Source organism: Thermodesulfovibrionia bacterium (assembly GCA_030646035.1).
Taxonomy (GTDB): domain Bacteria; phylum Nitrospirota; class Thermodesulfovibrionia; order UBA6902; family UBA6902; genus JACQZG01.
This window is the reverse complement of record JAUSMY010000051.1, coordinates 1-57671: the sequence shown is the minus strand read 5'-3', so window position 1 is coordinate 57671 and position 57671 is coordinate 1. Positions and strand designations below refer to the sequence as shown.

Here is a 57671-nt window from a genome sequence, read left to right as displayed (position 1 = left end):
ATCATTATCCTCCTCGCCTTTATGAAACCTCAGGTTCTCAAGAAGGATAATATCGCCCTCAGCCATCTTCGCAACAGCTGCTTCAACTTCCGGGCCTACACAGTCCTCTAAAAATGTAACCTCTTTCTTTATCAGGCGCTGCAGCCTTCTGGCAACAGTAGCAAGGCTGTAGCGTTTATCATCAGTCCCTTTAGGCCTTCCGAGATGCGACGCAAGGATTATCTTTGCGCCTTCGTCAATGGCATAATTGATAGTAGGCAGTGCGGAACGTATCCTGGTGTCGTCTGTAATATTGAGATCCTTATCCAGAGGCACGTTAAAATCAACACGTATGAATACCCTCTTCCCCTTGATATTGAGGTCCCTGATGGAGAGCTTATTTAAGACTCCTTTAATGGGTGAATAAGGATTATCTTTCATGGCCGCAATTATTTTTTACCCGCTATATATGAGATCAGGTCAACCACCTTGTTGGAATAGCCCCACTCATTGTCATACCATGAGACCAGTTTCACAAAATGATCGTTAAGGGCTATGCCTGCGTTTGCGTCAAAAAAAGATGTGCACGTCTCGCCCAGAAAGTCTGTTGAGACTACTGCATCCTCTGTATAACCGAGAATACCTTTCAGCTCGTTCTCAGACGCCCTTTTTACTTCGGCCTTGATCTCATCATAGCTCGCACCCTTCTCAATGCGGCATGTCAGGTCAACAACGGAAACATTCGGGGTCGGAACCCTGAATGCCATGCCTGTCAGCTTGCCGTTAAGCGATGGGATGACCTTGCCGACAGCCTTGGCAGCTCCTGTGCCTGATGGGATGATGTTCTGGCCTGCGCCGCGGCCTCCGCGCCAGTCTTTGGCAGAGGGCCCGTCAACTGTCTTCTGCGTTGCTGTCACAGCATGAACAGTGGTCATGAGCCCTTCGATTATCCCGAACTTGTCATGAATGACCTTGGCAAGCGGGGCCAGGCAGTTTGTTGTGCATGACGCATTTGAAACTATATCCTGTCCTGCGTAGGTTTCATTATTAACGCCCATGACAAACATGGGGGTATTATCTTTTGAAGGGGCTGACATGACAACCTTTTTGGCGCCTGCCTGAATATGCTTTCTCGCTGTTTCGTCTGAAAGAAAGAGGCCTGTTGATTCAACAACAAATTCCGCTCCCACAGCATCCCATTTCAGATTAGCGGGATCTTTTTCCGCAGTAACGCGGATCTCTTTGCCGTTCACAACCAGATTCCCGCCTTTGACCTCTACCTTCCCCTTGAACTTGCCGTGAGTGGAATCATACTTGAGCATATATGCCATGTATTCGACATCAATAAGATCGTTAATGCCTACGACCTCGATATCCGCGCGATCTACAGCAACACGAAATACAAGCCTGCCTATCCTTCCAAATCCGTTGATACCTACACGTATAGCCATTCCTTCCTCCTGGTGTTTTTATTTATATAAATAGCTGATATTTTAAGTGCCTGTTAGTAAATCTTACAATATAAAAATGCCGATTTAAAGGGATATATCAGAATTTTCTGAAAGAGTTTTTTGGCGAGAATTATACTTCCATGATCTCCGCCTCTTTATGTTTGATGATCTCGTCGATCCTTTTAATAAAGGAATCCGTGATCTTCTGCACATCTTCAATAGAACGTTTGGTATCGTCTTCGCTCAGGTGCTTATCTTTTTCCAGCTTCTTCATCTCATCATTTCCGTCACGGCGTATATTCCTGAGCGCGACCTTTGCCTCTTCTCCCTTTTTATGGGCATTTTTAACGATCTCTTTCCTGCGCTCCTCTGTAAGCTGGGGAACTGACAGCCTTATGATCTTCCCATCGTTGGAAGGATTGAGCCCGAGATCAGACTTCTGAATAGCCTTCTCTATCTCAGGTATCATCTTAACATCCCAGGGCTGGATCGTGATCGTCCTGCTCTCAGGAACGCTTAAGGTCGCAACGTGGCTTAAGGGAGCCGGTGTCCCATATGAATTAACAAGTACGCCGTCAAGTACAGATATGGATGCCCTGCCGGTCCTGATACTGGCCAGATCCTTTTTTAAGGCATCCAGGGTCTTCTCCATCCTATCTGTTATTATTTTTTTTGCCTTTTGTTCCATAAGCCGCTCCCTCCCTGACCAAGGTTCCGATTTTTTTGCCTTCAAGGATCTTCTTTATGTTGCCTCTCTTAAGCAGGCTGAACACAATTATTGGAAGGTTATTATCTTTACATAGAGATATGGCTGTGGAGTCCATCACTTTGAGCTCTTTATTAAGCACATCTCTGTATGAGATCTCTGAGAATTTTTTTGCCGAGGGGTTCTTTACCGGGTCACTGCTGTAGACGCCGTCTACCTTTGTCGCCTTCATGATCACATCTGCATCTATTTCAACAGCCCTCAAAGCCGCAGCAGTATCAGTTGTGAAATAAGGATTGCCCGTGCCTGCGGCAAAGATCACACACCTTCCTTTTTCAAGATGCCTGACCGCTTTTCTCCTGATATAAGGCTCTGCAAGCTCATGCATCTCTATCGCGGTCTGAAGCCTTGTAGGCACACCTGATGTTTCAAGCGCATTCTGGAGAGCAAGGGAGTTTATCACCGTCGCAAGCATCCCCATGTAGTCCGCAGTCGTCCGCTCCATCCCCTCTGAGCTCGCCTCAAGCCCCCTGAATATATTGCCCCCTCCGATAACTATCGCAAGTTCAACTCCGGAGGCTGAAATATCCTTCACCTCTTTTGCAATGGAAAGGAGCATCTTCTGGTCTATACCAAAAGACTTGCTGCCCATAAGGGCCTCGCCGCTTAACTTTAACAAGACCCTTTTATACAGAGGTTTTTTAACTTTCATACGGATTAAGAGCCGGCCTTTTCTCCCAGCTGAAATCTCACGAAACGTTTGATCACTATATTTTCACCCAGATGAGCAACCTTATCAATGACAAGGTCCTTGATCTTCTTCTTCTGATCCTCGTCCTTTACATAGACCTGTTCCAAAAGGCATACGTCAGAATAGAACTTTTCCAGCTTGCCTTCGACTATCTTGTCCACTATGTTAGCCGGCTTGCCCTCTACCTGGGACGCGAATATCTCTTTCTCTTTTGCAACTATATCAGCCGGGACATTATCTCTGCTGACATATGTGGGGTTCGCGGCTGCTATATGCATAGCTACATCTTTGACAAACTCGATGTATTCGTCAGTCTTGGCTACAAAGTCAGTTTCGCAGTTGATCTCTACTAAAACACCGAGTTTCCCCATGTGTATGTATGAACCTATCAGGCCTTCTGATGCCTCCCTGCCGACCTTCTTTGCTGCTGAAGCAAGCCCCTTCTGCCTTAATATATCAAGCGCCTTTGCAATATCGCCTTCTGCCTCTTTAAGGGCGTTTTTACACTGCATCATGCCGACGCCGGTCTGCTCTCTCAGTTCCTTAACATCATTTGCGCTTATGCTCATTCTGATACTTCCTCCTTCTCCTCTTCTGTCTCTACCTGAGCTTCTTTCTCCCTTGCAGCCTTTTTCTCTGCTATCTCTTTTTCTGAGGCAGCTTTTGAAGCAGCCATTTTTTCTTTGGCCTCGTTTGCAGCTTTATTGTATATTTCCCTGCCCTCAATAACAGCCTCTGCCATTCTGGAGGTGATCAGCTTGATAGCCCTTATGGCGTCATCATTTCCCGGAATGACATAATCAATTTCATCAGGGTCGCAGTTAGTATCAACAACAGCGATTATCGGGATAGAGAGTTTCTTCGCCTCTGCAACAGCTATCCTCTCTTTTTTAGGATCAATGATGAACATCGCGCCGGGAAGTGTGTTCATGTCTTTGACTCCTATAAGGTTCTTCTCAAGGCGGACCCTCTCTTTCTCGTACTTGGCGACTTCTTTCTTGGTAAGGAGGGAGTATGTCCCGTCTTCCTTCATCTTCTCTATCTTCTTCAGCTTCTCGATGCTCTGCTTTATGGTCTTGAAGTTGGTCAAAACACCACCGAGCCAGCGCTGGTTTATATAGTAGCATCCGGCCCTCTGAGACTCTTCTGTAACTACATCCTGCGCCTGCTTCTTTGTCCCTACAAAAATAATGGATTCGCCGTTACTGGAAAGCTCCTTGATAAAGTTGTAAGCATCATCCAGCATCTTGATCGTCTTCTGAAGATCAATGATGTAAATCCCGTTGCGGGCCCCGAAGATATACTTCTTCATCTTTGGGTTCCATCGTTTTACCTGATGCCCGAAATGGACACCTGACTCCAACAGCTCTTTCATTGTTACTACCATTTGTGTGCCTCCTTAGTTTTTTTCCTCCGTCCTTTCACTCTTCATTCCGATCTATCGGAACACTCAAAGAGAGAATATTGGGTGGACGTGTGTATTTGCCGGGAAAGACCAGCTAGTCCCGAACTTGTAGTAGCCTATCATATATAAGTCTTTTATATCAATAGGTTATTAGTTCAGAATAATCGTTCTTCAAAAAAACAGCTCTGACTCTGAAGGCAAAACGAATTTAAAAACATATGGGGATTTAAGTCTTCAATCTATCAGATTCCAAAGCTTTGAGCATCTCAGGGAGAATGGTATCAAGAAATTCCGAAGGAGTAAGTATTTTAAATGAGTATTGTCCTTTTAAATGGATAAAATCTTTTTTGTCCCCTGTTACAAGGAAATCAACATCGCCTTTTATTGCTGAAGCAAGAACAGGGATGTCTTTTTGAGAAGTAACCCCGGATAGTTTAGCGATCTCTCTTGACGAGGGAAGAGGGATGATGTCAAGGTTCATCAATGGAAGATATTTACTATAAACCGGAAGCGCTTCAGGCATCTTTTTTGTTAAGTTCCGTTCAATCTCAACTATATTATATTCCCCTGTTGAACCTGCAAGCTGAGGAAGTCCAAGAGATAAAAGGTCGAGAATTACTCGAGGCGCCCCTTTATCAGAGAATAGGCCAGATATGATGACGTTTGAATCAAGGAAGATCCTAACGCTTTTTTTTGCCATAGGTTTCTTTGTAAAGCAGCTCTCTCTCCTCTCCAATCCCCTTGAGCAGTTCTTTTTCAGAAAGCCCTGAAGATTTCATTATCTTTCTGATCTGCCTTCGCGCCTCATCAAGCTCAAGCCTTTTCGGCGTGATGATGACGGAATCGCCCACAGGTATGATAGAGACTACCTGTCCTTCTTCAAGATGGCTTGATTCTCTTATCTTCTTGGGAATGGTCAACTGGCCGCGAGTCTTTATCTCTGCAATAGCTGTTTTCATGGTATCCATTCTAAACCTCCTTCTCAGTCCTGTTTTCTGAATTTAGAATATCAGAATTCAGAATAATCGGCAAGTTCATGACAGGTTTCACGGAAAATGCTGGAATCAATCCAACATAGCTTTTGCGAGTTTTTTCTTGGCATTTGATAAAGCTTTTTTAGCTTCATCAAATGCTCTTTCTTTTTCGGTGACTTGAATCAATGCAGATTCGACATCAGTACCTGACAACCAAGACTTAACTTCATCAACTGCTATTTTATTATCACCAACAATGCCTTCAGTTGAGCCAGCAAGAATTCTGAAACGATGTTTGCAGTACTGGCCATTATTACCTGCTAGACACGTGCAATATGCTGATAGATTGTTACCATTTTTCTGAAAAGTTACTTTATAAGGTTCTTCGGCTGAACCCTGTACAAGAAATATGATTTTATCCATTGTTCTTATTAATCATCTTTAGATATTCTACTTCAGTAATAACTTGAACACCTTTTTTTTCTGCAGACTCAATTTTTTTATGCCCAACATTTTCTCCTGTTACAAGAAAGTCAGTCCTACTAGACACTGTTTTTGCTACCTTGGCTCTTAACAACCTAGCTTCTTTCTCCATTTCATCTCTTCCATGCTGCATTTTTCCTGTGAAGACAATATGCTTCCCATCAATTGGACTTACTCCACCTTCTTTCCTTACTTCTGATAGCAGCCTTGTGTATGTAATATTAAAGCTCAGATTTTTTAACTGGGCAAATTCATTTTCAATATCTTTAATACCTTGAACTATAATATTGGCTGTTTTAACTGCAAATATTTTCTTTTCCGTCAAGTACTGCTTCGTAAGCTGAAAAATATCATTAATATTTACATGTTGTAAAAGGGTTTGACAATTTACAATGCCAAGCCTATGAACGCCAAAAGCAGCTAAAAAGCGCCAATCTTCAAGATGTTCTGTTCTACTCCTTTGTAGCTCTGCTATAAGATTTTGAGATTGTTTATCTCCAAATCCTATTCTTTCAAAATCGGTTTCCTTTAATAAATAAATTGAGTAAACATTCCTAATCCCACTTTGATATAACTTCTCAATTGTTGCTGACCCAAAACCATCTATGTTTCTAAGAGTTTTAAAAAAATGTTCAATCGTATTTATTATCTGTGCTTGGCAATTCTCCACATTTGTACATATTAAATTATCTGAATCCCAAATCAGAGTGGAGTTGCAACTTGGACATGTTTTAGGGATATCCGGTGTTGATTTTATTATCACCTTTTCAATTTTAGGTATCACCATTCCACTTCTAATAAGTTCAATGATAGCATTTGAACCAATCCCCTTCTTCTTAACCATTCCATAATTATGTGCTGTGGCACGACTAATAGTGACCCCTCCTAATTTTGTAGGCTCTAATTTTGCAACAGGTGTAACACGGCCTGATCTGGAAGTTTGAGGAATTACAGAAATAACCTTGACTTGTGCCTTTTCTACATTTATTTTATAAGCAACTTGCCATTTATGAAATTGACTTGTAGAACCAACATATTTCTTAAAATGTTCATCTGTTACTTCTAATATCACACCGTCTACATCAAAGGGAACAGAATTCCAAACTTCAGTCATTATCTGATCGAATTGCTGCAATAATTCACTTATCGAAACTTCCTTTGCTGGCAATTCTGAAAATGGATAAAATATAGCGACCTTTTCTTTTATCGCCTCTTCCACAAAAGGGTCTAGAGTTTTTTCTTTTATTATTGCTGCTTGAAAATTTCTAGCATTTTCAAAATGATTTGATAAATACTTTTCAAAATATTCTTTGTCGACAACTATTTCTCCAGGTCCTCTTCCTCGTTCATCCCCAGCAACATTTAGACCACGTTCAAAAACTCGAGTAATGTCTGTTCCACGCATACCATCACCGCGAGTATACAAATATTTCCCATCATCATACGCTGCGTATCCATCAAGTTTTGGGGTAACACGTATTATCAGTTTATTAATATCTAATCCAATTCCTTTAGCTTCTTCTTGTTTCCGTTCTATCCAATCTTCAATACTTTTTTTTGAAGTCCTCTTCTCGGTTGAAAGCATTGGCTCTGGCAAATCTCTTTTTATCCCTTCAAAAGTTGCTTCTGGTTCAACAGAGCTAAGATATTGATGATTGGGTTCTCTTTTACGTAATTCGGCTAAATATACAGCATCATAATCTGCATCCCCAATAATTGGGCTGCCGCCTCTATAAAGTGCATTAGCTATCTTAAGAAATTCCAAAAGTTCATTAGTACTAAGTGCGGGAACTAACATATGAAAATCAATTATCTCCTTGATTTTATGTTCAGTAAGTTCTTGGAGATTGATTCCTGATTGCTCTAAAATAGATTTTTGTTCCTGATTAAATATACTTTTATGTTTCATAAGCGTTTTGTTTTTTTCAGAAATATCAGCCATCGTTCTCCACTATCTCCGCAAGAAACCTTAGTGCTGAAAGCGCGGCTTCCTCTTTGTTCTCCTCCCTGTCACCCTCAAGATGCAGTTCCTGCGTGACAGCCTTATCTTTTCGGCATACAGCTATAAAAACAAGGCCCTTAGCTTTGCCATCAAGCACGTCAGGGCCGAGGTTACCGGTTGTGGAGAGAGCATAGTCTGAGTTTAATATGGAACGGACACCGTCAGCCATTACAACTGCTGTCTCCTCACTAACCATTCCGAATTGACTGATCGTTTTAGAAGATACATGCAGTATCTCCTTCTTTGCCTCTTCAGAATATGAAACAACCCCTGCCTGAAAAAAGCGGCTTGCGCCGGGAAGTGCGGTGATAAGGTGACTGATAAGCCCGCCTGTACAGGATTCAGCTACTGCAAGGCTCAATCCTTTATCCTTAAAAAGCTTGTGAACTCTCTGCACAACATCTAAATGCTCCTGTTTCATAAGAGCAATTTTAACATTTTATGATGCAAGAACATAGCAATAAAAAAAGGACTCACGGAAAACCGTAAGTCCTTGAATTAAAATATCATAAAGATATTTGCAATGTAATGATGAGTATAAATAAAAAACTCGCCCCGACGAATCGGAGCGAGCGGCATTGTTATTGGTAGCGGGGGCCGGATTTGAACCGACGGCCTTCGGGTTATGAGATGAATTAAAAGGATAAAGCAATATGGGGCATTGGTAGATAACATCAAGGCTATCAATGCCTTATGTGCTTCTTACCCGAATCTAATTTGATGTTATTTTATGTTGTGTGACAGTATTCCGTTAGAAATCGGTTAGAAAGGGGATGTACTGTATTCAGGCGTGACTCATCAATAGCCGAAGGATCCCATATAGAACAGAGACAACAAGTACTGTTTCACAAATGATTACTTAAAACTTAGGCTTGAAAATACTTCCAGAATCAACCTTATATATTTTTTCTCCAATCTCCTCAACTGATACAGCAGGCCCTTCACGCAGAAACTTCCCGTGACCATTCAGATAGACTATCTCAGCAACAGCTTCATTAATCTTTTCTCTTTCTACTTGAATATATTCAAGCATTTGGTTGAACTCCATACACCCCTCCTTGGTTTGTAGGAACAAAATAATTATATACTACTCTTTTAAAAAATGTGCAAGTCCTATATTCATTGTAAAAGAAGACAATAATTCTTTCAAGTATTTTATTTCTTCTTTCTTGTCAAAAAACCGCTCTATTTTTGTGTCTATAGTCAAGACTCCAATAACATCTCTTGTTGAAGGATTAAATACCGGCAAAGCGACAATAGCTACTATCTTATCATCACGTTTATCATGAAGAGGTTCATAATTACCAGCATCAGTAAGTCTAATGATTTCCTCTCCTGATGCCCAACATTCTCCAACAATATTCTCTCCTTTTTTTAATTTAATACTATCTCTATAGGAATAGCAAATTACATTTGGTGGATAACTAAAATTAACTATTGCCATATGCTCTTCATCTACATTGCTCCAATAAGACACTTTAAATTTCCAATCTGTTCCGTCTACCTTTGGCACTTTCCCAGAAACGGTCATTTCAAGATATGCCCTACACCAATCTAATACCACTTTCTGGAATTCTTTTTTAGTGTAAGGGGTGCCCGTTTCTTGAAGCCGTTTTCCTAAACTCAACGTAATACCATTACGAGCAGCTAAGTTCGTAGAAAAGAACTTATACAATGAATCTTCATATTTATGTATGTATGTAGCCGTAATAAACCTTTTGCTTATTGCAATTGGGTTCATTCCTAACTTATCTTCATAAACCGGATAAGTTGCACCTCTCTTCCCTGCTATTTTTTCTCCAGTATCAGCGAATTGAATCTTATAATCAGCAGGCAATGTATACCATAAATCTTCACCAACGATTCTAAATGAGCCAGCTTTACCAAATGTTTTTTCATAAGGTAGGATTTCTTCCATATGTCTACCGGTATAGTCTGATTGACTTTTGCCTGATATGAAATCATTAAAAGCAATAATTCTTGGGTTTAATAAAACATGTTCTATGTATGGAACTCTACGCACCATATCGGGCAGTTGCTGTAAAAAAGATAATCCTGCTTTTATACAATCAATCTCACTACAAAAAAAAGCAAAGGCATCATCGCCTCGGAAGCTATCCCTATTTATTGGTTCACAACTGTATTCCGTTGTAATATCAATAAATATATCATGACAATGTCTTTTAACCTTAGACTTTTCTGTAGCATTAAGTAATCGCCACTCTCCGGTGTTCTGCAAGTCATAATAAAGTATCGAACGTTTTTGATTTATAAGCTCAGTCATAATATATTCACTTTAAATAACCATACGCATCATAATTTTAGATAGTATAGGTTAGTGATTTAAAAAAAATCAACATCTTTTTTAGTCATTACGTTATTAACCCAAAATACATGGTATATATGCTAATAACGTGACGACTAACAATCCTCTCGCGCGTACAACTTGCATAAATACGCACAGTAACCCATATGTAAAACCGGGCCTGCCCTATGCCGTCTGCCCCACCCAATCCTCCGCAATCATCTCAGTCTGCTTCAGCCCCTGCCCACCGCCATCAAATAATTCAACCAGTTCACCATAAAACACATTACAAAAACTATACAGTCATAGCATATAAGCACATATGCTTGATATGGTAGGTATATATATAACGCGCGCGCGTGACAGTAGGAGAATTATTGTCTTATGTATCCCATTCAGCACCTATTAATCCTCAAATCCTTAGTTATGTTGCATAGTTCGAGACATCGCTATGACAACTTAGTTTGTTGACACTTTCCATACATGACAACCGACAACCTTATGAGTTTACAGTTTGCTGCTTCTCACCCTTCATCCCCGACATCACCATCATAGAACACTTTGCCTGTTGCTTTTGATATGACAATAATCCTGCTACTCCGAAGCCAACCCTCTCCATCATTCCATGGCGCCCTAACAAACCAACAAGGTTCATTAGGAAGACCATAGATACTGCATACCTCCGGGCGACTTCCCATTACTTCAAAATTTCCTTCTGTTGTTCCACACTTCTCTATTGCAATACGAAGAGCTTCTTCACGGGAAATCGCAGGGTAATATTCGAGATATAATCTTTCAGAAAAAAATGCCATTATTGTTTTTTCAACTCAATATCAATAACTGGTATTTATGTAAGTTTTATATGTTGTGAAGTCTTCTTTCCGACAACTATCGTTGTTGCTTTGAATCTCTAATAACAACTATACCCCTTTGTTGCTATGTTTTTCTGAAAAACTAAGTGGTTTAGTATAAAATTAGGTTTATCGTTAGGTAATAATTTGAGGAACAAAGATAATGTCATCGAAATGAGTCATGTCTAAGCCATTAGGTCAAAGAATCAAACAAGTCCGCAAGAAAGCAGGACTCACTCAAGCGAAACTGGCTGAAATGGTTGGTATTACCGATCGCACCCTAAACCAGTATGAGAACGGCAACAGACCCCCTTATGCTGAGTTATTAGCAAATATTGCTATGGTTACCATGTGTAATCCCGGCTGGCTGCTAACCGGACATTCAGGACTATTTGAAGATGAAGAACTTAATGAGATAATGAATGCAATGGAAGAATTTGAACTGACAGATGCTGATGTGCAGGCGATTGAGATTGCGAAGGATACAGCTCGCCGTTTTCTCAAGCATCCACAGATTACGCCTCAACAGGTCATTGCCATAGGAAACGCTCTGTACGCTCTTGAACGATTACCGCTTGTTACTCGTGGGTCTTCCTCTGAGTTTGGTATCGTTTATCGCGCAGGAACTGAAGAATTTAGCGAAATGCGTTACATTGACTTTAGAATATCAGAGTCTGTATTTGAGATTTCCAAAGGCGGGAGTGTTTACGAGAAGGCAGTTGGTAGTGATAGCTTTTCTGAGCCGGGGTGGGTAGTCGAAGCCGGTGGCTACAGAAATGCAGAATGTGAGTTGGATGACCTTCAAGTGTTTATTGATGTATACATTAATCAGGGGGGGATAATATCAGCAAGTGATGAATCAGAAATCGAGTATGAATAAAGCGCATAACAACCGCATCAACTCGGGTTGGCAATTCCGCTGCGCTACATTGCTCCATTAACCATTTCTTAGTCCTTTCTCTTCATATCCCATGTTGTTTGGATGCTCTAATAACAAATAAACCTTTAACTACTTTTATTGTTATATTTTGAGGCATCGCCTAACTCACATCCGCAGATCATCCAGAAACTCTGACGGTTCGCCGCTGCTCGTAATCAGGAGATGGTCCCGGGCGCGGGTACAGGCTACGTACAAAAGGTGCCTTTCGGTGTCGTAGACTTCCTGAAGATCAGCGTCGTCCACAACAGTTTCGATCCGTTCCTGAAGTGGGATAATCTCGTCGTCACATGCCATAACAACAACTGCACGAAACTCCAATCCTTTTGCGAGGTGCATGGTGCTGATAGACACGCAACCAATTGCCGTTTCAACGTTCTCATCAAGCACTTTAAACGAAAGCCCCGCCTGCTTAACTGCAGCACGGGCGCGGTCAAGTTCTGCCTCTGATCGTACAAATACACCGATTTCATGAGGCTTAAGTCCCTCGTCGATTCGGTTTGTAAGCCATTGCCCGACTGTTTCGATTTCCTTCTCAGGGGTGTCCGATACCGTGATGACCGGCTCAGGGCCGTTAAATACTGATACAGTGCCGCGCCGCTCTTCGGTATTGCCGTCAACATCAGACAATTCCGGCCCCAATAATTTATCAGCCTGCATTCTGATCTGATGAGAAGTCCGGTAATTGATACGCAGGCCCCTAGAGCGTCCGCGAATATCGACGCCGAGCGTTTTCCATGAGAAAGGCTGCTGGAATATCCGTTGTCCAAGGTCACCGGCAAAGAAGAGGCTGTTTGGTCGTCCGGCACCCAGCGCAGCAAGAAACCGCAATTGGGACACATTTATATCCTGGGCCTCGTCCACAACGGTAAAGTCGAATGGCGGATGTTTGCTGTCGGCAAGACGGGTCGCCAGTCTGTTGAACATATCGGCATACGTAACAAGATTGCGACTCGTCAGTTGAGATCTTACCTGATCGAAGATTGACCAAAGCTGTTCCCGCTTCTGTTCAGGCAATCTGGTTTTTCGTCCCAGACGCGTGACGTCACGATACGCTTCCCATGTATCCAACTGCCACGCATCAACCACCTGCTCCCACTCAGTCCGCAAAAAATGAAGGCTGAACTTGTGCCCGTCTACAGCGGCTGCGGACTCCGTAAGCAGCTTATCCATAACATCACGTGATACGAGCTGTGGCCGGCCAAAATTTAATTCATAGAGCCGACGGCCGATTGCATTCATGGCATGCACTTCCAGCCTGTCGCCAAGACGCGGTTCATTGCCGATCAATCGTTTCAGTTTTGTTCTCAAGGCGCTCGCCAACGTATCTGAAAATGTGGTAAGCAGTACCCGTGCATCAGGGTTGGATCGTGTAAGAAAGACTGCCCGGTGCAAAGCGACAATTGTTTTGCCGGTGCCTGCCGATCCCGAGACCCGACAGGGGCCACTGTAATCACGTTCAACAAGCTGCTGTTGTGCCGGATGGAGAAATATTGTCCACTTCTCCCAGGGATAGTCGAGGGCGCGTTCCAGTTCTTCAATGTTATTCATCACCCGGAACCTGCGCTGAGCGTCAGGGTGATCGAAGGGGCTGACCCCCGCTGTTACAGGTTGCTGAATTTGCGGTGTTACACCAGTGGCCAGATCGAGCAGCGCTTCGGCAGCCTCGCCGGGCAGATGTTCAGCCAAAGCTAACAGAGAATCTTCATCAGCCTTTTGCACATCATCAATCCATTCTTCAGGCACGCCATAACCGAGCAACACATCTTCAGAGAGATGAGCAAACAAAGGCAGACTGGGATGGGCCGGTTGTACCGCCTCCACGTATTTGGGAATAATGATCTCCTGCACAGTCTCCCGAATCTCCACTAATTGTGCCGCTCCGGTCTTGGGGTGTATTTCGAGTTTGCGCTTTTCTGCCCAACGGTAAGCAGGGTCATGGTGGTTCACATAGCAAAGGAGGAGACTTTCGCTGGTCTTATGGACAATGATCCTGAGATCGCTGCTGACCCGCACCGACCAGAAGTTTTTGTCCTTCGCCTTGTCGAGCTTGTGGAACTGCATGCCAGGGTTGGCAGGGTTCAGTTGCAGGTCAAAGGCAGTGGTTTTAACTGCCTTCTGCTCTTCGCCGGTAAGTTTGGCGAGGCTGTCGGTAAAGGTGTCTGATATACGAAATTGCATTTTCATTTATATTAAAAATTCATCTATATCAGTTTCCAAGTCTAATCCTAACCATCACGTCTGCTTTCTTGAGCCCTGGAGGAGTTGGCTTGAAAACCTTTGAATCTTTCTGGAGATTATAGCGCTTTCTCTGGTGATCACGAAGTGCCTTTAAATTCAGTCTCATTGTAAGAAAAGTAAGGTTTTCACCACCCTTTATGCGAAGCGGGTTCATTTTCTCTGTTTTTGAAGGGCTTACGATTCGAGAGTCTCCGAATTGTGAATCATTGACTTGTATAATGTAGCAGTGCAGGTCTCTTGCTGCAGACTCTACGATATTAGAAAAGTAATTAACATCCTTATTAAATTCCGTGCAAACCATGAAATCTACTTTTCCTTTAAAAAGAGCTCGATCTTCGATACTTGCTAGTTCATAGCAATTATAGATAGCAAAGCTTGCTCCTCGCCATTGAAATAGCTGGTATGGATCTTTCCTTGTTGGCACTTCCAGATTTTCACCCTCTAATACAAATTCCTCTTCGGGAGAGTATATACGCTTTAATCGCCGGATAGGTGCACATGCCATGTGATTATTCCTTGCTTTGTAAGGTAGAGCTGCCAGAACTTCATTCAGTGCTCTGTTTAGTCGGTCTACACGATGTTCGAGGCCACAAATAACTCCAATGTTGTGCTTCCTCGCCCATGCAACAATCATTGGTGCCCATGCATATGGAATACTTACCTCTGGAAAAATGAGAAGGTCTATTTTTCTTCCACTACCCTTGCCATAGCTTGATATATCATTGAGAAGATTGTTCACTAGCTTCAAACGCTGCCGAGTCAGAGTTGGACGTCCCAGATAGCTTGCCTCAATCTGATCTTCTAACACACGAACATTCGCAATCGCAATCTGGATGCTCTCATGAAGATCTGGGGTATCCAGACCTACTGAGATTTTATTAAATTTAGTCATAAACGTCCTTTTCATTCACTTCAATCGAAATCCACTCTATACCCTGATCTACTTCATGTCCATTAATCATCTTGTAAATATTTTGCGCCCATTGAAATGGCTGATTCTTATTTAGTGCAACATCTCTACTGTCTGCTAGCAACAGGCATTCATCAAAGTTAACGTATCGAGGAGACAACTCCAGCTTGTGTGAATCAACTTTCACCATTTTTTTAAAAGAACGTGAAGTTAGTGAACCAGAATAAGTCGTGTAGTTGAGAAGGGGAATTCTTACAAAGTGATGTCTTATTAAGTTTGCATGTCGGAATATATTTTTCACCGTCGATTGATCATTCTCGGGAAATAGTAAGTCTAATTCACCAAGTGCTTTTGCCATATCAAGTGCAAGAGCCAGGTGCTCTTTGAGATTGCTTACCAAATGTTCCGTAATGGACGACTGATCTTTGTAGCACACATGCTTTATCTGTGATTGTAAATGTTTCGTGAAAGCTCTTACTGCTTTTGAGTCATTAGCAATAAGATGAAATGTTAAAACTCGCTCCCATAGATCATGAAACTTAATTGCATTCTTACCTTTGAAAAATTTCTGTAGCTCAAATTTAATCTTAGGGTCAGGAGGATCATCTGTGAGCAAAAGCAGTATGGTTTGTTTGGCTAGGTGCTTTGCAAGTTCATATCGGTTTTCTGTTAATCCTTGCACACTCCTAAATTTATTGACTGACCCATCATACAAAAGCTCGTAGGCAATATCTTCCAGAGAGTTACCTGTCTCATCCACAGGCATAAGCAAGAAGTCACTCCCATTTTCTTCCAGCTTTTTCTGAAACTTCTCAAGACCAGCAATAGAGTGATTAGAATCAAAATACTGCAGGATACATTTATCTAACTGAAGAAAAAGTCCCTCTGGATTGGCTATTTCATAGCGTTTCTCGTGAGGTTCAAACAATATGCCAGTTTTGACCATAAGGCGATTGATAAATGACGAAACAGGCGACTTCTCTTTTGATAGATCATCTTCTGTTGGAATTACCAATAAAATATCATCTACGTAACGGCCATAGTAGGCAGGTCTAATAAACTTCTTGACCGCTTTATCAAAGTCACGTAGATACCAGTTAGCAAGTAATGGCGATGAGCAGAGACCAATTGGAAGTCCTGTAGTATTAGGCGAAATGTGTTCATGAGTTATTCTGTGAAGAGGCGCAATTTGTTTTTGATATTCCACGCAAATTGCTTCAAGGCATTTGAGTAACGTGCTTGGGGTAACCTTAGATTTTGATTTTCCATTATCTCCAGGCTCATTTTTATAGATGGATTGGGCTATTTTCTGAAAGTCCAGCCGTATGTGGTAATAATATTCTTGGACATCCAGGCCGAGAATGCAGATGCTCGTTTTTTCTTCAGTAAGGAGATGTTTAGCTTTACGAATCCCTGAGTCCCTCCAGCGGGCATATAGCTCGTGATACCTACGGAAAAGACGTGCAGATTGGTCGTGGGAAGTATCCAGACCCTCCTCAAGACGTGCTCCATAACACTCCGTTCCAAGTTGTCTATCAAGGATTTGACCTTCAAACATAATCCATAATACGGAGATGAGATGTAATTCTATCGGGCCGTCAAAGAAATAGTTTACTTTTTCAACACAAAATTCCTTTTCTGAGGTTACGTTACTTATAAACCTACCATCATCATCTACGTTGACTTTACTATCTTGAAAACTTTTGGGAACAACTCGAAAACTAATTTCATTCAGCCAGCTCTTAAATGCTCTCGTTTGCAGTGGGTTGTCGCTATTTATTACTTTTAAGACGTTACGAAGGTTATTTTGAAATGAAGTGTCACATTCAAATTCTGCAAGGCGATGCCTAAGATTTAAATTGGTTTTGTCATAGTAGACAAAACGCTTAAGCTTCAAGTAGGCTGCAGTAATATGTTTACTCTCAATATTCATATATGTATGCAATCAATCCACCTTAAACACCTTCATAACCTCATCCCCCAGATGGTTAATCACCTTCACCGCAATCCGTCCGGTTTTAGGTTTATCAAATGGGCGGGAGGTATCACTATTCAAAGTCGCCCAGGCGTCTTCGTTGATCTCGGCTTTGAGAGTTGTCTTGAGAGCTTTATAGGGATCGTTTGCACCTAAGAAATAAGCGTGACGGACGAAGAAGCTCTCTTCGTTGTAATCGGTGTCGATGAACCAGCAGGCTATGCCCTCAGCGCCGTCGCTGCGGACTTCGCCTGTATTTGGATGAAAGACATCAACGCCGTTTACCTTGACCTTAATCTGTCCGTCTTCGGCATCGAGAATATCTATGTCGGGTTCACCGAAGATGACAAACAGGTTGCCCTTACCAGTGTTCTTTAGATCATCTGCCATGTGGAGATCAGCGTTCATGCGCGCCTTGAGTACCGGGATGCGACCGAGCTTGTTGAATTCAGAAGAGTGAGCGTCGTAGTTGAAGGCGCAGGTGATCAGCACATCAAAACCTGCATCACCAGCCTCGCGCGCTGCAGCGACGAGATCAGGGCGAGAGACCGTGCCGAACTCGGGGCCGATGAAAATAGCAGCGCGTTTTTCGCTGCCTGATTCTTCATACCGTCCTTCGGCACAGACTAGATAGCCCGGCCATGGGGTTAAAGATGTGAAGGTGATCTTGTCTTCCTTGTGTGCTTGTTGTACCCCGGCGGTCTTGAGATTTTCCAGAATCATCTGTACAAAATCACGTTCTCCGCCGTAGCCGTCTTTTGCTTCCGAAACGGTGTCGATCAATTCATCATCAGCTCCTACGGCCAGTACGCGATGAGGTGAAAGACTTTCAACTGTGAATGGCCCGGCAACACGGACCTTCTTTTTATCGTCATACGGTTTATCGTAAAGATATTCGAATTCCGCCTTGGAGGCAATAGATGCATCGATCTCCTTCTGTCGTGCAATACGCTGCTCCCACCATTGGGTATGTATCTTCCTTGTCTTGTCCGGCCACTTTTCATCAGCAGCGCGGGGGATTTCCCATTCTTCCCATTTCTTGTTCAGTGCCTTGTTGAGTTGATCGCGTAGCGGCTCCAAAGTTTCCTGATACTTCTCCCATATCACGTCAATCTCAGTATTGTTGGCAATGGATTTCAGCATAATGTGCGGCACGCGCTCATACACAAAGCCGTGACGAATATCACCGCGCGAAGGCTTACTTGATGGCGCGGTGCGAGTAACTTCTGATTCCTTCTGCTGACCATCCTTGGAATCTGCAAGCAGGTAATAAGGATAACGTGCACCCATGATGCGTGCACGGGCGAGTGCAAGCGCAACGCGTGAGGTGTCAATGGTTATCCAGCGACGACCCCATTGCTCTCCGACATAGGCGGTGGTACCGGAGCCGCAGGTTGGGTCGAGAACCAAGTCGCCGGGGTCTGTTGCCATAAGGATGCAGCGTTCTATAACTTTCGCATATGTTTGAACTACGTAACTCTTATCTGTAGCAAAAGTGCTTTCTTTAGTATCATCCCACCAGTTCGTGAATCGTACTACAGCAAAATCCTCAGCATAGCGCACATATGTCAAAGTAGTTTTGACATCAAGTATACGAGAAGCCCTGATTAGGTTTCTGAAGCCATTAAGATTTGTCTTCCAGAAAGTCCCTCTTGAAGGTTTAAAATCAGCCCCCTGAAATTGAACATTAAAAGCGCTATTCTCTCCTCCACTCTGAGAAACAAGTGGTGCAGTTATAAAACGACGGCCTTCCATTGAGTCGGTTTCATCTCTCTTTTCAACAGCAGTAAGTCGACGACGAATGCCGTCTTCTTCCTCAACCCATGTATATCCCTGGTCAAGTGCCTTCTTGCTGCGAAAACGGTAAAGCTGACGATATTTTGAGTTACCATTAGCCTTGCAATACCAGAGAATGTAGTCATTAACTGAGTCCAGCCCAGCCCCCCCTTTACCAACTGTTTTAATAAAAGGTATCTGTGCGAGAAAATTATCTCCCCCAAAGACTTCATCCATGAGACTCCTAACGAGATGTACATTTTCCTCGCCGATCTGCACAAAGATCGACCCGGAATCGGTCAATAAATCGCGCGCTACTGTTAGCCTATCTCGCAGATAAGTCAGATACGAATGAATCCCATCCCGCCATGTATCCCGAAACGCTTTGACCTGCTCCGGTTCACGGGTGATATGGTCAACATTGCCATCCTTCACATCCCGGCTGGTGGTTGACCATTGAAAATTTGAATTGAACTTAATTCCATAAGGCGGATCAAAATAAATCATCTGCACCTTGCCGCGCAGTCCTTCCCGCTCAGCCAAAGACGCCATGACCTGCAGGCTGTCACCAAGGATCATCCGATTGGCCCAGTGCGCATCGTGCTGATAAAACTCGGTCTTAGCGCTCTCGCTTGGGAGACCGTTGAAGTCGGCGAAGAGATCAATCTGAGGCTCTGCAGACTTTGCGTCCGACTTACTTCGATTTATCAGATCATCTATCAGCACCTTCGGCTGCACCTTCTCCTGAATATAAAGCGGGGGAGCATGGACCACCAGGTCAGACCAGTCCTTCTCATCCTTGCCGCGCCAGACTAATTGCGGATCGAGATCGCGGTTGCGACGCTCATAAGCCACACGAACAGCGCTTTTCTCCTTGTCGTACATGACAGACTGGTGCTCGGCAGTAGGAATATTTTTGCGAGTCGCCTCTTCGTGCTTGAGGGTTTCAACGGTTTTACGGGTAGTTGGTTTCTTAGCCATAATTATTGAGTATCTCCTCGCATGGATTCTCCGGTCAGAATACGCTCCACATGTATAGAAAAGGCGTGTTCTCTATACATGTCATCTATAATATGTATGGAAATCTGCAACATCTTAGACAGTTCCTCGTCTATCTGTCTGCTGAAAGAGTGCGAAGGACTGTTCATACATCTGCCCCGGCTGGCGTGTTGGCGACCCCAGAGATCATTCGGTCAAACTCGCTTTCAACCTTTGCCTTGAAATCAGCCTCTATCTGATAGACCTCGGTAAACTCGGCAAAGGCCCAGCGGCCATAACTGCCGAGGTTGTTTACTCCCGGTACCCAATAAACTTCCATGGTAGCCTTCTTCTCTTTGGCATCCTCACGCCGATAACCCTTGATCTCGACGATAAGATGCAGCAGGTCGTCTTCACCGTGACCGTCATTCACCTGCACGATGAAGTCAGGGATATATCTGCGCGTCTCGGAGCCATAGCGGTATGGCACTTCCAGCCCGAGGTTGTGGTTCTTGACGTAACACTTTACCTTCGGATGTGCCTCCGCCACGCGGCAGAACTCGGCCTCCCAATCACTGTCAAGAATAATCCAGTTGATGTGACAGCGACGGGAGTCAGTCTCCCAGCGATCTATTTTTGATGTATTAAAATTTACATGGCGGGTGGAACCAACGGGGTTGTATGGATCGAGAACGGCCTTAATGGGGTTACTGCCAATATGCTCACGGTTAATCCCCGCCATGATACGCTCGCACGCCATGTCAGCAAGCATCTTGTATTTAAGCTGAGCCGGATATGTTTTCCCCGTGCAAATAAGGTAGTTATCAAGCCATTGCCGGGCAATGCGCTTTAACTGTCCGAATAAATGAAGCTGCGGTTCTCCGTTAGCATCGCGCCATCTTGTCAAAACAAGGTGTGAAGTTAATTCATAAACAACTTGTGAAGGCCTTATATCTCCGGTATGAATGAGGTTAAGATCAATTGATGCGCCAATGATCCCGGAGTTTCTGGTTTCCGTTGCACCAACCAGCTCAGGGGTCAACTCCATCACAGAGTCATCATTGAACTTTGCGCTCAGCCGTTCCTCAGGAAGCTCAACACGATATCCGGCAACACGGGGGAAGCGGATTTCCAGCGAATCACGATCAGGGCGAACAGCTTTGACCTGTATAGTTTCCCGAGGAGGCTGTGGCGGCCCTATCACCGGCTTTGCTGTGAAGTCGAAAGGAATACCGAGCACATCAGCATATTCGACATTGAACAATCCATCCTCATTAAGATCGTAGGACTGGCGGCGCAGAGCACGCCCAATGACCTGCTCGCATAGAAGCTGAGTGCCAAAGGCACGCACGCCGAGAACATGGGTTACGGTGTTGGCATCCCAACCTTCGGTGAGCATAGAGACAGAGACAACACAACGGATCGCTCCGCCTAACTGGCCGGGTTTGCCTACTGTGTTCATAACCTCGCGGAGAAGAGTCACGTCATCGAGTTGTTTGCCTTGTTGCATTTCATCAGCGAGCTTCCCTCCGCGTTCTACGATCTCACGGCGAAAGCGTTCAATCTCATCAGCAGCCATACTGCGGAAGCTATCGTCGAGCGCTTCGCCGGATTCAAGTTGCTCGCTGTCAATGAGCAGTGTGTTTGGACGAGCAAGCGGATTACCGTGTTCATCAGTATTGCGGAACAACGGCAGACGGCCAAATTCGAGCTGGCTTGTGCCGTCCTTGTTCTGCCGTTGAAATCCTGATATATAATCGTACACCAGCTTGGATGTAGAGGTGTTATTGCAGACAATAATGAAACATGGCGGCACCTTAATTCCACTCTGCTGCCAAAGGTTGTAGGTTTTTTCATAATGCCCATAGAGTGCTTCCAGTGCAGTCTGTAATTGTGGCGGCAGGTCAAGCGGGTTCAGTGTATCGGCCTTGCCCCGTCCCTTTTTCGGCATTTTAGTGCGGATGTGTTCCCATAGATTGCGAAACATCGGCATTTCATTGCCTGGAATATTATCTGCTATCGGCACGCGAGGCAGCTTAACGATTCCGCATTCAATGGCATCCATCAGAGAGAAGTCGCTCATCGTCCAGGGGAATAATGTCCCTTCGGCATAACCTGAGCCACTAAGGAAGAAAGGTGTTGCCGACAGGTCTATGACATGATTGATGCCGAGCTTACGTTTTACAATTTCAAGGCCGGTTATCCAGAGACGTGCAGCCTCATTGTTCTTCTCAGCTTCCTTCCTGTCGTCGCCTTTCAGTTCTTCATCCTCGTCATCATGGGTGGGCTTTTCACGGTAACAGTGATGCGCTTCATCGTTAAGTGCCATGATGCTCTTCATTCCCATCAGTTCCGGCATTACCCGTTGGAGCATCTGCCCTTCAGTTTCCAGAGTGTGCAAGTCTTCACCTCTTCCCTGGAGCAGAGAGCGCCCGCCTTTCGATAACTCCAAACGTTCACGCAGTTTGAAAGCATGGTAGTTAGTGATAACGATCTTTGAGCGATCAAGGTCGGCAAGCATATCGCCGGGCACAAGTTCGCGGCTCTGATAATAGCTGTCCGGATCATTCGGCTGGAGCACACGCAGCCGGTCGCGAATGGTCAATCCGGGAGTGACAACCAGAAATCCCCTCGTGAACTTCTTGCTATTGGGACGGCGGACAGCATTAATAGTCTGCCAGGCAATCAGCATGGCCATTACGGTGGTTTTTCCTGCGCCGGTTGCCAATTTCAGAGCCAGTCTCATAAGGTCAGGATTGGCATCGTTGTTGGCGTTGGCAAGATGGTCCAGGATACCTTTTCCCGCCTTATCATTTGGAGCCACCTCGGTCAACCAGATAGCAGTTTCAACAGCTTCAATCTGACAAAAGAATGGCCGGATTCCGCTGAACAAGTGATGACGCCAGTGCTGCAATAGACGTGCTGTTTCGGGTGTCACCTGCCAGTGGTTAGGATTGGGCAATGCACGCCATTGATCTATGTGTTGGCGCAGCTGATTAATGATCGACGTGGGGTCATATTGCTGGTCTTTTGTTGAAAGCCCTTTACCCTCGTCAAAAACCATCTGTTCTTGTTTTGCTTTGTCTTTGCGCTTTCTGGGTTTTGGTATCGGTGTAATGAACTCTGCCCGGCGACGAGTCTCGATGATTTCTTGCGTTGGTTGGCCGTCTACATCAAGTTCCCAGTGACGCTTGGGATATTCATACGGAGAGTTTAGGATTGGTTTCTCGAAAAATTTATTATTCATATGCATAGATTACGGTTTTTCCGTATAAATATTGAAATAACCAGGATCAGGGGCAAGCTTCAAAATTAATTCTTGGATTTCTCCTTAAAATCCAACGCATAATTTTAATCTAATAGCTGATAAACAGCAAGGAAAATATTACAGAAGCATGTTCGTTACAGGCAGTCAAAATATAGTCTCTAACATATCTACTGATTTATGGATTACAAATACTCTGTATGTGATAATTTGCTTGAACATATCAGTGTATCTAAGATTTGTTGTTTTTCTTTCACTTCGTTAATTGATAATGGTGCAATATAAATTTTACGAAGTTTTTCGCCTGCCTGTATCTATTAATAGGAAAATTTATGATTTGACAAAAGTAACATAATCATGATATTGTTACTATCATGGCAGCCGATTACAAAAAAGCTTTAAAATATTTTATTGATGATAAGGTAAGTATCTATAAAGAGCCTCAAAGGAAAAATACGCCCAAAGGAGATCCAATAGGATTTTCTCTTAATAAATACAAGGCATCTTTACATATGTTGAGAGGCATTTCTCAGAAAAAGATATCTGAAGAAATTGGTATTTCTTATGGACTATTAAGAAAGTGGAACACGGAGGAAGATTTTAAGAAGTTATTGATTGAACATTTCAATGAGTTCAATAGATACTACGTTCTCTGGAAGCAGAGGCAGAGTAGGCACCCATCTATACTGAAAATAAGAAGGGATATAGAAAATAATATGGATGTATTATTTTCAAGAGAATGGAATATGCGAAAAAGATTAAATGATAATTTTATATCCCTTGCAATAGAACTTCTTCAAAAGCAAACACTAACTGATGAAGATAAAAAACTGGCAATAAGATATTTATATGAGGCGATAGCAAAATAATTTTGCTCACATAAGTAACAATTTAGAGTTATTGTGACTCATTACAAATCGGATGAAATGCTATAAAACTTGCTAAATATAACGCCGGTGTAATAGTCGATACATCAAGATTTGCATTTTCAATAAACACCTTGAAAGGTCAGATATTTTCAACGAGACGGAACAAAGGAGAATTTCAGTGGGTTGGACAAAATCGAGTAATAAATTACCACCTTTTGTTCCTTTGGCCTGGGATATGCTGAACAGCAAAGCATATAGAGACGTAGCCTATGCGGCATCTAAAGCTTTGCCTTACTTCATTGGAAAGTACAAGGGAATTTATCATGACCCTCAACGATACCTTTTAGAATTTACCTTTTCGTATTCCGAAGGCGAGAGATACGGCTTTTCTGCTTCAACCTTCAGCAAAGTTATCCAGGAGCTTGTCAGAAAAGGCTTTATTGATCCCGTAGATAAGGGAGGCCTTCGCTCTGATGGAAAAAGCTATAACCTTTTTAAGCTTTCACGGCGATGGGAGAAATACGGCAATAAAGATTTTGAACAAACAGAATGGAGGTGCTTTAACCCAAGACAGAAGGTAAAAGCTACTTCAAAAAATGAAACGCATAGCTTCAAAAAAGGAAATAATAAGGCCTCTGATAGTAAAGTTATTTCACAAATTGAAGCTGTAGAGAGTGTTTCACGATGAAAACCATTTCACTTTTTGAAGAGTATTCTATATATCGCCACCCCCTGTATGATTTTGTAACAAGTCTTTTTAAAGCACACGAAGGTATCCGCTCATGAAACCGCGCACACCTTTAAAGCAAATAAGACTTCGCTGCTTGGACTGTCAAGGATTTGAGCCGGGACAGGTCAAAGAATGTGACGATGCGGCATGTCCTCTGCATAATCTGCGCTTCGGTAGAGGCAGCCGATCAACACTCAAGAAGATTCGGACTTTCTGCCTCGTATGTTGTCTCGGCCAAAAGCATGAAGTAAAGATGTGTTCAGCCGTCAGTTGTCCTTTATGGGAACTACGGTTAGGTAGACGGCAAAAAAAATGTGCTTTATTGCCTGAAATCGTGGCGAGAGAAGGGGTTCCAGCAACAAAACAGGTGATATCAATATGATTGGCTTAATGGCGGAAAATATCCAAAAAAAATTTAAACTTCGGTTTCCTAAGTTTTAAGGTTCGCGGGCGCGGGCGGGTTGATTACATCCCCCATCCACATCATACAGACGGCGGCATGATACGGTGGCGTACCCCGGTGGGGTCAGGGGCAAGGTTGAGATAACATATGAAGACTGAACTTGAACAAGAGGACTTAGCGGCAATAGCATCGGCACTGTTTGAGATGTTAAAACCATTTTTGCATACACCGCAACAACAGGAAGATGAAATATTGTCTGTTGAAGAAGTCTCCAAACTCATCGGCAAAAAGAAAGATCAAATCTATCAGTGGGTAAATAATTCCAAGCATGGCCTGGGAGTATTCCCCTATATGAAGGCCGGCCGATCCTTGCGGTTTTCTAAGAATGCTGTCATGCAGTGGATGAAAAACAATGGAAAACCGTTAGAAATCGGTTAGAAGACCTGTGTAACATATTGATTTACTTGTGTTATTTTAGCGACCTTAAGGTTTAATACCCGAAGGTCATTAGGTAAGTTTTACTGTTCTTTGATAACTGTGTTTTTGAGGTGGGAAGAGTTTCGCCTCTATGATTTAAGTCCGACCTGAGAATTGCCAGCTGGGAAAGATAAACTTGTATTGATAGAGGTGCTTACTGTGCTAATAATTTTAAAAAAATCACTTTCAGTAATAATTTTATCATTCACAGCACCCTTATCTACGATAGTCTTAATCTTGTTAACAGAATCAATTAACTCTTGAGACCATCCTAACTTTTTCATTGAGTCATTATTCATGAACATCTCCTATTTTTATCTTACACATTTGTAGCATGTCTTACAAGGACATAGTCCTGAGATACTATGAGTTTGCAAGCTGCGCCCCGATCAAAAGTCCAGTAAAGCAAAGCCCATAATCTTCTAACAGCTCTTTCCAAACCTGGAACTGATTCAATCTCATCAATGCGTAAACGTAATGTGTTCTGTGCAATATCTCTTGTTATTCCATGTGCATGAGATTTCCAATAAGCATTTGAACAAAATAATTCGGCTACTTCTTTGGCTCTATTATGTTTGTCTTCTGGGGTAACCTCTGCACCGGTTGAAGAATGGGTAGCCCATGTCTTAAATTTATATTTCTCTAAATATTCCGTAGCAAGTTTTGTAGAGTATTCAGATTGAGTTATTGCATCACCTAATTGTCTTGCATCAATATTATCAACTAAGCGAATCAAATCCCAAGGAGGAGAAACCCCTTCTTTTAAGTGTTTTTCACCTTCTTCTCTTATAAAGTTCAGAAGTATCAATAATGATTGTGCAGGGATAAATCTTCCATCTGGAATTCTTACTTGTGGATCAATAGGACCAATATATGCCCTTTCATCCATCCAAATCTTATCCCCAGATAAAACCCACAACGTTCCCGCGCTCATAGACATATATGGCAATATAAATTCAACATTATCAAATCTTGGCCTTAACGTATTTACAAATTGAGAAACCTGTTGTCCCGAACCGCCTGCCGTTACGACCATAATATCAATATCAGATATGCCTGGGGCAACTTTGTTTACCATCTCATTGAATGGTAGATCATCGCTACTAAGAATAGAAGTATCAGGCACAGGACGAACAACATTAGCAACATAACAAAGAAGAGGCTTCCCTCTTATATCTTCAATATCTTTAATCGCTCGTTGTATTTCTGGAACAAGGTTGTTATTTTCTGGCACTAAAGATATTATGCTTTCATATTCATTACCGTCATTCATTGCATCCAATAATGATTTGACTCTCCTTGGAATTAAAATATTATTGTTCTTCTGCTTAGGTGGCTTAGCTTTTTTTACCATAGTTGCAATAACCCCAATAATGATTTATTGAGGTAATTTACAATGTTACCTCAATCTTGTCAATCTTTAAATAATAATAAATAGCATTATATTGCTAACTGTGTTAACATATAATATGGCTATGAAAGATTGGAAACCAAAAGAAATTAAGCTAATAAGAGAGGATTATCATCTATCTCAAGCAACACTTGGAGCCCTCTTGGGGGTATCCAGAAATCACATATATTATTTGGAAAGGGGGGAGCGAATACCAAGCAAAACCCTGCAACTTCTACTGGACTATGTAGAAAAGGATTTACGTAAGGGAGGTGAACCTAAGAGAAGTAAGCAGCTAAAGAGAATGAAAAAGGAGGTGTGAAAATTGAGAGGAAGCATTCACAAGAAAGGTAAGATTTTTTATGCCGTAATCCCCATCCGCGGCAAGCGTAAATGGTTCAGAGGTGGCGACACAAAGAAGGACGCCCAGCGAGAGCTGAATGACAGGCTGCGAGAAGTTGACGCTGGCACCTACAAAGAGATCCCAAAGACAACATTCAGCGAGTTCGCCGATCTGTGGCTGAAAAACTATGTTGAGCCCAAAGCAAAGCCATCAACACAGAGGGGCTACAGGGACATCATCACCCGGCTCCTGAAACCACTTTACGGACCTGTTTGTCTAACAGAGATTACGACAGTGAGCCTACAGTCCTTCGTTGCAAACAGACTCAAATCAGTAAAGGCTAAAACCGTATGTAATGAGATTGTCGTCCTCAAGCTGATGTTTAAACATGCCTACCGTTGGGGATACCTAAGGCATAATCCAGCCGAATATGTAGAAAGGCCGAGAGTTGTAAAAAAGGAGATTGATATCTTGAGTCCTGACGAGGTCAATATACTGCTCTCACACGCTACTAATCACTACAGGATAGCGTTTCTGACAGGTTTCCTTACCGGAATGAGGGCTGGAGAACTTTGGGGCCTTAAATGGGACGATATCGACTGGAACTCAAAACAGATTTATGTGCGGCGATCATTATGGAATAAACAGTTCCAAACCACCAAGACAAAAACATCTACGCGCAAGATAGACATGACAGACGGGCTTATCCGTGAATTAAAAAAATGGAAACTGGCCAGTCCTGTCTCTGAGCATGATGTAGTCTTCCCAAGTGCAGCAGGCGGTCTCACTCAACACGACAATGTTGTCAGCAGACATTTCAATCAGGCTTTAAGGAAGGCGGGCTTAAGACAAGTATCATTCCACAGTCTCAGACACAGCAACGCAAGCATTAGAATACGCTCAGGCCAGAACATCAAATACATTCAGTCACAGATGGGCCATGCCGGGATCCAGATAACAATGGATACCTACGGACACCTGTTCCATGACGAAAATTTCAACAGGCAACAGGCTGAGTTATTAGAGAAATCTTGTGATCCCGTTAGAAATCCGTTAGAAAAACCCGCTTTTTCAACAAAAAAAGGACTCACGGAAAACCGTAAGTCCTTGAATTTGTTTGGTAGCGGGGGCCGGATTTGAACCGACGGCCTTCGGGTTATGAGCCCGACGAGCTACCAGACTGCTCCACCCCGCGACATACTTAAATTACGTTAATGCCTCTGAAAAGTCAAATATACTGTTAAACACAACATACGAACTTACCTGGTTTTGCATATGAAAATCGCAGCAGAATGATGTGAAATACTTGAACTATGATAAAGGCAGGCTATTCTTTTTCCTCATTGTAACAAAAGACCGGCATGTGCAGGACATTGCTCATAAAGGTCTTTGTCCTTTCATGCTGCGGATCAACAAAGATATTAGGCGGTACGCCTATCTCTACTATCTCGCCATTGTCCATGAAGACAACCCTGTTGGCAACCTGCTGCGCAAATGCCATCTCATGGCTTACAACAACCATGGTCATGCCCTCTTCAGCAAGCGAGACCATGACGTCCAGAACCTCGTTTATCAGCTCCGGGTCAAGCGCGGAAGTCGGTTCATCAAAGAGCATTATCTTGGGTTCCATCGCCAGGCTCCTTGCAATGGCAACTCTCTGCTGCTCCCCGCCTGAAAGCTGCACCGGATAACTGTCGCGTTTATGGGCCAGTCCCACCTTTTCAAGGAGCTGCATGCCCCTCTCCTCAGCTTCTTTATTACTGATCTTCCTGACCTTTGTAGGCGCCAGCATAATATTTTTTATTACGGTCATGTGAGGATAAAGATTGAAGCTCTGAAATACCATGCCAACCTCAGCCCTTAAGGCAGTAATATTTGTGGCAGGGTCAGACATATGAAAACCATCAACAACTATATCGCCCTTACTTATAGGCTCAAGCTTATTAATGGTTCTGAGAAGGGTGCTCTTTCCGGCACCGCTGGGCCCGCATATAACAACAACCTCGCCTCTTGATATCTCAAGATTGACATTCTTTATAACATGGTGGTCTTTGAACCACTTGTTTACATTAATGAATTTGATCAATCCTCAGGCCTCCGGATTATTAATAATAAATAATTTGCGAGGGGTAGCAAGTATTAAGTATTTCAAAGAAAAAGCTGTTTTGTCAAGGAGAAGCGCATAATCATAAGACATTGCAAGACACTTAACTAAAATATTAAAGTTGTTCTTTTATCACCTTTACCATAATATCGCCAAACCCAGGCATCCCGGTGTAAGGGCTTATATTGTTCGGGTCTGTAAGATCATTTATATTAGGCGTGTAATCAGAAACATTGGTGAAAAAGCCTATGCCGGAGGCCTTCTGCCCTCCCGGGCCAAAGGCGGTCTTGATGACACCCGGCATGATCTCATCGGTTAAAAAGACCTTGCCTTTAACCCTTTTGCCGAGAGGGTTTTCAAGGCTCACAATATCCCCGGCCCTTAAATTCAGGCCTTTCCCGTCAGATGTGTTAATAGCAAGAACAGGAATTGATACTGTGCCTTTCTTAAAAGATAGATCTTTATCATTGGGTAAACCATAAAGAACTGAAGAGCTGCCGATATCAGGCATATGATATTGCAGTTTATCATTCAGAGGCTGCATGCACTCTGTCTCTGTCTCTGCAAGATATGGGCAGATAGCTGTCATGGTCATTGCATGATGCACCCTGCCGCTAATCAACTGGAATGGATATTCTTTGCTTATCTCTTTGCATGACAAACTCTTCGGATTCCATTGAGGCTCTGACCAATAAAAGGTTGTCGGCAGATCGGTTCCAAAACGCCTGTTGATATTTTCTGTGTACCCAAATTTAAACTCAAAGCGTTTTGACGGCGTTGCCGGATATATCCCTGAAGGAGAGCCGTCAGCCCTTTTATACCTGTAATAAGATGAGGGCCATACCGCAACCCCGTTATTATTCCTGAGCCATTCAACAGTAAGAAGCGCCCCATCCTTTATTACCTTACTGCCCCAAACAGCCATTGGGTTATCGGGTGTTCCCAATATCTGACACCCCTCGGGCAGGTCAGGATATGGGAGCGGGTCGCCTATATTGTAAAAACCCGGCGCCTCGCTGAGTATCTCATTTATGAAGCTTTCCTCGTTTTTATAATGACTGCCAAAGTCTTCAGCCCGGATATCCGGGTCATTGTTATTTATAAGCGCCTCGGATAACGCGATCATCATCTCAAAATCTGTTTTGGAATTATGAAGCGGTTTGATAACCTGATCCCTTAATGCAATCTCAGGGCTCATGGTAAAGACATTGCTCACACCCATCCTCTCAAGATAACCTGCCTCCGGAAGGACGATATCGGCGAACTTGCCTGTAACATTTATGTGAGTATCAATATAGGCTATCAGCCCAAGCCTGTATTCCCCGTCTTCGCCTTTTGAAGTTAAAGCGTCTATCCAGTCCGGAGTGCTGCCTGCGCTGATCACAGGATTCCCCGCTCTTGTTACAAATGCCTTAACAGGATACTCATGTCCCTTAAAAGGGCCGTGCTTAAGCCTGACGCCTTCTCTGATATTTTTAGGCAGGTCGGTCACAACTCCCTTACAGGCAGCAGGATAATCTCCGTACAGATCTTTTTTTAATTCTGAAAGCATGCCTGTGACATCTTTGCCGTTAATATTCCTGACCGCTTCTTTATTTAAAAATGCCTTACCCGTAGTCTTATTTCCTCTCTTTACCTTCTGTGAATCTATGAAGACAACCCCTCCCGGAACATCCATGTTCCCTGTTATAAGGCACAGGGCTGACATAACTATGGAAGTCACATCGCCGTTTGTATGATGGGCGGTTCCGTGCATGCCTATCTCAATAGCAGCGGGTTTTGTAATACCTAAAAGGTGAGCAACCTGCTCTATTTTCCCCTTTGTTATGCCTGTCTTTTCTTCTGTCCATTCCAAAGTAAAAAACTTATGGCCATTTGAAGGGTCGACAATTTCAGACTGAAGGAGAAATGCGTACCTGAAATCATTCCATCCTATCGTATATTTTTCAATGAACTCATGATCCATGTACCTTCTTTCCTTATCTGAAGGGTCGTCCTGTTTGATTATGAAGTAAAGCATGCCTGCAAGCAGTGCGGCGTCTGCGCCCGGAAGGATAGGGAGCCAGATATCAGCCTTTGAAGCAGAGCTGGTATGGGCAGGATCAATAACAATATATTTACAGCCGTTCCCCTCTTTGGCCCCGGGAATGCCGTTTGACATATAGTTGAATCTTGTAGCGACAAACGGGTTGGAGCCGATACTCAGCATAAGCTTTGTATCATATTCATACTTCAGACAGGTTTTATTATCATCACCTCGAATCAGAAACGGCCTTTGAAGATCAGGCAGGGGCCTCTCATCGCCAAGCATGATGCCCTGTCCCCATTTACGGTTGGGGTCACATACGCTTCCGTGGTCGAACGTGTTCGGAGTGCCGAATGCGTGAAACAACCGGTAAAATGCTTCACGGTCGGTCACATCGCCGACATCCAGAAAGACAGATTCAGGCCCATGCTCCCGTTTAAAGCTGATCAGTTTTTTCGCTATAATGCTGCATGCCTCATCCCAGGAGATCTCTTTCCATTTATCCTCACCTCTCTCTCCTGTTCTCATTAGAGGGGTCTTTATCCTGTGAGGAGAGTATGTAAGCTGCAGGCCGGAAGCCCCTTTTGCGCAGAGCGTCCCGTTATTTATGAGTGAATGAGGATTACCATAGATCTTCTTTGCAACCCCGTCCTGCACTTCTACAGAGATGCCGCATTCTGAAGGGCACATGACATCAGCGGTGTTTATAAGATTTAAAGATGTCCTTGGTTGACGAGCCTCCTGCTTTGATCCCGCATTGGAAGAGATGCTTTTTTCGTCTAATTCATAAGGCATTAAAGGAGTAAAGCCTGTCTCGCCTTTATACAGGTAAAAGACCGAAGGCCCTGTCTTTTCCTCAGCTTTTATAACAAAGAGGCTTTTTTCTTTAAGAACCTTTGATATCTCGCTTCTGCCGTCTTTCAGGTCGCCGAATAATATGGCCTTGCCCATGCAGCTTTTAACGCAGACAGGGATCTCTCCGGCTTCCAGCCTTTCATAACAGAAATCGCATTTCTGAGGCTCGCCTGAATTCGTATCGATCGCATTATATGGACATTTCTCATAACATTGCTGACAGTTAACGCAGAGCTCTTTATTAAATACCACAACCCCGTCACTATTTTTTGTGAGCGCCTTTTCCGAACACACATTTATACAGGGAGGGTTACTACAATGGTTGCATAGCCGGGGGATAAAGATTTTTTTCAGATCAGGGAAGTTACCGGTTTTATACGTCTCAACCCTGCAGCGGAATGCTCCGAAAGGCACTTTATGTTCCAGTTTGCAGGCAACCTGGCATGCATAGCACCCGATACATTTGTTCAGGTTAATCAACATGCCGTATCTTCTTCTCAGTCTTGCCATAGACCTAATTTAACTTAACGCCCTTCAAAAGACAAATTGCTCTTCAGAAAATATATACGCAGCGGAAAGAGATATATTTATAGCAGTTAATAAGAGGGGATAATTAATTACTTCTTCAAACCTGTAAATAAGAATTTACAGCAGCCGAGGTCAAGGACCTGCTTATCTTCAGACAAACGGCTCATAAGCCTGTCCGTGATCCCGTATATTCGCTGTGTGCCTTCTTTTCGTTTTTTCACCAGGCCGCATGATTCAAGGATTTTTAAATGCTTGGAAACATTATAGACCTTGATATCGAGAGACGTTGCTATGTCCTGGACAGACGCTTCGCCGTTTAAGAGCACATGGATGATCTGAAGCCTTGTTTCATCTGCAAGCGTCTTCAGAATAACTGTCCACTTTATCGAGGATTTTAAATAAGAATCATCAGCCGTTTCCATTTTTTAACTATAATGGTCTTTAAAAACAAAATCAAGCATAATTGCACAAATAAACACATATGACCGGTCTTTAATAATTATTCTTGATATTAAATTGATTAGAAAAAATCCGCTGTGTTATAATTGCGACAATTATTTCTTTCTAATATTTTACTATCATCTATAAATAATATAATTTAAAAAATGCTTCTCTATCTATTCTTAACAATATACTTTTTAATATTAATGACGGTATTCATTTATGCGTCACACCGTTATTATATGATCTATTTATATTACAAGCATAAGAAAAACAGGCCTGTTCTGAAAAACAAATTAGACAGCCTTCCGAGAGTCACTATCCAACTCCCTGTCTATAATGAGATGTATGTCGTCAGGCGGCTGATCACCGCTTCATGCGGCATGGATTACCCGAGAGAACTGCTGGATATCCAGGTGCTTGACGATTCTACCGATGAAACAAGAGAGATAGCAGAGAAATGTGTCAATGATTTTAAGGAAAAAGGTTATGACATCAGCTATATACATCGAGAGAATAGAAACGGGTTTAAGGCCGGAGCATTGGCTGAGGGCCTAAAGACTGCAAAGGGCGAATACATCGCAGTATATGACGCTGATTTTGTACCGCAAAGCGATATGCTGATGAAGACGATCCATTATTTTTCCGACAAGTCTGTTGGAATGGTGCAGACCAGATGGACTTATCTGAACAGGAAATATTCTTTTCTTTCACGCATCGAGGCAATGATGCTTGACGGCCACTTTGTTATTGAACATGCTGCAAGGAACTGGTCCGGCAGGTTCTTTAATTTTAACGGTACCGGAGGAATATGGAGAAAAGAGGCGATAGATTCTGCAGGCGGATGGCAGCACGATACCCTTACTGAAGACCTGGACCTGAGCTACAGGGCCCAGTTAGCTGGGTGGAAATTTATATTTTTAAAAGATGAGGTCTCTCCTTCAGAGATCCCTGTTGAGATCAACGGCTTTAAAAGCCAGCAGCACAGATGGGCCAAGGGCTCTATTCAAACTGCAAAAAAACTGCTGCCGCAGATACTCAGAAGCGACCTGCCTTTAAAGGTAAAGGTTGAGGCATTTTTTCATCTTACAAATAATTTCTCTTACCTGCTTATGCTTGTGCTCTCCATATTGATGTATCCATCCATGGTTGCAAGGATAAATTTAGGATGGTTCAAGATGCTTGTAACCGATGTGCCGTTTCTCTTTGTAGCAACAGTCGGCATATCCTTTTTTTATATATGTTCACAAAGAGAGGCATACAAGGACTGGAAGTCGAGATTGATATATCTCCCTATGTTGATGTCCCTTGGTATCGGGCTTTCCGTCAATAACTCAAAAGCGGTATTAGAGGCCATCTTCAATAAAGAGACGGAATTCAAAAGAACTCCCAAGTATATGATAGAAGATAAAAAAGACAGGTGGGCCAATAAAAAATACAGGGTCAATTTAAGCCTGCTTTTTATATTTGAACTTCTTCTGGGGATATATTTCACATTCAACATATATTTTGCTTACATTAACAAGATCTATATTTCCATTCCTTTTCTTATGATCTTTCAGATGGGATATCTTTATGTTGCCTTTTTATCTATTTTACAGGTAGTATGGAGTCGTTTGCCTTTGAACAAAGCCTTTTGCGATACAAAGGATGACAGGAAAGAGGTGCTGGCAATATAACATCACATTAATTATTGTAATATTTATTTTGATTATTTTATAATGGTAAATTCTTTCACGGGGGGGATATTAATGAAGATCAAAAAATTAAAAGGTTTTTTACTTATTATGATTGCCGTAAGCCTGCTGACAAGCGGAGAAGCCTACTCAGCCTGGACCCAGGCAAAAGGCCACTCATACCACCAGGTAACAGCCAGCTATTATGAATCAAAAAATCTCTACTCTACTGTACAGCATGAAGGAAATGATGTCGTTGAAAGAGTTCCTTCTGCAAAATTCACTTCAACAGATCTTTCCTATTACGGTGAGTACGGAATTATCGATCCATTAACCGTTTTTGCTTCCTTTGCATGGAAAACTCCAAGATCAAATGATACTCTCGTGTATGCCCAGGAAAACGGCCCCAGCGGCATTGGCGACATTGACCTCGGATTAAGATACAACCTGACACAGAACCTCTTTGGAACAGGAACTCTATGCTCTCTTCAGGGAACTGTTAAGATACCCGAGGCATATGAGTATGGTTACCCTTTCTCATATCTCAGCAATGGCGACGGCCAATATAATACAACTTTAGATATCATGTTCGGCAAAGGCATAGGAAAGGGTTATATTCTCTTCAATGTCGGATATAAGTACCGCTTCGAAAACGATAATAATATTGACATATATCCACCTGGCGTGGACAGCAGTGCAGATTACAGTTTTAAGCCATCTGACCAGGTCAAGGTCTTTATAGGAGGCGGTTATGCACTCCCGCACAATCTTGAATTAAGAGGCAGCGTTGAATACACAAAAGCAGTAGGAAATGCATCAGCTTCGCAAGAACTTCTTGTAGCTGCGGCACCTTATGGAATTAATAGTGATGAAGAATACAAGCTTTTCAAGGATACTTTAGGCCTTGAGCAGGATGTGCTTAATTTAGGCGTCGGCATGGCGTACACCTTCCCCAAAGCGATGCTTAATGGTACTTGGCAGACGGTCTTTACTTACAATCAGGACGTCAGCGGTGTTGATATATTCAGGACCAAGAATGCCGGACAAGGCAAGACTTTCAGCCTGGCATTGGTTTACATGCACTAAGATCGTACCTGTATCAGCTTAATCAATTCCAATCTCCCGGGGCTTCACATATGTTAAATCCCCGGGAGATTATTTTTTATATTATCTGCTCCCTTTATTGTTAAAACTGAAAACGATATGAAAAAGGCTCTTTTGCTTTTATTAATAAGCCTTCTCCTCCTGGTAATGCTTCTTTATACTCTCAGGCAAAGATATACACTGGCCGCGCTCTTTTATCAGGCGATAAAACAGGATGTTAAAGCCGTTGAAAGCTACTCAAAGGCGGTCCTGGCAAACCCTGACGACGCCTATGCCCACTATCAATTAGGGCTGATGTATAAAGACAAAAAAGACTTTGATAATGCCGAAAGGACTTATGAAAAACTGTTGGAGATATTCCCGGAACATCCTGATGCTAATTATGACCTCGGATATGTCTACCGGGAAGAGAAACTTTATGATAAGGCTCTTAAACAATATGAAAAAGCCCTTATGCTAGACCCTGATAACGTTTATGCCTTATATGACATGGGATACATATACAGACAAAAAGGCGATCTTGAAAAGGCTCTTGATGTATATAATAAAGTATTGGCGGCAGACCCTAAACATCCGTATGCCCATTATGATATAGGCCTTATTTATGAAGAATGGGGGATGAAGGACAGGGCAGATGAAGAGTTTAAGATATACCACGATATAACCGACCCCAACTTCATCGAGATATTCCTGAATAAGCTGACCGGCAAGGGCTGAGCAGAAAGAGCTATATAATACTTTGAATCATGAATATCCTTGTCATTAAATATGTAATTATTAATATTCTGCTTTTCTCTTCCTGGTATCTATTCCTCTTCAGCAAAAGATTTTCTCTTTCATTCATCGACAGGCTTATCGGAACATTCATACTCGGCCTTGCGCAGATCATAGCAACTGAACTGGCACTCGGCATCATCTTTAATAAACTTTATGCGGATCCGCTTTTTGCAATAAACATCAGCATATCGATGGCGGTTCTATCATTGTCATTCTTTAATAATAAGAGTTCTTATTTAAAGAACGCTGCGGGAGAATTTAAAGATAAAACTGCCGGTTTTTTCAGAACCATCAAATCAGACTTTATATTATTTATTTTATTTGCTCTCGTAATAATAAACGTCTGCTGGTTGATATTTATCGGCTATCTCTTCCCTTCATATACATGGGATGCTCTCTGGTACCACCTTCCTATAGTAGGCCATATCCTGCAGAGCGGAGCTATCATTGAAAACCCTGCCAACTTCATGATCGACACCTTCATCAACATATTCCCCAAAAACATGGAGCTGATCTTTCTCTGGAACGTCATATTTCTAAAAAGCGATGTGATCACAGACCTCAGCCAGCTGCCGTTTACGTTGATCGGGGTCATCACAACATACAGTATTGCCACGAAGCTGAAGATAAATGAAAGATACGCGCTCTATTCGTCATTCCTGTTCTTCTTCACACCCATTATAATTATGCAATCTACAACAAACTATATTGATATTGCGGTGTCAGTTCTCCTGCTGGTCACCATAAATTTTCTGCTGTATGAAAATCATGATTTTCATATCAAATTATTAAATATCGAAAGACAGCCTGACAGGAAGATCCCCATACTTATGGCCGGCATTTCCGCCGGGATACTCCTGGGCTCAAAAGGTTCAGGCCCTTTATTTGCAATTCTGTTCTCATTGGCAATAATCGTGCAGGAGATTATAAAGCACAGGCGTAAGGTTTATGCAACGGGTTCATCGCTGAAGAATAATATATTAAGACACAGCCTTGGGCCTTACATTCTCTACTTCTTCATCCCGCTTCTTTTAATAGGAGGCTATTGGTTCATTAAGAACTGGCTGCTTTACGGCAACCCGGTATATCCCATGGAGATAGCGGTCTTTGGCAAAACGATCTTTAAGGGGCTTTATAAAGGGATAATAGACCCTGCCCCTGCCGTGATACAAAACGCATCTTCTTTAGCCGGATTGATTTATGTCTGGATGGAAAGGGTTGAGTATTATCTTTATGATTCAAGGCTGAGCGGGTTCGGGCCGATATGGTTCATACTCTTTCTTCCCAGCCTGGCTTTAATATTCATCAACTCCATAATAAAAAAACGGTACAACTGGCTCTTTATCACCATACTGCTTATCATAATCTTCCTGGCTCATCCGAGAAACTGGAATACAAGATATGTGATCTTCATCCTTGCACTCGGAGCGTTATCATACGGTTTTGTTCTTGACTACTTCAGCAAGAGAGAAAGGCTGCTCAGCATTATCGCATTACTTCTTGCCGTATATACATCACTGACGGCAAACTCACCATGCGTGATGCCTGCAAAGATAAAGGAGTTCTTAAATCTGCCGGCAAATGAAAGAACAATAGCCCGTCTTGCGCCGTTCAATATCGACCTGAACGCAAAGCAGGAGTACGGCAACTGGATATGGATAAGCAATAATATTTCAGAGGGCGACGTACTTGCATATACTTTTGAGCCTTTATTTCTCTCTCCGCTATGGAACAGCGGATTTTCGAGCAGGACGGCATATATCAAATCTGAAAACTACAATAACTGGCTTAGAAAACTAAAAGACAATAACGTGACTTATGTATTGCTCCGGCGATACTCTAAAGAAGATGAGTGGATAGATGATGAGAGAAAAGCGCTCTCAACTATAGGCGGATGGTTCGGCAGGCCAAAAGAAAAGTTTAATGTTGTTTTTTCCGACGATAACTATAAGATAATGCAATTTTTAAAGACCGGGAAATAATGATGACTGAAGAATGCAAAAAAGATATTCTCTTTATTGTTTTTATTATTGCGGTGATAATCCTTGCTGTAATATATTTCTTTGTGCCTGAGAGGGCGTTGTTTATGGAGAACCAGTTAACGTGGTGGGCGGAGTTCAGGAAAGCTTTTTAGGGCAAAGAAAAGACAGAAATAATAAGATAAATCATTTTATATGATTGATATGGCCGAATATAGTACAATTAATAATTAATTGACCGATAATGCCTTATATACATAAGAAGCATATTCACAAGGAGGAGGCCATGAAACGTCTTTTGCTGGCAGTATTATTGATCACAGGATTATCCGCTGCAAACACTTACGCGCAAATGGGACAAGACATTAGGAAAGAGATAGAGGATGAAATACAACACAGCCGCATGTCAGAAGAGAAAGATCTTATAAATAAAAATGGGATTATGGAAAAAGGAAAGATGTCTGAAGAAGGGGATATCACAACTCATCAGGAGATGATGATGGGGCATGGCGAGATGATGAATAACATGAAAGATATGGTCTATGACATGTCAAATATGATGAACGATATTTCCCGCATGACTGGCAGGCTCTCAGCAGCGGAAAGAGAGGTTTCAAAAGATCGTATCAGTGATCTGACCAGGATGATGAAGCAGATATCCTATGAGATGAATAACATGTCCGACACAATGGAAAGCGGAATGATAACAGACTCTGAGATGACGATGATGAAGAGCAGGGTAATGGAGATGCAGGAGAACATTTCAGTCCTGAAAAATAAATAGCTTATAATGGCTGACAAAGCCTGTCCAGTTGAAAGGCCTGAAAACAAAGATGCTTCTTCTGTATCAAGAAGGATCGACCTCCCTGTAACAGGCATGTCATGCGCGGCATGTTCCGCAAGAGTTGAATCAGGCCTTGCAAAAATTAAAGGCGTAGAAAAAGCATCGGTCAATCTCGCGGCTGAAAAGGCCACGCTCATTTACAACCCCTCTGAAGTTTCATCAGATGAGTTCATCAAAACTATCAAAGACCTTGGATTCGGCGTTTCACTCTCAAAGATCACCATCCCGATAAAAGGCATGACATGCGCCTCCTGCGTGGAGAAGGTCCGGAAGGCGCTCGCAGTTTTAGACGGAGTTATTTCCGCATCTGTAAATTTCGCCACAGAGACAGCGACTGTTGAATATAACCCTGTTCAGGCAGGCATGAGGGATTTCAAAAAGGTTGTCCGGGATCTGGGATATGATATTGTTGAGGCTGAAAAAGGCGAAGACATTGTTGAAAAGGAAAAGAGAGAGAGGGAGAAAGATCTGAACCGTCTCAAGGTTAAGCTCATTGCAGGTACGGCTCTCACAATTCCAATATTCGTACTCATGCTTTGGGACCAGATCGGAATGTCGTCAGTAATTGCCATACCGATGCAGATGAATTTTCTGATGCAGTTCCTCGCCGGGACACCTGTCCAGTTCTGGGTAGGCTGGCAGTTCTATCGCGGCGCAATATCAGCAGCGCGCCACAGGACAACAAACATGAATACCCTGATAGCTGTCGGCACATCTGCGGCATATATATATAGTGTCACTGCTACCTTCTTTCCGTCTGTCTTTGAAATAAAAGGATACTCAGCTCATGTATATTTTGACACCGCTGCGACAATAATTGTACTCATCCTCCTCGGAAGATTTTTTGAGGCACGGGCAAAGGGCAAGACATCTGAGGCGATAAAGAAACTGATAGGCATGCAGGCAAAGACCGCACGGTTGATAAAAAACGGAGAGGAAAAGGATGTGCCTATTGAAGATGTCGAGATAGGGGATATCATTCTCGTAAGGCCTGGTGAAAAGATACCTGTTGACGGAATTGTAACAGAAGGATATTCATCTGTAGATGAAGCCATGATATCGGGCGAATCTATGCCGGTTGAAAAGAAGACAGGTGATAAGGTCATAGGCGCGACTATCAACAAGACAGGTTCATTCAGGTTTGAGGCAACACGGGTCGGAAGAGAGACCATGCTCTCTCAGATAATAAATATGGTTCAGGAGGCGCAGGGCTCAAAGCCGCCAATCGCGAGGCTTGCAGATAAGATAGCCTCTATATTTGTCCCGGCAGTCATGGGGATAGCAACGCTCACATTTCTTATATGGTTCTTCTTCGGCCCTGACCCGGCATTCACTTACGCGTTTCTCAATTGCATCGCCGTGCTGATAATCGCCTGCCCGTGCGCACTGGGTCTTGCGACCCCGACCTCAATAATGGTCGGCACAGGAAAGGGCGCTGAGAACGGCATACTCATCAGGGGCGCTGAGGCTCTTGAGACCGCGCATAAGATAAACGCAATAGTCTTTGATAAGACAGGCACGCTTACAAAAGGCGCCCCGATTGTCACAGACATAATAACAAGTGAAAAGTTGATAGTGAAGAGCGAAGAGATACTGCGGTTAGCCGCTTCCGCTGAGAGAGGTTCAGAACATCCGCTTGGAGAATCTATCGTCAAAAAGGCGAAAGAAGAACATCTGAGTCTTTCTGAAGTCTCTGATTTCAAGGCTGTCCCCGGACACGGCATCAGGGCGGTCATTGACGGAAAGATCGTTCTTCTCGGCAATGAAGACTTTATGGGAGATGAAAAAATTGATATCAGCGGCCTCAAGGAAATATCAATAAAACTTTCTGAAGAAGGCAAGACGCCCATGTATGTCGCAATAGATGGAAACATAGGCGGGATCATCGCTGTTGCCGACACCCTGAAAGAGAACTCTTCTGACGCGGTAAAGACTTTACGCAGGCTCGGAGTCCAGACGATCATGATAACCGGTGACAATAAAAGAACCGCTGAGGCGATTGCCAAACAGGTTGGCATAGACAGGGTGCTTGCCGAGGTGCTCCCTGAAGACAAGGCAAGCGAGGTAAAGAAGCTTCAGACCGAAGGCAAGATAGTTGCGATGGTCGGCGACGGGATAAATGACGCGCCCGCGCTTGCGCAGGCTGATGTCGGCATCGCTATCGGAACAGGAACAGATGTGGCGATTGAGGCATCAGATATAACGCTCATCAGCGGAGATATAAGAGGAGTTGCAACAGCCATCGCACTTTCAAAAGCCACCATCAGAAATATAAAGCAGAACCTCTTCTGGGCATTTGCCTATAACATCATACTCATCCCTGTCGCCGCCGGAGTGCTCTTCCCGTTCTTTGGAATACTGCTTAATCCGATGCTTGCCGCAGGCGCCATGGGCATGTCATCTGTGACGGTTGTGACAAACGCACTGAGGTTGAGGAAATTTAAGGTGAAGTAGCTCTGAATCAAATTGACTAATTTTCTCTGAAAAGTTACGTTAGATATCTCATATATTGGAGGCAGAGAATGAGCAGATTTCCTGAAAAGATCAATATCAAATTGGACAACCCTATATATAGAGGTTCTGTGCAGAACCTCTATGATGTGCCCGGACATCCTGACCTTATTATAAGCGAAACTACTGCCGGCGGTTCTGTCTTTGATGTCGGCACGATATTTGAGATCGAAGGCAGCGATCTGGGCAGGGCTGGCTTCAGGCACCTCGTCTTTCAGGAGCTTCAGGACCCTGAGGCTTGGAAGACTGTGTCAGCATCTGTAAAGGATGAAACCGGCCTGCTCGAAAAAATGCTCGCATCATTTAAAGAGCACGGCGCGCTTACGCATCATGCAGGCATGGTTGAGCGTGAGACAGGCAAGGTCTTTTCTAAAGGATTTCCGTCCGAGTTAAGTAATCTCACTTTAATAAATAAATATACCGCCGAAAGGCCGGATCTGAAGAAGGTGATGGGATGGCACTTTTATGATTACAAGAAGTACCACTCAAAAGACCGTTATGTCATTCCTCTCGAATACATAGTCAGGCTCGGGATAACAAGCGGCTCATCAATCCTGAAGAAGTTCAGCGCACTGAGCGATTCAGACAAAAAGACATATCTTAATGAACTCGGGCTCGATAAACCGTTAACTCCCTGGACACGTTTTGACCGTCCTCTGGTAGACCTTACAACAAAGTATGAACCTGAGGACAGGAACATCAGCCGTCAGGAGGCTTCACTCATCTCAGGCCTTGATGGAGACACATTCTCCCAGTCTCTGATAATGGCAGTTCTCGGCGCGCTCCTGCTTCAGCAGATATTTTCAAAGATGGGCCTTAATTTGTGGGATCTCAAATGGGAGATAGCCAAAGACGGAGATGATCTAATCTTTGTTGATACGATAGATACTGACTCTGTGCGTGTGACCTTCAATCTGCAGCGCGATAACAAGACCTACTTTGTGCATTTCAACAAACAGGCGATGAGGGATTACTACAGGATAATGCATCCGGACTGGATATCTGCTGTGAATGAATGTAAAAAACTGGCAGCCCACTCAGGCAGGCCGTTCACTGAAATATTATCTGCCGGACAGAAGAGTGGCCCGTATCCGGCCAACCCTGCTATTGATAAAGCGTTTCTCAATATACAGAAGGCGAAGTTTGAGATGATCCAGCGCTTTATTAAAGACCAGAGCCTGAATCTTTCCAACGAAGCAGAGAAGATAGCAGTTTCAGAGATAGAGTATTATGCGTCTTTTGGCAAGCTGGATGAGTATGAAAAGCTGAACGCAGTATAATTACTTTATTCACGAGACCACTGGATAAATCTATGCCTGAGAAACCGCAGTCCACGGATATAAGAACCGACCTCAGCGTTGAGTCTATAAAGAAGGCTTTTTTAGACAACCTCTTTTATCTTCAGGGGAAGTTTTCAAAGGTTGCGACCAGAAATGATCATTACCTCTCACTTGCCTACACCGTCCGCGACCGCATGCTCCATAAGTGGATACATACTGCTGAAACATATTTTGAGAACCGCTCACGCACGGTTTGTTATCTTTCGGCAGAATATCTTCTCGGCCCGCATCTCGGGAATAACCTGATAAACCTCGGAATATATGAGCAGGCAAAGCAGGCGTTAGAGGAGCTGGGGCTTGACCTGAACGCGCTGCTTGAGCAGGAGGAAGAGCCGGGACTCGGCAACGGAGGGCTAGGCAGGCTTGCCGCCTGTTACATGGAATCAATGGCAACACTTGAGATACCAGCGATCAATTACGGCATCAGGTATGAGTTCGGCATCTTCAATCAGGAGATACGGGACGGGTGGCAGGTCGAGGTGACGGACAAGTGGCTCCGATTCGGCAATCCGTGGGAGATACCGAGGACTGAGGTCTTCTATCATATAAAATTCGGCGGACGAACAGAAGCATACTGTGATGAGAAGGGGTGCTACCGCGTTAACTGGATATCAGACAGGGTTATCAAGGGAGTTGCTTTTGATACTCCGATACTTGGGTACAAGGTCAATACCGTGAACCTTCTGCGGTTATGGAAGGCTGAGGCATGTGAATCTTTTGATTTTCAGGCCTTCAATGTCGGTGATTATTACGGAGCTGTTCAGGAGAACGTTGCGTCTGAGAATATCACCAAGGTGCTCTATCCGAATGACGAGCCGAGCGTGGGCAAGAAACTGCGACTTGAGCAGCAATACTTTTTTGTCTCCTGTTCGCTTCAGGACATGATACGGATCTATCTGCAGAGAGAGAAAGATCTTGACGGATTCCATAAAAAGTTCATCATCCAGCTTAATGATACCCATCCTGCAGTCGGCATCACCGAACTCATGCGCCTTCTCGTGGATGAACATTGTATCGAGTGGGACAAGGCATGGGACATAACCAGTCGGGCATTTGCTTATACAAATCATACATTGCTGCCCGAAGCGCTTGAGACATGGCCGCTCAGGCTCTTTGCGGGGACATTGCCGAGGCATCTTGAGATCATCTATGAGATAAACAGCCGCTTTCTAAAACAGGTGCGCCAGATCTATCCGGAAGATTATGAGAAGATACGGAAGATGTCCATCATAGATGAGTGCGGTGAACGGTATGTGAGGATGGCGAACCTCTCCTGTATCGGAAGCAGCGCGATCAACGGTGTGGCAAAGCTTCATACAGACCTGTTGAAGCGCGATGTTCTGCGTGACTTCTATGAATTATGGCCTGAGAAATTTCTTAATGTGACAAATGGAGTAACGCCCCGCAGATTCATGGTTCTTTCCAATCCGAGGCTCAGCAAGCTTATCTCCGAGAGGATAGGCGAAGAATGGATAAAGGATCTGAGGGAATTGAGAAAATTAGAGGATGCCGCGAATGATGCATCGTTTCAGGAGAAGTGGCGTGCTGTTAAAAAAGAGGTTAAGCAGGAGCTCGCTTCAGTCATTATGAAGAAGACAGGTGTTTCAATAGATCCTGATTCTTTATTTGATATACAGGTAAAGCGCATCCATGAATACAAACGCCAGCACCTGAATGTTCTTCACATCATCACGCTCTACAACCGCATTAAGCGTAACCCTTTAATTGATGTTCCTCCGAGGACATTTATATTCGGCGGCAAGTCCGCTCCCGGCTATCATACGGCAAAGCTCATCATCAAGCTTATCAACTCTGTCGCCAATGTCATTAACAATGACCCTGATATCAAGGGCCGCATCAAGGTAGTCTTCTTCCCGAACTTTGATGTAAAGAGCGCGCAGCATGTCTATCCCGCTGCTGACATATCAGAGCAGATCTCAACCGCAGGCAAAGAGGCATCCGGCACAGGCAATATGAAGTTCGCAATGAATGGCGCTTTGACAGTCGGAACATTGGACGGCGCGAATATTGAGATACGCGAAGAGACCGGCAAAGACAATTTCTTCCTCTTCGGTCTGGACACGCAGGAGGTCCAAGACCTTTGGCTAAAGGGATATGATCCGATAAAGTATTATGAGGCTAATCCTGAGCTGAGAGAGGCCATTGACCAGATAAGTTCAGGCTACTTCTCGCCTGAGGTTCCGGGACTCTTCAGGCAGCTTGTCCAGTCATTGCTCTATCGTGATGAGTACATGCTCTTTGCAGATTATCAGTCATACATCGAGTGTCAGGAAAGAGCGGGCAAGCTCTTTCAGGATCAAAATGAGTGGACGAAAAGATCCATCCTCACCACCGCGCGAATGGGCTCATTCTCTTCAGACAGGTCTATCCATGAGTATTGCAAGTACATCTGGAATGTGAAACCGGTTCATATAACTTTTTGATGTCCCCTCCCCACTTTGAGGACATTAACTTATAGGCATCAGAGTTGCTCAGGTTTTCTCAGGATTCTGCTGCAGAAATGCCCTTACAAATTCCGCTTCCTCATAGCTGACTGTGCCGTTGAAGTGTTCAATAAAGGGATGGTGATGCCGGGATGCGCATCAAGATATGTCTTAATTGCTTTTACAAAAGCAGCTCCGTACCGTTCAAGCTTGGCGTCTCCAACGCCGTTGATATTTCTCATATCAGACAAGGCCGCGGGATAGTATCTGCACATTTCATGAAGTGTCTTATCTGAGAATATTATATATGGCGGCACATGATGTTCATCAGCGGTCTCTTTGCGCAGTTTGCGCAGTTCATCAAAGAGCAGCTCATCATATGGCGCAAACTTGCCGTCTCTTCCGGCTGCATACTTCTTGCTTTTCTCTTCCCTTTTTAAGGCTGTGATCTCTTCTCTGCCGTAGAGAATATTATTCCCTTTTACTGTCAGTTTTAATACCGGATACTGCCCGCCGTCCTGACATATGGCATCCTGCGCAAGCAGCTCATCGATCAGAAAGCGCCAGTGCTTCTTATCTTTGCCTTTGCCCGTGCCATAGGTCTTGACCTTGTCGTGCCCCAGTTCGCGTATGCGTTTTGTATCAGCGCCTGTAACGATATCAATGATATGCTGGGCTCCAAAACGCTGATCGGTCCGTGACATGGCTGACATAATTATCTGCGCGTCAACCGTAACATCTATCTTTTCAACCATACCTGTACAGATGTCGCAGGTATTGCAGTTCTCATCAGGGTAATGCTCTCCGAAATATTCAAGCAGCTGCCTGCGCCTGCAGAGGTTATGTGAAGCATACCGCACCGTCATGTTCAGCTTCTCCATGGCTACGGCCCGTTCCTGATCATCAGATATCTGGTCTATAAAGTACCTTATCTTCGGGATGTCCCCCCTTCCAAAGAAGAGGATGCAGTCAGCCGGCTCGCCGTCTCGTCCCGCACGTCCCGTCTCCTGATAGTAGCCTTCCATATTTTTGGGCAGGTCTGCATGAATGACAAAGCGGACATTTGATTTGTCTATGCCCATGCCAAAAGCGATAGTCGCCACAATGACCGCTGCCTCATCCCTGTTGAACGCCTCCTGGTTCTTCTTACGCTCTTCCGCTGCTAAACCGGCATGATACGGCAGCGCCTTGATGCCGTTGGCTGAAAGAAGATTGGCAAGTTCTGAAACAGAATCCCGGGTTGTGCGGTAGATTATACCCGGCTCGCCCGGATGTTCTTTGATGAATTCAAGCAGCTGTGATTCCAGCTCTCTTTTACTCTTGACCTTATAAAAAAGGTTAGGCCGGTTAAATGACGCGCGCACTGTAAATGGAGACCTGAGGCCGATCTTGCCGATAATATCATCCTGCACCCTTGAAGTGGCTGTGGCTGTAAATGCCCCGACCGGGATATCAGGAAATATCTTTGTAATATTTGAGAGGCTCAGATAATCAGGCCGGAAGTCATGCCCCCATTCAGAGACACAATGCGCTTCATCAATGGCAAAGAGAGAGATGGGAAGAGCTTTAAGCTGTTCAATAAAACCCTGCATTGCAAAACGTTCAGGAGAGACATACAGCAGTTCGATGTCTCCGTTCTTGAGGTCATGGAATACGCCGGACATCTCCTGCGGTTTCATCGAACTGTTTATAAAGGCCGCGGATATGCCATTCTCCAGAGCAGCATCCACCTGATCCTTCATCAGGGATATCAGCGGGCTTATGACAACCGTTGTGCCCTTCATTAATTTGGCAGGCAGCTGATAGCAGAGCGACTTCCCTCCGCCTGTAGGCATTACCGCAAAGACATCCTTCTTCTCCAGGATCTTTCTGATAATATCCTCCTGGTTCGGGCGGAACTCCTCAAATCCAAAGACCTTTTTTAATGTATCAAGCATTGATTATTAACCAAATTCCCATTATTGAAATAAAATAAGCTGTATAAGTTTAGTCTAAAGCAAGATCTTTCACCACTCTCAGGAGATTTTTCAGGGCTTCTGTGAGCGTGATACCTGCCTTGACTAAAGATAACAGTCTTAAGTTATAATCACCTACGTTGTTCAGGCGCCCTTTAGGGGCTTAATGGGGAATCCCGTAAGATTCGGGAGCGGACCCGCCGCTGTAATCCTGATCCCGATTCATCGGGATAAAACCTTTGCTGAAGATGCCACTTTCCCGAAGTTTCGGGATGGGAAGGCAGGTAGAGGGCAGGAGAGCCAGAAGACCGGCCTGAACATACCTCACAGAATTAACCTTCGTGGCAAGAGGTTGTGAGGATAAAGGTTATTTTGGCTTTTATCCCCCTGCTTTCTTTTCTGAAGGCAGGGGATTTTTTATGAAAGCAAAAGATAAACGGTACGGCAATTATTTTTGGAAGGTGACAGCGGTTCTATTTTTACTCATCACTCTTCACTTTTCACTCATTACTTCTTCTTACGCAGCTGCGCCAAAGCGCATCATATCGCTTGCCCCGAGTGTAACTGAGATACTCTTTGCCGCAGGGCTTGGGGATAATATTATCGGCGTAACGACCTTCTGCGATCATCCTGAAGAGGCGAAGCTGAAGCCGAAGATAGGCGGAATGTCCAATCCATCCCTTGAAGCGGTTGTCTCTTTAAAACCGGACATTGTGATAATGACAACAGACGGCAACCCGAAGGAGTTTGAAGAGAGGCTTCGCTCCATGAATATCAAGACCTATGTCTTTAAGGCGCGTACAATGAGCCAGCTTCCTGACGGCATAAGGGATATTGGAAGGGCGCTTAATGAAGAAGACAGCTTCAATACGCTCGCGTCTGATATAGAAAAAGCCCTGAATAATTATAAGGCGCGTAAGCACGGCACAAGCAAAAAGGTGCTCTTTATGATCTGGCCGGAACCGTTAATAGTGGCTGGGCCCGGAACAGCGATCGATGATGCCATTGACCTGCTCGGCGCGATCAACATAGCTGAAGATGCAGTTATCCAGTATCCCAAATATTCTATCGAAGAGGTTGTGCGCAGGTCGCCTGATATTATCTTTGTCGGCAAAGGATCCGGCATGAATATGGAGGAGACTGCCGGCGGGCTTTTGAAGAGGATCTCATATATACCGGCGGTAAAAAATAATCAGGTCTATTATGTCGGCGACGGTTTATACAGGCTCGGCCCGAGGGTGATAGAGGGGTTAGAAGAGCTTGAGAAGCTCTTGAACAAATAGTTCAATTAATATGAAGACAAAATTAATACTCATAACAATTATTGCGGCAATGATCTTTGCTATCGCCCTTTTTATCGGGCCGAAGCCGATAAGCCCTTTTAATCTTGGCGAGATGGGGAAAGATATACTCTTGTCCATCAGACTGCCGAGGGTGTTGGTTTCGATATTGATGGGCATGGCGCTCGGAGCATCTGGCGCAGTGCTTCAGGGGATACTCAGAAATCCGCTCGCAGACCCTTACATACTTGGCATCTCAAGCGGAGCTGCATTGGCCGCAGCATTCGGCATAATAACCGGGCTCTCTCTTTTCGGCATTGTGACGATACCTCTGCTTGCGTTTATCGGAGCTTTGACAACAGGTGTCTTTGTCGGCGCAATGGGATGGAAGCGGGGCGGTTTCTGGCCGGACAGGCTCCTGCTCGCAGGCGTTGGACTGGGCTTTCTCTTTTCAGCAATGCTCATGCTCCTTATGAGTGTATCAAGCGATGAAGGCCTGAGGCGCGCCACTCTATGGATATTCGGCGACCTCTCAATTGCAGACTGGTCGATCATTCCTTATGGATTTGTTTTTATAGCAGCAGGCCTTGTTGTTGCAATGACCCGCGCCAGGGCGCTCAACGCGCTTATGCTCGGCGATGATCTCGCGCACAGCCTCGGATTCTCTCCGCGTAAAGAGAGGTTCATACTCTTTATTTCAGTCGGATTGATGACAGCGGCTTCTGTTGCGCTGGGCGGCATGATAGGTTTCATCGGGTTGCTCATCCCGCATATTGGAAGGTTTCTGGTCGGCTCGGACAATAAGGTTCTGATCCCTGTCTCAGCTATCGGAGGCGGGGTGCTTTTATGCATAGCCGACCTTATAGGAAAATCCATTGTCTCGCCGATGGAACTTCCTGCCGGGATAATAACAGCTATTTTAGGCGCGCCCTATTTTCTTTTTCTGCTCAGGAGGAAAGATGTCCTCAGCATCTGACAGGCCTATTCTGAATTTTATTAATGCGGGCTTTTCTTACGATAAGAATAAGCCATTTATACGGGAGATATCATTCTCCATAGAGAATGGTGAATTCATAGGCCTTCTCGGTGCGAATGGTTCAGGCAAATCAACCATTCTTAAACTGGCGAGCGGCTTATTAAAAGCGTCAAGCGGAGATATAAACCTCTGGGGCAAGCCGGTTGGGTCTTACAAGAATAAGGACAGGGCAAAACTCTTGAGCTATCTTCCGCAGATCCTTGATATCAGCATCCCTTTTAAGGTGAAGGAACTTGTGAGCATGGGGCTGTATCCGTATGACACATTGCCTGAGCTGACCGTTGATGAGGCCATAGAGATGGTGGGGCTTCAAAATAACAGCGGATCGCTTATCACAAACCTGAGCGGCGGGGAAAGAAGAAGGGTATATCTTGCGATGACGCTGCTTCAGGGCGCCGGGCTGGTGCTGCTTGATGAGCCTCTTGCCAATCTGGATATAAAGTACCAGATCGAACTCCTGAGGCTTCTGAAGGAATTAAGAATAAAGAGAAAGATATCGGTTGTCATGGCGCTTCATGATATAAATATCGCGTTGCAGTTTGACAAGATTGTACTGATAAAGAACGGCCGTATCCTCGGCATAGGCAAACCGGATGAGGTTTTGACAAAGGAACTGCTCAAAAGCGCGTTTGATGTTGAGGTGGAGATAAAGAGGGAGGATTCAGGCGGAATTTATATTAAGTATTAACTGCCCGAAAAAATATTCGGCAGTTTAATCAGCACAAGGTAATGCAGGGGAATTCTGTGAAAAGCAGAGACTGCCCCGCAACTGTAAAGGGAGCGAAAGCCCAAAATGCCACTGTTCCGACGCTTCGGGATGGGAAGGCGGGCGAGTAGGATGCCCTGAGTCAGGAGATCCTGATCACCTTGAAAATACGAAACCCTTCGCGGGAAGAGGAGGCAGCAATGAGAATCAATACTTCATGACAGAGATCATGATAGCCGATTAAAACGAAAGACAAAAACTAAAAACAATAAACCTGGGAGAATAAATAATGAAGCGGATAATTATATTGATGTTCATGATGCTCGTTACAGCCGCGCCTTTACTGGCAGCTGATAAAGCGATAAAGGTTGGAGAGGTTGTTGTTACAGCTACCAAGATAGAGGAAGCGATCGAGGAGACAACAAGTGATGTTATCGTGATCAAGAGTGAAGATATAAAAAAGATGAATACGCAGTTTGTCTCAGATGTCTTAAAAGGCATTTCTGAATTGAATGTTGTCCAGAATGGAGGCGCAGGCAAACAGGCTGCAATCGTTCTCCGCGGCGGCAACACGGAACATACCCTTGTCATGATAGACGGTGTGAAGGTGAAGAGCACGACCACAGGCACGTTTGATTTTTCAAGCCTCAATGTGGATGACATAGAGAGGATCGAGATAGTGAAAGGCCCGCAGAGCACTATATACGGCTCAGAGGCGATGGCAGGGGTTATAAACATCATTACAAGGAAGGGCAAAGGCACGCCCAAGATATCAGCCTCTTTTGAGACAGGCTCATATGGAACATATAAACCCTCTGCAACAGTCTCAGGCGGATATATGGGACTGGGCTACAGACTGACAGGAACATATTTCACAACCGACGGGATATCAGCTGCTAAGAAAGGAACAGAGAAGGACGGGTATAAAAACGCCTCTGTATCCGGAAAGCTCAATTTCAGCCCGACAGACAAAGCAGATATAGAGGTCTCAGGCAAATATTATTATGACCGCTCCGATCTCGATGCATTTGGCAGTGACGATCTGAATTATGTACAGCACGGGAATCACCACATGCTTTCAGGCAAAGGAAGGCTCTATCTTTTTGATATATGGGAGCAGGTCTTATCACTCTCAACAGTTGAAGATTCTTTGAAGTACAAGGACCCTGATACCTCATGGAATAACGCCGACATAATAACCGGAATGAAGACTATCGATTGGCAGAATAATTTTTACATATCTGACGCATACACATTTACGTTCGGCGCTGAATACCGTAAAGAGGCGGGCGAGAACAAGGGGATATTTGACGAGACGGTGGATAACAAGGCGCTCTATCTCAATAATAAAGCCAAGCTCTTTAATGATGACCTTGTTATCAACGCCGGTCTGAGGATCGATGACCATGAGACATTTGGTGATGAGACGACCTACCGGATCGGTGGAATTTACAATATCAGGCAGGCCGCTCTTACGGTCAAGGCAAGCTACGGCACAGGCTTCAGAGCTCCGACGCTTAATGAGCTCTTTTATAATGACCCGTGGGGCAGCAGCGGCAATCTGAATCTTTCGCCTGAAAAGAGCAGTTCATGGGAGATAGGACTTGAAAAGGAGATCATCAAGGACAGGGCTTCTGCCACAGTTACATATTTTGACCAGAAGTATGATGACCTCATTGACTGGGTAGAAACTCCTCCTGGGTCGTGGCTCTATTCTCCGAAAAACATATCAAAGGCAGCGGTGAAAGGGCTTGAAGCCGGCGTTTCCGTAAAGGTGATTGAAGATGTAACAGTAAGATCTTCATATACATATCTTGATACAGAGGACAAAGAGACCGGAGAGCGCCTCAGAAGGAGGCCGAAAGACAAGGCCGGTATAAGCGTAGAGTATTCAGGCGGGCCTGTAGCTCTCTTTGCGGAATACACATTCGTCGGAAAGGTTTATGACTCCGCTTCAGTGGGCCATCTTGGTTCTTATTCGATCGTCAATCTCAGCGGCAGCTACAAGTTAAGAAAGGATACCAGCTTCTTTGCAAGGGTGGATAATCTCTTTGATGAAGATTATTCAACAGCAGGCGGATACAGCACGCCGGGACTTTCTGCTTATGCAGGGATAAAATTTGAGATGTAGTTTGTTCGGGTGCATATAAAAAGATGATGGGATTGCAAAGGACATTTATTTTTTCATTGCTTTTGCACGGCACTTTTGCCGCTCTTCTCCTGCTTGCAGTGAGATTCCAGGGGGAGAGCGGGAAGATGCTGAATGAGAAGGTCTTCTTTATAGACCTTAAGTCCGATGTCGAGAAACCCGCAAAGGCAGTTACAAAAGATGTCTCATTAAAGAAAACAGTGGTTAAGAAGATGCAGAAAGAGCCTGCTCTGATTGTAAATAAAAGAGAGCATGATGAAGAGATAATATCGAGGGATCCTGAATCTGACAATAGAGAAGTTAGCTTTACGAAATCTCTCTCTATTGATCCCGGAGATACATCAGGCGCAGCTAAAGGCTCTGACATAACGTTTTCCAACGAGAAGATGGAATATACAAATTCCATACAGGGCGGAGAAGAAATCATTACAAGCTCCAAAACAACAGATGATAAGAGAGGCGGCATCTCGGAATCTGATGCGCTTAAGCTTATCAGCTCGGCGATTGAACGAGAAAAGACATATCCTAAGATAGCAAGAAGAAGGGGTATTGAGGGCACGGTACATGTCAGCTTCAGGATCGGAGCAAGTGGAGAGCCAAGTGAGATCGAAGTTCTGAAGAGTTCAGGATATAACATGCTTGATGAGGCTACTATGAAAGCAATTAAAAAGGCAGGCCCGTATCCTTATATTGAAGACAGGGTCGAGGTGCCTGTGACCTACAGGCTGGATGATTAGGGAGATATGAAAAACAAGATAGTATTTATAACAGGCGGGGCGCGGAGCGGAAAGAGCTCTTTTGCTCTGAGAGAGGCAGAGAAAATTGACGGGCGAAAGGCGTATATCGCAACTGCTCAGGCGCTTGACGATGAGATGAAGGAGCGCATCAGGAAGCACAAGGATGAGCGCGGAGCTGAGTGGGATACCTTTGAAGAGCCGTTCAAAATTCCTGAGATCATTTCCGATGCAGACACTAAGTACAGCGTTGTTGTTCTTGATTGTCTTACGCTCTGGCTATCAAATCTGATCTGCGGCAATATGGATTGCAGCAGGGAAATAGATGGTCTGATCGCTGTGTTGGAAGACTTAATGAAAAAAGCAAATAACTCAAAACTCTTTATCGTATCTAACGAGGTCGGGATGGGCATTGTGCCTGAGAATGAACTCGCGAGAAGGTTCAGAGATACGGCGGGATTTTTAAATCAGAAGGTTGCGGAGATCGCAGATGAAGTTTATCTTGTAACCGCCGGGATACCGATAAAGATAAAATAAAAGGAGAATCAATGGACTTAAAAAATATATGTTCAGGTATAACAAGTGTTAACAGCAAGTTTGCAGAGCAGGCGCAAATGCGTCTGGACAGCCTTACAAAACCGCAGGGCAGTCTCGGAAGGCTTGAGGAGTTTGCAAAACAGCTCGTCGCTATTACAGAAAATCCTATGCCCTCGCTTGATAAGAAGGCTGTCTTCACATTCGCGGGAGATCACGGCGTTGCTGATGAAGGCGTGTCCGCGTTCCCAAAGGCTGTGACTCAGCAGATGGTCTTTAATTTTATTAACGGCGGCGCCGGTATAAATGTCCTTGCGCGTCATGCGGGTGCAGATGTTGTTGTTGTGGATATAGGCGTTGATCATGATTTTATCAACCCCTCTGCGTCCCCCCTTATCAAGGGGGGAATTGAAAGTGGGTGTTTTGTATCGCGGAAGGTTGTCTCAGGAACAATGAATATGAGAAAAGGCCCTGCAATGACAAGGGAAGAAGCGCTTAAGTGCATAGAGGTGGGGATAGAGCTTGCCGGCGAATACGCAAAAAAGGGCTATAAGATTTTCGGCACAGGCGAGATGGGCATTGCCAATACAACGCCCTCAAGCGCCATAACAGCGGTTATGACCGGCAAGACCGTTGAAGAGATCACAGGAAGGGGCACAGGGATAAATGATGAGGCATGGAAGCTTAAAGTGCGGGTCATTAAGGATGCCATCTCATTTAATATGCCTGACCCTGCTGACCCTATTGGTGTGCTTGCAAAGGTCGGCGGAGCTGAGATAGGCGGTATCGCGGGATTGATCATCGGCGCAGCGGCAAATAAAGTTCCTGTAGTGATTGACGGATTCATATCAACAGCAGGCGCGCTTATCGCGTACATGATAGAGCCAAAGACAAAGGATTATATGTTTGCAGCGCATAATTCTCAGGAGGTCGGGCACAAGGCTTTGCTTGAAAAGATAGGATTAAGGCCGATACTTGACCTTGACCTCAGGCTTGGCGAAGGCACAGGCGCGGCGCTTGCGATGCTGATGATAGAAGGCGGGCTTAAGATATATAAGGAGATGGCGACATTCGGCGAGGCCTCTGTCTCAGGGAAAGAATAATATATGAAGAAGCTGCTTCTTGCGTTTCAGTTCCTGACGATCATACCTGTTAAAGACACAGGGATAGTTTCGGACAGGGAGGTTGGCGGCTCTGCTGCCTTCTTCCCGCTGATCGGCATAGTTCAGGGTGCGCTTCTTGTTTGTGCTGCGGCAACATTGTTAAGGATTTTTCCAATCGGGCTGACCAACCTGCTTGTCATGCTTCTTCTTGTCATAACTAACGGAGCGCTTCATCTTGACGGGCTTGCAGATACTTTTGACGCGATCGCATCAAGAGGTGACAGGCAGAAGAAGCTCGCAATAATGAAAGACAGCACTATCGGCCCGGCAGGTGTCATTGCGATAGTTTTTGTTCTCATGCTCAAGTATCTTCTGCTTAATGAAGCATATTCAAGCTCTACTCCTGCGACTTATTATTTAATACTGTTTTTATTGCCGATATATTCCCGCTGGGCGATGGTGCCTGCGATCTTCCACTGCAGGTCAGCAAGAGCAGATGGGCTTGGCAAGGCATTTATTGAGAATGTGGGAGTAAAGGAATTACTTACGGCAACTGCTCTGAGCCTTATCTTCTCTTTACTTGCTGTCTTTGTGATCTTTCATAAACCTGACCTTGCTCATGTTGCTTTCTCTTTGCCTGCGCTCTATATATTCTCATTGATAACGGTCTGGTTTTGCGGCAGAAGGTTTGGCGGAATGACAGGCGATACATTCGGCGCGGTATCTGAATTGTCAGAGATATTATTTTTAATGATGGCGGTGATATGCTTACGAAACTTTACCTCATAAGGCATGGAGAGACAGAGGGCGCGGAGACAAAAAGATACAAGGGGCATATTGATGTTCCTTTGTCTGCCAACGGAATAGAACAGATCAAGCGGCTGGCGGGGTATTTAAATAACTCCCCCATCCCCCTCTTATCTAAGAGGGGGCAAAAAAAGATTAACGCTGTCTACTGCTCCGACCTTTCTCGCGCAGTAAAGAGCGCGGAGATAATTGCTGACCCGTATGGACTGAAACCGATCATCATGCCTGAACTGAGAGAACGCAATTTTGGCCTGTGGGAGGGAATGTCTTTTGATGAGATCAGGGAGAAATGGCCTGATGCCTTTAATGCATGGGCTGCCAACCCCTTTGAGTTCAGCCCGATGAATGGAGAAAGCACCATCGAATTAAGAGATAGGGCATTGAAGGTTTTTAGTGAGATCATTGAAAAGCATCAGGGAGAGAATATCGCGATCGTCGCTCATGGCGGGATTAACAGAGTGATACTCTGCCATCTGCTCGGCATTCCGCTTGAGAATATATTCAGGGTTGAACAGGATTACGGATGTTTGAATATTGTCGAGATGTGGGATTATCCGGTTGTAAAGTGTATCAACTACGTGGGGTGAACTATGGCTAAGGCATTAATGATACAGGGAACAGGTTCCGGCGCAGGAAAGAGCGTCATTGTTGCAGGCCTCTGCAGGATATTCAGGGATATGGGCATCAAGGTCGCGCCCTTCAAGGCGCAGAACATGGCGCTCAATTCCTTTATCACAAAAGAGGGCGGAGAGATAGGAAGGGCGCAGGCGTTTCAGGCTGAGGCAGCAGGGATCGAGCCGTGCAATGATATTAATCCGGTACTGCTTAAGGCATCTTCAAACTCAGGATGCCAGGTCATCTTGAACGGCAAGGTATTTGCCAACATGAGGGCAGATGAATACTATGGCATTAAGGAGAAGGCATGGGCATCTGTTACAGCGGCTTACGACAGGCTCTCCGCTGAGTATGACCTTATTGTGATCGAAGGAGCGGGCAGTCCGGCAGAGATCAACCTTCGGGAAGCAGAGATAGTGAATATGAGCATCGCACGTTACGCTGACGCGCCTGTGGTCCTTGTTGGAGATATTGATAAAGGCGGGGTATTCGCGGCTTTTTACGGGACTGTGGAATTGCTGAAGGATATGACCCCTCACATCCCCACCTTGTCAAGGGGGGGCGAAGGGGGGGTAAGTTGCGATGCTGATTTCATCAAGGCGTTCATCGTGAATAAATTCCGAGGCGATATTGAGATCCTCCGCCCAGGGCTGGAGATGATAGAGGACAAGACAGGCAAGCCTGTTATCGGCGTGCTCGATTATCAGGGCGACCTCGGGCTTCATGAAGAAGACGCGATACCAATTGAAAGGATCATACCGCGTTATATGAAAAATCATCTCAAGCCTTTAAAGATCATAGTGCTTGGGTTGCGCTATATATCCAACTTCACTGACTTTGATCCATTCATGTATGAAGAGGATGTTGAACTTCAGTACTCATTGGATGAAGCGGATATCAGGAGTGCTGATCTCATCATCAT

Annotated in this window: 50 protein-coding genes, 1 tRNA gene and 2 riboswitches (1 of these 53 running past the window's edge); of the genes, 25 read left to right on the top strand and 26 right to left on the bottom strand. The window is 44.2% G+C overall.

Translation table 11 applies throughout. The features are described 5' to 3' along the window. From Q7U10_08045 to Q7U10_07980, 14 genes are all read right to left on the bottom strand, one after another. A protein-coding gene (locus Q7U10_08045) for a phosphoglycerate kinase (GenBank protein ID MDO8282558.1) crosses the window boundary here: on the bottom strand, window positions 1-420 show its 5' portion. The gene continues 801 nt to the left of window position 1, outside the view; the window shows 420 of its 1221 coding nt (coding positions 1-420); the start codon lies at window positions 418-420; the stop codon falls past the left edge of the window. An 8-nt stretch (window positions 421-428) separates the two neighbouring features. Beyond that, complete coding sequence (gene gap, locus Q7U10_08040; GenBank protein ID MDO8282557.1) at window positions 429-1430, bottom strand: type I glyceraldehyde-3-phosphate dehydrogenase; 1002 nt, start codon at window positions 1428-1430, stop codon at window positions 429-431. 130 nt (window positions 1431-1560) lie between these two features. Continuing rightward, window positions 1561-2118 (bottom strand): ribosome recycling factor, encoded by a 558-nt coding sequence (gene frr / locus Q7U10_08035; protein MDO8282556.1) that lies wholly within the window; start codon window positions 2116-2118, stop codon window positions 1561-1563. Next, window positions 2084-2848, bottom strand: coding sequence for a UMP kinase (gene pyrH, locus Q7U10_08030; protein MDO8282555.1), 765 nt, complete (start codon window positions 2846-2848; stop codon window positions 2084-2086). Before pyrH ends, frr begins: the two co-directional genes overlap by 35 nt. A 5-nt stretch (window positions 2849-2853) precedes the next feature. Then, the gene (gene tsf, locus Q7U10_08025; protein ID MDO8282554.1) at window positions 2854-3456 is read right to left on the bottom strand and encodes a translation elongation factor Ts; all 603 of its coding nucleotides are present in this window, start codon (window positions 3454-3456) and stop codon (window positions 2854-2856) included. Then, a complete protein-coding gene (rpsB, locus tag Q7U10_08020) occupies window positions 3453-4274 on the bottom strand; it encodes a 30S ribosomal protein S2 (protein ID MDO8282553.1) in 822 nt (273 codons plus the stop codon). The genes tsf and rpsB overlap by 4 nt, the downstream gene beginning before the upstream one ends. A gap of 244 nt (window positions 4275-4518) precedes the next feature. Next, on the bottom strand, window positions 4519-4992 hold the full coding sequence (locus Q7U10_08015; GenBank protein ID MDO8282552.1) for a PIN domain-containing protein: 474 nt from the start codon (window positions 4990-4992) through the stop codon (window positions 4519-4521). After that, on the bottom strand, window positions 4973-5260 hold the full coding sequence (locus tag Q7U10_08010; protein ID MDO8282551.1) for an AbrB/MazE/SpoVT family DNA-binding domain-containing protein: 288 nt from the start codon (window positions 5258-5260) through the stop codon (window positions 4973-4975). The genes Q7U10_08015 and Q7U10_08010 overlap by 20 nt, the downstream gene beginning before the upstream one ends. A 96-nt stretch (window positions 5261-5356) precedes the next feature. Beyond that, window positions 5357-5689 carry a hypothetical protein gene (locus Q7U10_08005; protein ID MDO8282550.1) on the bottom strand — a complete coding sequence of 111 codons (333 nt, stop codon included), beginning with the start codon at window positions 5687-5689 and terminating at the stop codon, window positions 5357-5359. After that, window positions 5682-7691, bottom strand: coding sequence for a BRCT domain-containing protein (locus Q7U10_08000; protein ID MDO8282549.1), 2010 nt, complete (start codon window positions 7689-7691; stop codon window positions 5682-5684). Before Q7U10_08000 ends, Q7U10_08005 begins: the two co-directional genes overlap by 8 nt. Continuing rightward, entirely contained in the window at window positions 7684-8172 is a 489-nt protein-coding gene (locus Q7U10_07995; GenBank protein ID MDO8282548.1) for a CinA family protein, read from the bottom strand. The genes Q7U10_08000 and Q7U10_07995 overlap by 8 nt, the downstream gene beginning before the upstream one ends. 438 nt (window positions 8173-8610) lie before the next feature. After that, window positions 8611-8799: a hypothetical protein gene (locus Q7U10_07990; GenBank protein ID MDO8282547.1), complete on the bottom strand. Its 189-nt coding sequence runs from the start codon at window positions 8797-8799 to the stop codon at window positions 8611-8613. 39 nt (window positions 8800-8838) lie between these two features. Next, window positions 8839-10035 (bottom strand): GAF domain-containing protein, encoded by a 1197-nt coding sequence (locus tag Q7U10_07985; protein MDO8282546.1) that lies wholly within the window; start codon window positions 10033-10035, stop codon window positions 8839-8841. 545 nt (window positions 10036-10580) lie between these two features. Then, window positions 10581-10868, bottom strand: coding sequence for a hypothetical protein (locus Q7U10_07980; protein MDO8282545.1), 288 nt, complete (start codon window positions 10866-10868; stop codon window positions 10581-10583). Between the two features lie 220 nt (window positions 10869-11088). Between Q7U10_07980 and Q7U10_07975 the strand changes: the two genes are divergently transcribed. Further along, window positions 11089-11787, top strand: a complete 699-nt coding sequence (locus tag Q7U10_07975) for a helix-turn-helix transcriptional regulator (protein ID MDO8282544.1) — start codon at window positions 11089-11091, stop codon at window positions 11785-11787. Window positions 11788-11952: 165 nt separating this feature from the next. Here Q7U10_07975 and Q7U10_07970 read toward each other — a convergent pair whose 3' ends face one another. From Q7U10_07970 to Q7U10_07950, 5 genes are all read right to left on the bottom strand, one after another. Beyond that, window positions 11953-14025, bottom strand: coding sequence for a 3'-5' exonuclease (locus tag Q7U10_07970; protein ID MDO8282543.1), 2073 nt, complete (start codon window positions 14023-14025; stop codon window positions 11953-11955). A gap of 28 nt (window positions 14026-14053) precedes the next feature. Then, window positions 14054-14977 carry a hypothetical protein gene (locus tag Q7U10_07965; protein MDO8282542.1) on the bottom strand — a complete coding sequence of 308 codons (924 nt, stop codon included), beginning with the start codon at window positions 14975-14977 and terminating at the stop codon, window positions 14054-14056. After that, the gene (locus Q7U10_07960; protein MDO8282541.1) at window positions 14970-16928 is read right to left on the bottom strand and encodes an RNA-directed DNA polymerase; all 1959 of its coding nucleotides are present in this window, start codon (window positions 16926-16928) and stop codon (window positions 14970-14972) included. The genes Q7U10_07965 and Q7U10_07960 overlap by 8 nt, the downstream gene beginning before the upstream one ends. Window positions 16929-16940: 12 nt before the next feature. Then, complete coding sequence (locus Q7U10_07955) at window positions 16941-19727, bottom strand: site-specific DNA-methyltransferase (GenBank protein ID MDO8282540.1); 2787 nt, start codon at window positions 19725-19727, stop codon at window positions 16941-16943. Between the two features lie 163 nt (window positions 19728-19890). After that, window positions 19891-22971, bottom strand: a complete 3081-nt coding sequence (locus tag Q7U10_07950; GenBank protein MDO8282539.1) for a DEAD/DEAH box helicase family protein — start codon at window positions 22969-22971, stop codon at window positions 19891-19893. A gap of 392 nt (window positions 22972-23363) precedes the next feature. Here Q7U10_07950 and Q7U10_07945 point away from each other — a divergent pair, with 392 nt between their 5' ends. The 3 genes from Q7U10_07945 to Q7U10_07935 all read left to right on the top strand — a co-directional run bounded on the left by Q7U10_07945 (window position 23364) and on the right by Q7U10_07935 (window position 25429). Beyond that, window positions 23364-23858, top strand: a complete 495-nt coding sequence (locus Q7U10_07945; protein ID MDO8282538.1) for a hypothetical protein — start codon at window positions 23364-23366, stop codon at window positions 23856-23858. A 178-nt stretch (window positions 23859-24036) separates the two neighbouring features. Then, window positions 24037-24546 carry a hypothetical protein gene (locus Q7U10_07940; GenBank protein ID MDO8282537.1) on the top strand — a complete coding sequence of 170 codons (510 nt, stop codon included), beginning with the start codon at window positions 24037-24039 and terminating at the stop codon, window positions 24544-24546. A 592-nt stretch (window positions 24547-25138) separates the two neighbouring features. Then, on the top strand, window positions 25139-25429 hold the full coding sequence (locus Q7U10_07935; protein MDO8282536.1) for a helix-turn-helix domain-containing protein: 291 nt from the start codon (window positions 25139-25141) through the stop codon (window positions 25427-25429). A 128-nt stretch (window positions 25430-25557) separates the two neighbouring features. Here the strand turns inward: Q7U10_07935 and Q7U10_07930 are convergent, their stop codons facing one another. Both Q7U10_07930 and Q7U10_07925 read right to left on the bottom strand, forming a co-directional pair. Further along, the gene (locus Q7U10_07930) at window positions 25558-25767 is read right to left on the bottom strand and encodes a hypothetical protein (GenBank protein ID MDO8282535.1); all 210 of its coding nucleotides are present in this window, start codon (window positions 25765-25767) and stop codon (window positions 25558-25560) included. A 20-nt stretch (window positions 25768-25787) separates the two neighbouring features. Beyond that, the gene (locus tag Q7U10_07925; GenBank protein MDO8282534.1) at window positions 25788-26822 is read right to left on the bottom strand and encodes a hypothetical protein; all 1035 of its coding nucleotides are present in this window, start codon (window positions 26820-26822) and stop codon (window positions 25788-25790) included. Between the two features lie 115 nt (window positions 26823-26937). Here Q7U10_07925 and Q7U10_07920 point away from each other — a divergent pair, with 115 nt between their 5' ends. Together Q7U10_07920 and Q7U10_07915 are read left to right on the top strand one after the other, a co-directional pair. Then, a complete protein-coding gene (locus Q7U10_07920; protein ID MDO8282533.1) occupies window positions 26938-27180 on the top strand; it encodes a helix-turn-helix transcriptional regulator in 243 nt (80 codons plus the stop codon). Between the two features lie 3 nt (window positions 27181-27183). Beyond that, the gene (locus Q7U10_07915) at window positions 27184-28341 is read left to right on the top strand and encodes a tyrosine-type recombinase/integrase (GenBank protein ID MDO8282532.1); all 1158 of its coding nucleotides are present in this window, start codon (window positions 27184-27186) and stop codon (window positions 28339-28341) included. Here Q7U10_07915 and Q7U10_07910 read toward each other — a convergent pair. The 4 genes from Q7U10_07910 to Q7U10_07895 all read right to left on the bottom strand — a co-directional run bounded on the left by Q7U10_07910 (window position 28320) and on the right by Q7U10_07895 (window position 33136). Then, window positions 28320-28396 (bottom strand) — tRNA-Met (locus tag Q7U10_07910). The genes Q7U10_07915 and Q7U10_07910 overlap by 22 nt on opposite strands. A 132-nt stretch (window positions 28397-28528) precedes the next feature. Then, window positions 28529-29287: an amino acid ABC transporter ATP-binding protein gene (locus tag Q7U10_07905; protein ID MDO8282531.1), complete on the bottom strand. Its 759-nt coding sequence runs from the start codon at window positions 29285-29287 to the stop codon at window positions 28529-28531. A 133-nt stretch (window positions 29288-29420) separates the two neighbouring features. Beyond that, window positions 29421-32696: a molybdopterin-dependent oxidoreductase gene (locus Q7U10_07900; protein MDO8282530.1), complete on the bottom strand. Its 3276-nt coding sequence runs from the start codon at window positions 32694-32696 to the stop codon at window positions 29421-29423. Window positions 32697-32803: 107 nt separating this feature from the next. Beyond that, on the bottom strand, window positions 32804-33136 hold the full coding sequence (locus Q7U10_07895) for a metalloregulator ArsR/SmtB family transcription factor (GenBank protein ID MDO8282529.1): 333 nt from the start codon (window positions 33134-33136) through the stop codon (window positions 32804-32806). Window positions 33137-33397: 261 nt separating this feature from the next. On the opposite strand from Q7U10_07895, the gene Q7U10_07890 reads away from it, so the two are divergent. The 9 genes from Q7U10_07890 (at window position 33398) to Q7U10_07850 (ending at window position 45830) form a co-directional block, all read left to right on the top strand. After that, window positions 33398-34834, top strand: coding sequence for a glycosyltransferase family 2 protein (locus tag Q7U10_07890; protein MDO8282528.1), 1437 nt, complete (start codon window positions 33398-33400; stop codon window positions 34832-34834). Window positions 34835-34906: 72 nt separating this feature from the next. Next, entirely contained in the window at window positions 34907-35917 is a 1011-nt protein-coding gene (locus Q7U10_07885) for a hypothetical protein (GenBank protein MDO8282527.1), read from the top strand. 117 nt (window positions 35918-36034) lie between these two features. Beyond that, window positions 36035-36652, top strand: coding sequence for a tetratricopeptide repeat protein (locus Q7U10_07880; protein ID MDO8282526.1), 618 nt, complete (start codon window positions 36035-36037; stop codon window positions 36650-36652). A 29-nt stretch (window positions 36653-36681) separates the two neighbouring features. After that, a complete protein-coding gene (locus tag Q7U10_07875; GenBank protein ID MDO8282525.1) occupies window positions 36682-38694 on the top strand; it encodes a hypothetical protein in 2013 nt (670 codons plus the stop codon). Continuing rightward, window positions 38694-38846, top strand: coding sequence for a hypothetical protein (locus Q7U10_07870; protein ID MDO8282524.1), 153 nt, complete (start codon window positions 38694-38696; stop codon window positions 38844-38846). The genes Q7U10_07875 and Q7U10_07870 overlap by 1 nt, the downstream gene beginning before the upstream one ends. A gap of 131 nt (window positions 38847-38977) precedes the next feature. Further along, window positions 38978-39475 (top strand): hypothetical protein, encoded by a 498-nt coding sequence (locus Q7U10_07865; GenBank protein MDO8282523.1) that lies wholly within the window; start codon window positions 38978-38980, stop codon window positions 39473-39475. 6 nt (window positions 39476-39481) lie between these two features. Beyond that, window positions 39482-41989, top strand: coding sequence for a heavy metal translocating P-type ATPase (locus tag Q7U10_07860; GenBank protein MDO8282522.1), 2508 nt, complete (start codon window positions 39482-39484; stop codon window positions 41987-41989). Window positions 41990-42057: 68 nt separating this feature from the next. Continuing rightward, window positions 42058-43326, top strand: a complete 1269-nt coding sequence (locus Q7U10_07855; GenBank protein MDO8282521.1) for a phosphoribosylaminoimidazolesuccinocarboxamide synthase — start codon at window positions 42058-42060, stop codon at window positions 43324-43326. A gap of 32 nt (window positions 43327-43358) precedes the next feature. Further along, window positions 43359-45830: a glycogen/starch/alpha-glucan phosphorylase gene (locus Q7U10_07850; GenBank protein MDO8282520.1), complete on the top strand. Its 2472-nt coding sequence runs from the start codon at window positions 43359-43361 to the stop codon at window positions 45828-45830. 83 nt (window positions 45831-45913) lie between these two features. Here the strand turns inward: Q7U10_07850 and recQ are convergent, their stop codons facing one another. Beyond that, window positions 45914-47767 (bottom strand): DNA helicase RecQ, encoded by a 1854-nt coding sequence (recQ, locus tag Q7U10_07845; GenBank protein MDO8282519.1) that lies wholly within the window; start codon window positions 47765-47767, stop codon window positions 45914-45916. A 147-nt stretch (window positions 47768-47914) separates the two neighbouring features. Continuing rightward, window positions 47915-48117, top strand: a riboswitch (cobalamin riboswitch). Window positions 48118-48204: 87 nt separating this feature from the next. Between recQ and Q7U10_07840 the strand changes: the two genes are divergently transcribed. From Q7U10_07840 to Q7U10_07795, 10 genes are all read left to right on the top strand, one after another. Continuing rightward, window positions 48205-49068 (top strand): cobalamin-binding protein, encoded by an 864-nt coding sequence (locus Q7U10_07840; protein MDO8282518.1) that lies wholly within the window; start codon window positions 48205-48207, stop codon window positions 49066-49068. A gap of 10 nt (window positions 49069-49078) precedes the next feature. Beyond that, window positions 49079-50041, top strand: coding sequence for an iron ABC transporter permease (locus Q7U10_07835; protein ID MDO8282517.1), 963 nt, complete (start codon window positions 49079-49081; stop codon window positions 50039-50041). After that, window positions 50025-50789: an ABC transporter ATP-binding protein gene (locus tag Q7U10_07830; GenBank protein ID MDO8282516.1), complete on the top strand. Its 765-nt coding sequence runs from the start codon at window positions 50025-50027 to the stop codon at window positions 50787-50789. Before Q7U10_07835 ends, Q7U10_07830 begins: the two co-directional genes overlap by 17 nt. A gap of 10 nt (window positions 50790-50799) precedes the next feature. Then, a riboswitch (cobalamin riboswitch) is annotated at window positions 50800-50981 on the top strand. Window positions 50982-51096: 115 nt separating this feature from the next. Then, entirely contained in the window at window positions 51097-52938 is a 1842-nt protein-coding gene (locus Q7U10_07825) for a TonB-dependent receptor (GenBank protein ID MDO8282515.1), read from the top strand. A gap of 23 nt (window positions 52939-52961) precedes the next feature. After that, window positions 52962-53693: an energy transducer TonB gene (locus Q7U10_07820; GenBank protein ID MDO8282514.1), complete on the top strand. Its 732-nt coding sequence runs from the start codon at window positions 52962-52964 to the stop codon at window positions 53691-53693. A gap of 6 nt (window positions 53694-53699) precedes the next feature. Next, on the top strand, window positions 53700-54227 hold the full coding sequence (cobU, locus tag Q7U10_07815) for a bifunctional adenosylcobinamide kinase/adenosylcobinamide-phosphate guanylyltransferase (protein ID MDO8282513.1): 528 nt from the start codon (window positions 53700-53702) through the stop codon (window positions 54225-54227). 11 nt (window positions 54228-54238) lie between these two features. Next, window positions 54239-55327, top strand: coding sequence for a nicotinate-nucleotide--dimethylbenzimidazole phosphoribosyltransferase (gene cobT, locus Q7U10_07810; GenBank protein ID MDO8282512.1), 1089 nt, complete (start codon window positions 54239-54241; stop codon window positions 55325-55327). A gap of 3 nt (window positions 55328-55330) precedes the next feature. After that, window positions 55331-56116, top strand: a complete 786-nt coding sequence (gene cobS / locus Q7U10_07805; protein ID MDO8282511.1) for an adenosylcobinamide-GDP ribazoletransferase — start codon at window positions 55331-55333, stop codon at window positions 56114-56116. Then, window positions 56092-56721, top strand: coding sequence for an alpha-ribazole phosphatase (gene cobC / locus Q7U10_07800; GenBank protein MDO8282510.1), 630 nt, complete (start codon window positions 56092-56094; stop codon window positions 56719-56721). Before cobS ends, cobC begins: the two co-directional genes overlap by 25 nt. 3 nt (window positions 56722-56724) lie before the next feature. Then, window positions 56725-57671, top strand: a 947-nt coding sequence (locus Q7U10_07795; GenBank protein MDO8282509.1) for a cobyric acid synthase, incomplete at its 3' end; no start/stop codon positions are given.

Bases quoted from the DNA above. Each gene is read 5' to 3' on its own strand.
- gap (MDO8282557.1), bottom strand. From the start codon at position 1,430: ATGGCTATACGTGTAGGTATCAACGGATTTGGAAGGATAGGCAGGCTT.
- frr (MDO8282556.1), bottom strand. From the start codon at position 2,118: ATGGAACAAAAGGCAAAAAAAATAATAACAGATAGGATGGAGAAGACC.
- pyrH (MDO8282555.1), bottom strand. From the start codon at position 2,848: ATGAAAGTTAAAAAACCTCTGTATAAAAGGGTCTTGTTAAAGTTAAGC.
- tsf (MDO8282554.1), bottom strand. From the start codon at position 3,456: ATGAGCATAAGCGCAAATGATGTTAAGGAACTGAGAGAGCAGACCGGC.
- rpsB (MDO8282553.1), bottom strand. From the start codon at position 4,274: ATGGTAGTAACAATGAAAGAGCTGTTGGAGTCAGGTGTCCATTTCGGG.
- Q7U10_08015 (MDO8282552.1), bottom strand. From the start codon at position 4,992: ATGGCAAAAAAAAGCGTTAGGATCTTCCTTGATTCAAACGTCATCATA.
- Q7U10_08010 (MDO8282551.1), bottom strand. From the start codon at position 5,260: ATGGATACCATGAAAACAGCTATTGCAGAGATAAAGACTCGCGGCCAG.
- Q7U10_08005 (MDO8282550.1), bottom strand. From the start codon at position 5,689: ATGGATAAAATCATATTTCTTGTACAGGGTTCAGCCGAAGAACCTTAT.
- Q7U10_08000 (MDO8282549.1), bottom strand. From the start codon at position 7,691: ATGGCTGATATTTCTGAAAAAAACAAAACGCTTATGAAACATAAAAGT.
- Q7U10_07995 (MDO8282548.1), bottom strand. From the start codon at position 8,172: ATGAAACAGGAGCATTTAGATGTTGTGCAGAGAGTTCACAAGCTTTTT.
- Q7U10_07990 (MDO8282547.1), bottom strand. From the start codon at position 8,799: ATGGAGTTCAACCAAATGCTTGAATATATTCAAGTAGAAAGAGAAAAG.
- Q7U10_07985 (MDO8282546.1), bottom strand. From the start codon at position 10,035: ATGACTGAGCTTATAAATCAAAAACGTTCGATACTTTATTATGACTTG.
- Q7U10_07980 (MDO8282545.1), bottom strand. From the start codon at position 10,868: ATGGCATTTTTTTCTGAAAGATTATATCTCGAATATTACCCTGCGATT.
- Q7U10_07975 (MDO8282544.1), top strand. From the start codon at position 11,089: ATGTCTAAGCCATTAGGTCAAAGAATCAAACAAGTCCGCAAGAAAGCA.
- Q7U10_07970 (MDO8282543.1), bottom strand. From the start codon at position 14,025: ATGCAATTTCGTATATCAGACACCTTTACCGACAGCCTCGCCAAACTT.
- Q7U10_07965 (MDO8282542.1), bottom strand. From the start codon at position 14,977: ATGACTAAATTTAATAAAATCTCAGTAGGTCTGGATACCCCAGATCTT.
- Q7U10_07960 (MDO8282541.1), bottom strand. From the start codon at position 16,928: ATGAATATTGAGAGTAAACATATTACTGCAGCCTACTTGAAGCTTAAG.
- Q7U10_07955 (MDO8282540.1), bottom strand. From the start codon at position 19,727: ATGGCTAAGAAACCAACTACCCGTAAAACCGTTGAAACCCTCAAGCAC.
- Q7U10_07950 (MDO8282539.1), bottom strand. From the start codon at position 22,971: ATGAATAATAAATTTTTCGAGAAACCAATCCTAAACTCTCCGTATGAA.
- Q7U10_07945 (MDO8282538.1), top strand. From the start codon at position 23,364: ATGGCAGCCGATTACAAAAAAGCTTTAAAATATTTTATTGATGATAAG.
- Q7U10_07935 (MDO8282536.1), top strand. From the start codon at position 25,139: ATGAAGACTGAACTTGAACAAGAGGACTTAGCGGCAATAGCATCGGCA.
- Q7U10_07930 (MDO8282535.1), bottom strand. From the start codon at position 25,767: ATGAATAATGACTCAATGAAAAAGTTAGGATGGTCTCAAGAGTTAATT.
- Q7U10_07925 (MDO8282534.1), bottom strand. From the start codon at position 26,822: ATGGTAAAAAAAGCTAAGCCACCTAAGCAGAAGAACAATAATATTTTA.
- Q7U10_07920 (MDO8282533.1), top strand. From the start codon at position 26,938: ATGGCTATGAAAGATTGGAAACCAAAAGAAATTAAGCTAATAAGAGAG.
- Q7U10_07900 (MDO8282530.1), bottom strand. From the start codon at position 32,696: ATGGCAAGACTGAGAAGAAGATACGGCATGTTGATTAACCTGAACAAA.
- Q7U10_07895 (MDO8282529.1), bottom strand. From the start codon at position 33,136: ATGGAAACGGCTGATGATTCTTATTTAAAATCCTCGATAAAGTGGACA.
- Q7U10_07890 (MDO8282528.1), top strand. From the start codon at position 33,398: ATGATCTATTTATATTACAAGCATAAGAAAAACAGGCCTGTTCTGAAA.
- Q7U10_07885 (MDO8282527.1), top strand. From the start codon at position 34,907: ATGAAGATCAAAAAATTAAAAGGTTTTTTACTTATTATGATTGCCGTA.
- Q7U10_07880 (MDO8282526.1), top strand. From the start codon at position 36,035: ATGAAAAAGGCTCTTTTGCTTTTATTAATAAGCCTTCTCCTCCTGGTA.
- Q7U10_07875 (MDO8282525.1), top strand. From the start codon at position 36,682: ATGAATATCCTTGTCATTAAATATGTAATTATTAATATTCTGCTTTTC.
- Q7U10_07870 (MDO8282524.1), top strand. From the start codon at position 38,694: ATGATGACTGAAGAATGCAAAAAAGATATTCTCTTTATTGTTTTTATT.
- Q7U10_07865 (MDO8282523.1), top strand. From the start codon at position 38,978: ATGAAACGTCTTTTGCTGGCAGTATTATTGATCACAGGATTATCCGCT.
- Q7U10_07860 (MDO8282522.1), top strand. From the start codon at position 39,482: ATGGCTGACAAAGCCTGTCCAGTTGAAAGGCCTGAAAACAAAGATGCT.
- Q7U10_07855 (MDO8282521.1), top strand. From the start codon at position 42,058: ATGAGCAGATTTCCTGAAAAGATCAATATCAAATTGGACAACCCTATA.
- Q7U10_07850 (MDO8282520.1), top strand. From the start codon at position 43,359: ATGCCTGAGAAACCGCAGTCCACGGATATAAGAACCGACCTCAGCGTT.
- recQ (MDO8282519.1), bottom strand. From the start codon at position 47,767: ATGCTTGATACATTAAAAAAGGTCTTTGGATTTGAGGAGTTCCGCCCG.
- Q7U10_07840 (MDO8282518.1), top strand. From the start codon at position 48,205: ATGAAAGCAAAAGATAAACGGTACGGCAATTATTTTTGGAAGGTGACA.
- Q7U10_07835 (MDO8282517.1), top strand. From the start codon at position 49,079: ATGAAGACAAAATTAATACTCATAACAATTATTGCGGCAATGATCTTT.
- Q7U10_07830 (MDO8282516.1), top strand. From the start codon at position 50,025: ATGTCCTCAGCATCTGACAGGCCTATTCTGAATTTTATTAATGCGGGC.
- Q7U10_07825 (MDO8282515.1), top strand. From the start codon at position 51,097: ATGAAGCGGATAATTATATTGATGTTCATGATGCTCGTTACAGCCGCG.
- Q7U10_07820 (MDO8282514.1), top strand. From the start codon at position 52,962: ATGATGGGATTGCAAAGGACATTTATTTTTTCATTGCTTTTGCACGGC.
- cobU (MDO8282513.1), top strand. From the start codon at position 53,700: ATGAAAAACAAGATAGTATTTATAACAGGCGGGGCGCGGAGCGGAAAG.
- cobT (MDO8282512.1), top strand. From the start codon at position 54,239: ATGGACTTAAAAAATATATGTTCAGGTATAACAAGTGTTAACAGCAAG.
- cobS (MDO8282511.1), top strand. From the start codon at position 55,331: ATGAAGAAGCTGCTTCTTGCGTTTCAGTTCCTGACGATCATACCTGTT.
- cobC (MDO8282510.1), top strand. From the start codon at position 56,092: ATGCTTACGAAACTTTACCTCATAAGGCATGGAGAGACAGAGGGCGCG.